Below are 55,665 nucleotides of genomic sequence, written 5' to 3'. Positions count from 1 at the left end.
CCCAGTGCACCGCCCAGTGCCAGCGCGCCCACGTCGCCCATGAACACTTTCGCGGGATGCGTGTTATACCAGAGGAAGGCCAGACCGGAACCGGCCAGCGCGCCGCAGAAGATCACCAGTTCGCCAGCGCCAGGGATGTGCGGGATGAACAGGTAGCGCGCGTACGTGGCGTTACCGGTCAGATAGGCGAACAGACCCAGGGCCGTACCCACCATCACGGTCGGCATGATGGCTAGGCCATCGAGACCGTCCGTGAAATTGACGGCGTTGCTGGTGCCGACGATGACGCAATAGGTCAGCGCGATGAAGCCCCACACGCCCAGCGGATAGCTGATGGTCTTGAAGAACGGGACGATCAGGTCGGCCTTCGGCGGCAAGTCCATGGCGAAGCCCGATTGCACCCAGGCGTAGATCAGATTCCACACCTGGCCGGCATTGGGCTCGGAGATGGAGACGGAAAACGCCAGGTAGAACGCGGCGGCGATGCCGATCAGCGACTGCCAGAAATATTTTTCGCGCGAGCGCATGCCTTCCGGGTCCTGGTGCACCACCTTGCGGTAGTCATCGGCCCAGCCGATGGCGCCAAAGCCCAGGGTGACGATCAGCACCGGCCAGATGAAACGGTTCGACAGGTCGGCCCACAGCAAGGTGGAGATGCCGATGGCGATGAGGATCAACACACCGCCCATGGTCGGGGTGCCGTGTTTTTTCAGATGCGTTTGCGGACCGTCCGTACGCACGGCCTGGCCGACCTTCATGCGCGTGAGCATGCGGATCACGGCGGGGCCGGCGCACAGGCCGATCAAGATCGCCGTCAGGGTGGCGAAGACGGCGCGGAATGTGATGAAGTTAAAGACCCGCAGTGGGCCAATGTCGTCCTGGAAATAATGAGCGAGCCAGAGCAGCATGATTAGTGAGCTTCCTTGTTATTGTTGTTTGAACCAATCAAATGCTGCACGGCCCGCTCCATTTTCATGGAACGGGAGCCCTTGATTAATACTGTTGCATCCGAACGGCCGGACAAATGCGCATCGAGCGCTGCCAGCAAGCCGTCGAACTGTTCGAAATACTCCACGACCGTGCCTGATTCCTGGCTCGCGGCTGCCTGCGCCGCATTCACCAGATGGCGCGCCAGGCCGCCCGTCGCCAGCACGTGTTCGATGCCTTTGGCGGCGGCGTAGGCGCCGATCTCTTCGTGGAACTGCTGCCCTTGCGTGCCAACTTCCGCCATCTCGCCCAGCACCAGGATGCGCGGCTTTGCTGCCTGCGCCAGCACGTCGATGGCCGCCTTCACCGAATCCGGATTGGCGTTGTAGCTGTCGTCGATGATGGTGGCGCCGTTGGCGGCACGTTTTTTCTGCAGACGGCCATTCACGGGAGAAAACGCCTCCAGGCCCTGCTTGATATGTTCTGGCGCGATGCCGGCGCCGATCGCGCATGCCACGGCCGCCAGCGCATTGCGCACATTGTGTTCGCCCGCCGCCTGCAAGCCGACGAAGAACTGGCGCAAGCTGCCATCAGGTGCGCGCACGCTGACGAACAGGTCGCTGCCAAAGTCCTCGGCCGCGCGGTGCGTGCAGCTGACATCCGCCTCCTTCGACAAACCAAAGGTGATGACGGCGCGCGCGCCGGCCAGTTCGCGCCACAGGGGCGTGAATTCATCGCCATGCGGGAAAACGGCCACGCCGTCGTCGGCCAATGCCGCCAGCGCGGCGCCGTTTTCGCGCGCCACCGCTTCCACCGTATGCATGAATTCCTGGTGCTCGCGCTGCGCGTTGTTGACCATCGCCAGGGTCGGCGCGGCGATCGCCGCCAGGCGCGCGATCTCGCCCGGATGGTTCATGCCCATCTCGATGACGGCCGCCTTGTGCTGCTCGCTCAGACGGAACAGGGTCAGGGGCACGCCGATCTCGTTATTCAGGTTGCCGCGCGTGGCCAGGCGGCCTTCTTCGCCGAAGGCCGCCGCCAGGATCGATGCAATCATCTCCTTGACGGTGGTCTTGCCATTGCTGCCGGTGACGCCGATGACGGGCAGGTTGAAACGGCCGCGCCAGTGGTTGGCGATGCGGCCCAGCGCGGCCAGGGTATCGGGCACCACGATGGCCGGCACCTTGATGCTGTCCCAGCCTTCGGGCAAGCGCTCGACCACCACGGCGGCGACGCCGCGCGCGGTCACCTGGTCGAGGAAATCGTGGGCGTCGAAGCTCTCGCCGCGCAGGGCGACGAAGAGCGAGCCCGCTTGCGCGCTGCGGCTGTCGGTGGACACGCCGTCAAAAACGGCGTCGCCCGTCAGCTGCACGCCGGCCAGCGACGACATCAATTCTGTCAGGGTGCCGCGCATCAGTTCGTCCTCATCATCGTCAGGCGCGCGGACAGGGCCAGCTGCGCATGGTCGGCATCGGAGAACGGCAGCTTCTTGCCCTTGATTTCCTGGTACGGCTCATGGCCCTTGCCCGCCAACAGGATCACGTCCGGCTTGGCCGCATGCTTGATGACCGACAAAATGGCCCCGGCGCGGTCTTCGATGGCTTGCGGTTGCGGACCGTCGGCACGCATACCGGCGACGATCTGCGCGATGATGGCGTGCGGATCTTCGCTGCGCGGATTGTCGCTGGTGACCAGCACGTGATCGGCCAGCTGCGCGATGGCGCCCATCTGCGGACGTTTGCCCGGATCGCGGTCGCCGCCGCAGCCGAACACGCACCACAGCTGGCCGCCCCGCTCCTGCGCCACCTGGCGCAAGGCGGCCAGGGTTTTTTCCAACGCGTCCGGCGTGTGCGCATAGTCGATGACGACCATCGGCGCTTCCTGGCCGCCCACCTGCTGCATGCGGCCGGGGGCCGGCTGCAGCGATTCGATGCCGTCGATGGCGGCACGCAGGCCGGCGCCGTGCGCCAGCAAGGCGCCCAGCACGGCCAGCGCATTGCTGATATTGAAGTGGCCCACCAGTTGCGTCTTGACCAGCGCCACGCCCAGCGCGCATTCCAGATGGAAGTCGGTGCCGGCATGGCGGCTGCGGAACTGGCTGGCGCGCAGCATCAGCACGCCCGGCAAATCGGGCAGGCTGGCCGCGTCCTGCAAGGTGTAGCCGATGACGGGATACTCGCCGGACAGCTTGCCGTCTACGTGGCGCACCAGGCGCAGCCCCATGGCGTCATCCAGGTTGATGACGGCCGTTTTCAGGCCGGGCCAGTCGAACAATTTGACCTTGGCCGCCTCGTAGGCCGCCATGTCGCCATGGTAGTCGAGGTGGTCGCGCGTCAGATTGGTGAACATGGCGACATCGAAATGCATGCCGGCCGCGCGATCCTGGTCCAGGCCGATCGACGACACTTCGATGGCGACGGCCTTGGCGCCGGCGTCGCGCATGGCGGCCAGTTTGCGCGCCAGCAGCACGGCGTCCGGCGTGGTGTAGCCTGTGACGTCGAATTCGATGGCGCCGCGTGGCTTGCACAGGCCCACGCCCAAAGTCCCAATGACGGACGAGGTGACACCGAGGCGCGCCAGGGCCTGCGCCAGCCATAGCGCGCACGAGGTCTTGCCATTCGTGCCCGTCACGCCGGCGCTGAACATGGCGCTGTCGGGCATGTTGTAAAAAGCATGCGCCACGGGGCCGGCCAGGCGTTTCAGGTCGCTGACCAGCAGGTGCGGCACGCTCCATGCGGCGTCCCATTCGACGGCGTCATGCACGATGGCGGCGGCGCCCTGCTCGATGGCGGCGGCGATGAAATGGGTGGCGCCCGCATAGGCGAAAAACACGTCGCCGCGCTGCACGCGGCGCGAATCGGACGTCAGCTGCCCGGACGGGGCAGCCGTTTTGATCCACAAACTGATGTCTTGTATGGTCATGAGTGACTTCACATGGCCTCCGGGCCGGCATTGGCCGGGACCACGATTTCGGTAACGGAGGAATCGGGCGGTACGTTCATCGCGCGCAGCGCGTTGGTCGCAATCGCCGCGAAAGCGGGAGCGGCAACCTGGCCGCCATAGTGGGCAGGGCCGGTCGGTTCATCGATCATCACGGCAATGATGAAGCGCGGCGCCGACATCGGCACCATGCCCACGAAGGAGCCGATGTATTTGCGCGGCATCGCATAGCGGCCGTTTTCCACTTTATAGGCGGTACCCGTCTTGCCGCCGACGCGATAGCCGGCGACCTGGGCGCGCTTGGCCGAGCCGTGCGCGCCGGAGACCACCAGTTCCAGCATGGCGCGCATTTCGGCGGCCGTCTTCGGCTTGATCACTTGCTGGCCCACGGGCAGTTCATTGACCTTCTGGAACGACAGGGGAATCGTGTCGCCGTCGCGCGCGAACATCATATAAGAGCGCGCCAGCTGGATCAGCGAGACGGAAATGCCGTTACCGTAGCTCATGGTCGCCTGCTCCACCGGGCGCCACGATTTATACGGACGCACGCGACCGGCCACCGCGCCGGGGAAGCCCCATTTCGGCTGCTGGCCGAAGCCCACCTTGGTAAACATTTCCCACATTTCCTGCGACGGCATGCCCAGCGCGATTTTCGAGGTGCCGATGTTCGACGACATTTCGATGATTTCGGAGACATTGATCACGCCGTGCGGCTTGGTGTCGGTGATCGTGCGGTCGGCGATGGTGTAGCGCCCCGGCCCCGTGTCGATCAGGGTGGTCGGCTTGACGCGCCCCGTGTCGAGCGCCAGCGAGACCGTGATCGGTTTCAGGGTCGATCCGGGCTCGAAGGTATCGGTCATGACGCGGTTGCGCAGCTGCTGGCCCGTGAGCTTGCGGCGGTCGTTTGGATCGTAGCTGGGGTAATTGGCCAGTGCCAGCACTTCGCCCGTATGCACGTCGAGCACCACGGCGCCACCGGCCTTGGCGTTGAATTTTTCCACCGCTTCCTTCAACTGCGTGAAGGCGATGTACTGGATCTTGCTGTCGACGGACAGGGTCAGGTCCTTGCCGTCATGCGGTTCGTGGATGAAGCCGATGTCTTCGACGATGTGGCCCAGGCGGTCCTTGATCACGCGGCGGCTGCCGGTGGTGCCGACGAGGGTTTTTTGCTGCGCCAGTTCCATGCTTTCCTGGCCCACGTCTTCCACGTTGGTGAAGCCGACCACGTGGGTCATCACTTCGCCCTGCGGATAAAAGCGCTTGTATTCCTTGCGTTCGTCGATGCCGTCGATGCCCAGCTTGGAGATCTTGTCGGCCACGTCCATCTCGACCTGGCGTTTCAGGTAGACGAAGCTGCGGTCCGAATCGAGCTTCTTGCGCAATTCGTTGACGTTCATTTCCAGCAGACCGGCCAGCGCGTTGATTTTCTCGGGCGACGCCTGCAGCACGTCGTCGGGAATGGCCCAGATGGCCTTGACGGGCACGGACGAGGCGAGCACCTGGCCATTGCGGTCGGTGATCTTGCCGCGCGTGGCCGGCAATTCGAGCGTGCGCTCATAGCGCGCCTTGCCCTGCTTTTGCAGGAACTGCGTCGACACGCCCTGCAGCCACAGGGCGCGCGCGCCCAGGCCGGCGAAAGCGAAGAACAGCAGGAACAGCACCACGCGCGAACGCCAGACGGGCAGACGCACCGCCAGTACTGGGTTCTTCGAGAATGGCACGCCTTTCGATGCCGCCACCCGGCCGTTGCTGTTACCGCCCAACTTCATTATTCGCCCTCCGTCAGGTATTGCGTACGCGCCGCCGTCAGCGGCGTCATGCTCAGGTCGCGCCGCGCGATCGCTTCGATGCGTTCATGCTTGCCCAGGGTGGACTGGTCCAGCTGCAGCTGCGCCCAGTCGATGTCGAGCTGGCGCGACAGCGCTTGCGCGCGTTCCAGGTCGATCAGCAGGTGGCGCGACTGGTACTGCGCGTTCACCAGCGACAGGCCGCAGCACACCAGCAGGGCCGACAGCACGACACACAGCTTGCCAGTCATCGGGCGCCGCCGTTTGCAGGGGCGGCCAGCGGCAAACGCTGCGCCACGCGCATCACGGCCGAACGCGAGCGCGGATTGCCCTCGATCTCGGCGTCGGACGGCTTCATCTTCGCAATCAGCTTCATTTCCGGCTGCGGCAAGTCGACCGCGCGGATCGGCAGGCGGCGGTCAGGCTGCTCCACGTTCGCCTTCGAGGCGAAGAAGCGCTTGACCATGCGGTCTTCCAGCGAATGAAAGCTGATCACGGCCATGCGCGCGCCGGGAGCCAGGCAGGCATATGCCTGGTTCAGGCCGATCTCGAGATCCTCGAGCTCTTTGTTAATGAAAATGCGTATGGCCTGAAAGGTGCGGGTAGCGGGGTCCTTACCCTTCTCGCGGGTCTTGACGGCGCCTGCCACGATGCCGGCAAGCTGTCGTGTGCTTGAAATTGGCTGGACTGCCCGGCCAGCAACAATCGCCTTTGCAATCTGAAAAGCAAACCGTTCTTCCCCATAATCGCGTATCACTTTCTCTAAATTCTGCTCGGTTTCCACCGCCAGCCATTCGGCCGCGGAGATGCCGCGCGTGGTATCCATGCGCATGTCCAGCGGTCCGTCGTTGCGGAAGCTGAAACCGCGCGCCGCGTCGTCGACTTGCGGCGACGAGATGCCCAGGTCGAGCAGGATGCCGTCCACCTGCCGCACGCCGCGTTCGGCCAGGCTGGCCGTCATGGTGGCAAAGCTGTCGTGGACGATTTCAAAGCGGGGGTCGGCGATCTGCTCGGCCGTGGCGATGGCCTGCAAGTCCTTGTCGAAGCCGATCAGGCGCGCGTCGGGCGCCAGGCGCGACAAGATCAAGCGGCTATGGCCGCCGCGGCCAAACGTGCCGTCGACGTAAATGCCGTGCGCACGGTCGCCCGTCAGGTCGAGCGCATCGACCGCTTCATCGAGCAGCACCGTGCGATGCTGAAATTCCGGCACCGTGAGTTGTGTCATTACGGAGCCTTAGAAAGAAAAATTGGAAAGTACATCGGGGGTGCCGGCATCGATCGCCTGCTGTTCTTTGTCGGCCAATTTGGCGGCATCCCATATTTCAAAGTGGCTGCCCATGCCGATCATCATGACTTCGCGCGCCAGCCCCACGGCGTTGCGCAACTCAGGCGAGATCAGCACGCGGCCCGCCGAGTCCAGCTCGACATCGACGGCGTTGCCGAGGAAGATGCGCTGCCAGGCGCGCGCCGACATGGGCCAGGCGGCGATTTGCTGGCGGTGGCTTTCCCACACGGGACGGGGGAAAAACAGCAGGCAGCCATCGGGGTGTTTGGTCAGGGTCAAGCGGCCTTCGCATTGAATCGCCAGCGCGTCACGGTGCTTGGCAGGGATAGACATCCTGCCTTTGGCATCGAGATTGATTGCGGACGCGCCTTGAAACACGGAAGACCTTTTTTGAGCTTGGTTTGCGACGCTTGCGCATCACGATGAAAAGGGAAAATTTCCCACAAAAACACACTTTTTCACACAGTTGCCCACTTTAGAGGAAGCAAAGATAGTGGTCAAGCGGTTTCCGATTGGCAAAACAGGAATTTTATTAATGAAATTAAGGACTTAGCGCATATCGTTGAAGGAGTCTCAAATAAAAATATATCGATAAATTAGATACTTATGAAAGATAGTGAATGTGCTACCTCATCTGCACACATGTGTTTTCCTACCGTAAACATCGAAAAAAACGAAATCGAAAAATTGAAATTTTTACAGTTAGTTGACACATGACAATACTTTCGTCATTCGGGCACAACAGCAATCAGCTGCAGTGAAAGACTTGGTTTAAAGCAAAAAATAAGTGTCCATGGCGCCTACCGCCCCTATTTTCAGGGCCTGGCCCGACGCGGAAAAACTATTTTTGCAATGCAGCAATTAATTGTATTCAAGAAACTTTAACCAATTGTTCATCTTTAGTTGTATATACAACTTTATCCTAAATGCTATTTTTTTGGAAACAAAAAAAGCCCCCTCCCGGGGGCTTTTGGGCGGCGCGCAGCAGGCGAAACGCTGCGGCCGATACGCTCCCCGGCAAGCCAGGGAGCAGGAATTCAAGTGAAGCAGGCCGGTAGGCCGGATTTTGTTACGGCGCCTTCCCTTGCAGGTCGGCGCTATGACAGTCATTCCTCTAGGCGCCAGATTACTCGGGCGCTCAAGCTTTCTACCCGCACGCTCCGCGAGCAGCATCATCGCGTGCCTATTTGAAATTGCACCAGGTGGAGGTTACCGCGTTTCACCGTAACTTAATACGCTCGTCTCTGTGGCCCTATTCCTCGCCTTATACCTTGCGGCTTTCGACGGACGGCCGTTAACCGTCACCCCGCTCTATGGAGTCCGGACCTTCCTCCCGCCAGCGCATTGCTGCGCCGGCCAGCGACTGTCTGGCCTGCTTCACCCGCCATTGTACCGCGCCGCAGCATGTTTCGGCAAAAGCGCGGTGTAACCGTCGGGGGATTGTGTAATTCGGTGTCGCCATTTCAAAAGCCGGGCCAAATCGGCTCACATAGAATGGGGCAAGCTGCTTGCATGCAAGCGCATGCGCACCGCTTGCCCCATTTCTTTGCCACCCACTAGCATATAAAGAGCCGAACATGACGCAACAATCCCGTACCGGCGGCCAGATCCTGGTCGATGCCCTGCAGATCCACGGTGTCGACACCGCCTTTGGCGTGCCTGGCGAAAGCTACCTCGACGTACTCGACGCCCTGCACGACTCGGGCATCCGCTTCATCATCAACCGCCAGGAAGGCGGCGCCGCCTTCATGGCCGAAGCCTACGGCAAGCTGACGGGCAAGCCGGGCATCTGTTTCGTCACGCGGGGGCCGGGCGCCACCAACGCCTCGATCGGCGTGCACACGGCCTACCAGGATTCCACCCCGATGATCCTGTTCATCGGCCAGGTGGGCAATGATTTCGTCGACCGCGAAGCGTTCCAGGAAATCGACTACCGCCGCATGTACGGCCAGATGGCCAAGTGGGTGGCGCAGATCGACCGCGCCGAGCGCATTCCCGAATACCTGGCGCGCGCCTTCCAGGTCGCCACCAGCGGGCGTCCCGGCCCTGTCGTGCTGGCCCTGCCGGAAGACATGCTCATTTCCATGGCGACGGTCGCCGACACGCGCGCCTACCAGAGCGTGCAGGCGGCGCCATCGGACGCCCAACTGCAGCAACTGCGCAGCATGCTGGCCGAGGCGCAGCGCCCGCTGGTGTTGCTGGGCGGCACCACCTGGACGCCGCAAGCGTGCGCCGACCTGCAGCAGTTCGCGGAAAACAACCATCTGCCCGTCGCCTGCGCCTTCCGCTTCCAGGACTTGCTCGACAATGCCCATCCGAACTACATCGGCGACGTCGGCATCGGCATCAACCCGAAACTGGCCGCGCGCGTGAAAAATGCGGACCTGGTCATCGCCATCGGCCCGCGCCTGGGCGAAATGACGACGGGCGGCTACACCCTGTTCGACTCTCCCGTGCCACGCCAGCGCCTCGTGCACATCCATACGGATGCCGAGGAACTGGGCAGCGTCTACCAGGCCGAACTGATGATCAACAGCGGCATGCCGCAAGTGTGCGCCATGCTGGCCGCCATGGCCCCCGTCGACACTGCCGCATGGAAACATACACCGACCGAAGCGAAGGCCGAGCTGGCCGCCTACCAGCAGCGCCCGCCCATCTTCCAGGATGGCCAGGCACCGCTGGACCTGTGGCAAGTGACGCAAGAGATCATGGCGCAGGCACCTCTGGATACCATCCTGACGAACGGCGCCGGCAATTACGCCTCGTGGGCGCACCGCTTCTACCGCTACGGCGGCCTGCGCACGCAGCTGGCGCCGACGAATGGCGCCATGGGCTACGGCGTGCCGTCCGGCGTGGCGGCCAAGATCGTGCACCCCGAGCGCACCGTGATCACCTTTGCCGGCGATGGCGAATACATGATGAATGGCCAGGAACTGGCCACGGCCGTGCAATACCAGGCGGGCGTGGTCATCATCGTCTTCAATAACCAGATGTTCGGCACCATCCGCATGCACCAGGAACGCGATTACCCGGGCCGCGTGTCGGGCACGACCCTGCACAACCCGGATTTTGCGGCGCTGGCGCAGGCGTATGGCGCGCATGGCGAAGTGGTGGCTACAACAGAAGAGTTCGCTCCCGCCCTGCGGCGGGCGCTGGCGCATGCCAAGGCCAACAACTTGCCGGCCCTGATCGAGCTGCGCTATGACGGCAACCTGATCACGCCGAACGCGACCCTGTCCACCATCCGGGCGAATGCGGAAAAGGCGCAAGCGGCCCGATAAGCCCCTTGCGAGGCTGACAATAGCAAAGGCCCGGTCGATACCGGGCCTTTTTCATTTTGACGGCGGCAATCGCTCAGGCGGCGGGCGCTGGCGCGCTTTCCTCGGCAGGCACTGCCTCGGCGGGCGCGGCCGGCATCGGCGGACATGGCGTGCAGTTTTTCAAGGGGCGGCCGAAATCGCGCACGCGGCTCAGTTTCATGGGCATGCGCACATTGCCGCCGCAATAATCGCCTTCCAGGGTCAGGGTCTGCCCATCCTTGGAAAACTTGCCGACGATGGTGCGCTCCTCATTGTCGGCGCCGGCGATGGTGAAGTCGAAGGCGCCGGTGGCGGCATCCAGATTGACGTCATTGGCGACAATAGGCCAGCTCAGAGCGCCCGCCGTGAATTCATAGATGACGGAATCGGCTTCGGCGAAGCGGTGCAGGGTGACGCGCTGACCGCCGATTTCGCCGCTATCCTTTTGCAGGCACAGGTCCGAGTAGACGGCCACGCCGTAGCGCTCCAGTCCGGCCGGCTTCTTGCCCTTGACGGCGGCGACAGCGGCACCCGTGGCGCCAGCGAGCAGCAGCACGGCCAGCATGGCGGCCAGGCGCGGCGATTTCAATGCATTCATGACATTCCTTTACTTAAGTAACGGCGCCATTATAACTGGCGCCGCCCATGCAAAAACGCGCCGCCAGGCCGAAGCCAGACAGCGCGTTTCTTTGCATGCAGCATCCCCGAAGGGATGCCTTAGCGGTACTAAGCTTCGCTTGCGCGAATATTAGAACGAGTGACGAACACCAACGTTGAAGGCTTTGTCGCCCGTACCAACATTGCTGTTGTTACCAACGGTGTAGCCAGCGCCGTTCTTGTTCTTGATCTTGGCGTACGAAGCGTAGGTGCTCGTGCGCTTCGACAGAGCGTAGGAGTAACCCAGTGCCCATTGATCAGCGTCAGCATTGGTTGCGTCTTTGTCGTTCGTGCGGATGAACGAAGCCATGACGGTGCCAGCTGGGCCAACAGGTACGGTTGCGCCAACCAGGATGTTGTTGCTATCGCGGCTGAATGCAGCGTCAGCACCACCGAATGCGTTACGGGTCGAGAACGAACCGTTAGCATTTTGTACGGCGTTGTTAGCGATCATGCTGTTGTAGCCCTTGTTCACGCCGTATGCGACGTAAGCTTTAGCAACTGCGAAGTCGTAGTTAGCTGCCAGCAGGTAGTTACGTGCGCTACCGATTTGGAACTGGGTGTTGTCGGTGTTGTTGTAAGCAAAGCGAGCGTTCAGAGGACCGTTCGAGTAGCCAGCCGACGCGCCGATTTGACGGCCGATTTTGTTCGACTCAGCGTTTTCGCCGAAGGTGTAAGCCACGTCAGCGTCAAAGCCGTTGAAGTTTGGCGAAGCGTAAACCACGGTGTTGCTGGTGCGGGTGTTCGAGGTGAACAAGTTCTTTGCGGAACCAGCGTAGCCAGCTGCGAATGGATCAGCAACTTTCGACAGGGTGTTGTACCAAGGGGTGTATTGACGACCCAGGGTCAGGGTACCGGTCGTTTTGCTGCTCAGACCAACGTAAGCTTGACGGTTGAAGATCGAACCGGCTTTGTCTTGCGTACCGTTGTCAACGTTGAAACCCGTTTCCAGAACGAACAGTGCCGACAGGCCGCTGCCCAGATCTTCGGTGCCTTTGAAGCCGATACGGGAAGCCGAACCAATGCCGCTGTCCAGTTTGTTAACGTTGCCGTTAACACCGCCGCGCTCGCTGACGAAACCAGCGTCAACGGTACCGTAGATAACAACGCTCGATTGAGCTTGGGCTACGCCGGTGGCTGCTGCCAGGACTGCCAGAGTGATCAGAGTTTTTTTCATTGCGATTTCCTTTAATTTTGAAGCAAAAAGTAATACAGCCTATGCATCTCGAGCTGCGCTCTAGCAGAGCGCTTTTTATGAGTGAGGGCAAGGTCTCCACCTGCCACATTGCTGTTCCGGTCAGAGGAACATTCATATCGGTATCGGCACGCTATTGCACCGATAAGCTTGAAGGCTGCAGAGCGACCGTATTTTCGTGCGCCGGTTCGGTGCTCAAAAGGCACCGGAAGCGGCACTATAACGACCGTTTCACATTCCATCAAGTTCCAACATGTTACTTCCGGTACCAGGCCGGGGGCTTTTTCAGGCATCCCGACCATCGCCAACCGTACTACGCGACAGAGCCAGTGCCCCTTGCCAACCAATGCATTGGCCTGATTGACCATTCCATCATAACGCATGCCTTGTCGACACCCGTTGTATTAGTGCAACAGTATCAGGCGCATGATTAAAACGTCAACATGCTTTACCCACCATTTGCCCTCGAAGATTTACGCGACAAAGCACACAATTTGTCAGGCGATAATGGATAAACGGGACGAAGCATACACGGCATCGCCAATGTTTGCTGCCGGATGCCCGAAAACGGGAAATTTGGCGCCCTATTTTGGTGCGTTGCCGCATTATTCAGGGGCGTAGGCGCTATTTTCGACGTCGGCGCGCGCATCGAAAAAATAGGCAAAGTGATAACACAATTACTGACTTTCCGGTAATTTAAATTGCTCACATAGAAATGTTTTCCATGTTTTCCAGCCAATGCTTCAGCCATCCAATTGAAACGGATGAGGACGACTCTTGCTTGCAAATTCCGCATCAGTTGAAACAATTTCTTACAATGTTGCCTTCTCAATATTTTGACATATTTGTGTCAAAAAAACGACACATTGACCGAAGTCAAGTTTTCGCCAGCCCAATTCCACGTAATTTACTTTTTCTTTTTCCGATTTTTTGCTTAAAAGCATCTAGAAATACGCTTAGCGCTGGCTTGCGCGCCGGAGCATGCGCATGAAAGGGCCCAGCACAGGCAGTTTTTCATACAGTTCTTCCGCCGCATCCCAATAATCGCGGTGCATTACCACCCGTCCCTGCGCATCGAAGCGCACATGTGTTGCGCCACGAATACATTGTTCTCCGGATACCAGGCGTTTCATGCGGAAGCGAAACTCCCACGTGAGGAACGCTTGCTCTCCCTGCCCCAGGCGTTCCAGCACGACAAACCGGGGCGCATCGACTTGCACGAACATGTGCTCGAAGATGGCCAGGATGGCGGCATGGCCCTCGACCTCGTTGAACGGGTCCTTGAAGCGGGCGTCCGGCGCATACACGGCGCCCAGCTGGGCCAGGCCCTCCAGGCTCAGGTGCTCGTAAAACGCCACCAGGCGCGCCAGCGCGCCTTCCATGGTTGCGGTCATAGGCCCGTCACCTTGTGGATCAGCCAAAAATAGGCGCGGTACGGCAACAGCCGGGCCAGGCGCAGGGTATTGGTAAAACGTTTGGGAAAGTGGATGTGGAACTGGCCCCGCTCGATGCCGTCGAGCATGGCGGCCGCCGCGTCCTGCGCCGTCATCAAGGCCGGCATGGTGAAATCATTGTCCGCCGTCAAGGGCGTGGCGACAAAACCCGGGTTGATTTGATACACATCAATCCCGCGCGGATGCAAGTCCAAATACAGCGACTCCGTCAGGTTGATCAGCGCCGCCTTGCTGGCGCCATACGCGAGCGCCTTGGGCAAGCCGCCATAGCCGGCTACCGAGCCGACGATGCCGATGCCGCCGCTGCCCTGGCGCAACAGCCACGGCAAGGCCTGCTCCAGGCAATTGAAGACGCCGCCCACATTCAGGGCCAGCAAACCCTGGGCCGCCTCGAGGTCGAAACTATCGGCGCGCATGGCCTGATAGCCGCCAGCAACCACCAGTATCAGGTCGATATGCGTCCACTGCTGCTGCAACGCCACGCACACGGCCCGCACTTGCGCATGCTCGGTGATATCGAGCGGCAAGGCTTGCGCCAGCGGCTGTCCCTCGCACAACTGCTCGAGGCTGGCGCGGTGACGGGCCGACAGGGCCACGCTGGCGCCTTGCCCCAGCAGCAAGGTGGCGCAAGCGGCGCCGATGCCGCTGGAAGCGCCGATGATCCACACGCGTTTGCCGGCCCAGCTGCTGATCTTGCGATTCATGGGGCCGCCTGCGGACGCTTGCTGAACGATAAAGTGACGGCGCCCAGGCTGAAGCCGAACTTGCTCATGGCGGCGCGGTTCAGCATGACCTTGTCGTCCATCAAGAACATCCAGTCCTCGAAGTCGACGTGGTAGACCGTGCCATCGACGGGCAGCGCCAGCACGTATTGCCAGCGCAAGGCATTGCCGGCCACTTCGCCGACGGCCTCGCCGATCACGTCGGGCGCCGTGCCGATGAAGCGCCCGGGCGCCGTCTTGCGCAGAGTCCACACGCGCCGTTGGCGGCTGCCGTCCGAATATGTGAAATCCTCGTCCAGAATACCCGTCTCGCCCTGCCAGCTGGCGCGCATGACAACGGTAAAACGTTTCACGACCTTGCCGGAACGATCCTGGAAGATGCCGTGCGCATCGAGCGTGCCGTTGAAATACCGCTGCAAGTCCAGTTGCGGCAATTCCTGCGCATACGTGGCCGGCGTGGGCGGCGTGGAACAGGCGGCCAGCGCCAGCAACAGGGCCGCCAGCGGCAGGCGGCGTTTGCAATAGTTCATGAGGCGCATGGGCGATTCTCCAGGTGATCACTATATATATGTTGCAGGGGCGCGCGCCACAACAGCAGCGCCGCCAGCAGCTTCAAGGCACAGGGCAGCAAGGCATAGCTGGCGGACAGGGCCGGCAAGCCGCCGCTGCTGCCCGGTACATAACCGAGCCAGGCCAGCAGGGGCAAGGCGATGCCGGCCGCCAGCGCCAGGCTCATCTGCACGCCCCAGTTCCACCAGCCGAAATACGCCGCCTCATGCCGCCCGGCATGGCCGGCCGCGCCGATCAACCCTGCCAGCAGGGCCGGCGGCAAGGCCAGGTCGGCGCCCAGTGCCAGGCCCGACAGCAGGCAAATGGCGGCAAAGCCCCAGGCGGCGCCCGCGCCCAGGCCATACGCCCAGACAAACACGGTCGCGGCCAGCAGCATGGCGCCGCCCCAGGCGCGCGCCTCGCCAAAGCGGCGCGCCAGGGCCACCCACACGGGCATCGAGGCGGCCGCCGCGCAGAAATAGACGATCAGGAACGGTCCTGCGTAATGGCCCAGGCGCAAGTAGTCGGTGGCAAAGAACAGGAACAGCGTGGCGGGGATGGCGGCGGCCACGCCATTGACGAGCAGGACGGCAAACAGCCAGCGAAACGCGCGCTGGCGCAATGGCAGGCGCCAGGCGGCAGCGGGCAGCACCGCCGTGCCTTGCCGCAAAACCGGACGCGGCGCGCGCGCCAGCAGCAGCGCGCCCGCCCCCAGCAGGCAGACGGCAAAGGCCAGCGACAGGCCGTCATAGCCGAGCACGGAAGTCAGCCCGGCCGCCAGGATCACGCCGAGCAAGCCGCAGCCTTCGCGCACGGCCGCCACGCGCGCCCGCTGGCCGCGCGCCTGGCTCAAGGCCGCGCCCCAGCTCTGGTGCGCGATGCCGGCCAGGCCATAGGCGGCATACACGAGCAGCAAGGCGGCCAGGAACCAGGCCAGGGTGGCCGCCTGCGGCATGGCCGGCGGATGGAACAGGGCACCAAAGCCCAGCAGCAGCAAGGGCAGCGCGGCGCCGACATGGACGGCATAGCCGCGCCGGCCCCGCGCCATCCAGGCGCCGAGGGCAGGATCGATGAAAGCGGCGGCGATGCGGGCCGCCAGCAGGACGGCGCCGATCTGCGCCAGGTCAAGACTGCTGCGCTGCGCATAAAACGGCGCCACATATATATAGATGGGCAGCGCCAGCATGGCCAGCGGCAAGCCGAACAAGCCATAACTGAACAAGGCCGGCAAGCTCAAGGCGCTGGCCCCGGCAGTCATGGCAGCGGCGCCGCACTCTGCAACAGCGCGCCGCGCAGCTTGGGCGCCGTGCTCGACGGCGACAGCCAGATGGCGAAAAAGGCGCGCGCGAAGTCGCCATCGCTCACGTCGGCCAGCACCTTGCCATCGAGGTAAAAGCGCACGCCGGGTGCGATGCCGGCACGGTAGGCGCCCGCAATGCGCTGGTCTTCCTTGACGTCAGGAAAGATGCGCTGCATGGTGGCCAGCCACGCCAGGCGCTGCGCTTCCGTGCCCGCGCCTATCTTCTGCATCTGTTCATAGCTGGCCTCGGCGATCTTCCTGCCATCGAGCGCACGCGCATAGCGCAGTTCCAGCACGAAGGGCGCCGTCGCCGACGTCGTGCCCTGATAACCGTTCGCGCCCACCCACAGTTGCGCCCGATAGATACGCATGCCGAACCACGTGTATTCCCCCTCGCCCGCCAGGCGGGCCTCGGGCACGTCGGCAGCGATAAAGGCCGGCGGCGCGGCCGCGGCACCCAACATGGTCAACGACAGCAAAGCGGCGACAAGCAACTGGCGCATCATCACTCCTTAATCAGGGTAAATTGCATCACATCCGTGTTGTGCGCCTGGAAGGCGGCCTCGCAATACGCGAGGTAAAACTCCCAGGTCAGCAGGAAACGGCCATCGAAGCCCTGTTTTTCCAGCGCCGTGCGCTGGGCCAGGAAGCTGGCACGCCACTGGCGCAAGGTTTCCGCGTAATCGAGGCCAAAGCTGAAGGCGTCTTCCACGCGCAAGCCCTGCGCCTCGGCGGCGCGGCGAAACTCGGCCGGCGAAGGCAGCATGCCGCCAGGGAAAATGTACTGCTGAATAAAATCCGTGCTCTTGCTGTAGCGTTCGAACAAGGCATCGGCGATGACGATGGTCTGGATGCAGGCGCGTCCGCCCTGCTTCAAATTGCGCGCCACGCAGGCGAAATAGCCGGGCCAGTAGCTTTGCCCCACGGCTTCGAACATCTCGATCGAGGCGATGGCGTCGTACTGGCCGGCGCTGTCGCGGTAATCGCACAGTTGCAGGTCGGCCTGTCCTGCCAGGCCCGCGTCCTGCAGGCGCTGGCGCGCATAGGCGAGCTGCTCGGTCGACAGGGTCAGGCCCGTCACGTGGGCGCCGCAGTCGCGCGCCGCCGTTTCCGCAAAACCGCCCCAGCCGCAGCCGATTTCCAGCACGCGCTGGCCCGGCCGCAGCTGCAGCTGCTCGGCGATGCGCCGGTACTTCGCGCCCTGCGCCTGCTCCAGGCTGGCGCCTTCGGTGAACAGGGCGCTCGAATACGTCATCGACGGGTCCAGCCAGAGCTGATAAAAGGCGTTGCCGATGTCGTAATGGGCGTGGATATTCTTCTTGCTGCCGGCGCGCGAGTTACGGTTGAGCAAATGCCGCAGCTTGTAGAGCAGATTGCCCCACCAGTTGCCGTAGATCAAGGATTCGATCTGTGCGCGGTTGCGTATCATCAACTCGATCAAGCCCGGCAAATTGTCCGTGCGCCAGTCCCCGGCGATAAACGTTTCCGCAAAGCCGATGTCGCCCGAGCGCAAGACGGCCGCGCACAGTCGCCAGTTATGCAAGTCCAGGGTGACGGGGAGGCTGCCATCGCCGCACAGCAAGATGCTGCCGTCGGGTGTGCGCAGGCGCAGGGCGCCATGCTGCAATTTTTCCAGCAGGCGCACAATCATGCGCCCGGCAGCGGGCATGTCCAGGTGCGCATGCCCATGCGAGGGAGTGGAACTGCTGCGCGCATGCAGGCCGGTCGGCAGGGAATCGGAGCTCATCGGGACACCTTTTCTTGTGGAGGATGGGGTTTGCTGAAAAACGGCACGCGGCGCAGCCACAGGCGCAAGGCTTGCCAATGGATGCGTACCATCACGCCAAGCGTCATCAAGGGGTAGCGCAGCAAGGCCCAGGCGATGACGCCATCGCGCAGCGGCTGCGCCGTGCCGGACAAGCTCGTCTGCAGCAGCGGGCCAGCGAGGTCGTCGTAATCGACCCGCGCCAGATGGCGCTCACCGTCTTGTTCGCTATTGCGCAGGAAACGGAAGCGGTACTGGCCTTCCACCTTGCAAAACGGCGACACGTGGAAAATTTTCTTCGCAACCAGTTCGCTCCCGTACGCGATGGCGCCGCCCTGTTCGAGCAAGTACAGATGGCGCTCGCCAAAGGTATTGCGCACATCGCAGAGCACGGCCCGCAGCGCGCCATCCGGGCGGTGGCAAAACCAGAAGCTGACGGGATTGAAGACATAGCCGAACATGCGCGGCATGGTTTGCAGCCAGATTTCGCCACCCGCGTCCGCCACGCCATGCTGGCGCAGCAAGCCATCGATCCAGTCCAGCAGCGGTGTCTTGCCATCGCCGTGGTCGCTGTCGCGGAAGGACAGCACATTGGCGCCGTTGCGCGAGATCAGGCGTGCCGGAAAATCCTGCGCGCCCAGGCTGCGCAGGGGCAGGCGCAGGTAAAACATGCCATAAGCAAAGGCATGCGCGCGCGGACGCAGCCGCGCATGGCGCACCCGTCCCCGGCACAGCTGCGGCTGCGGCAGTGCGGCTTGCGTGGGATCACGCGGCATGGCCGAGCTCCGCGGACGCCAGGCCCAGCAGGCTTTGCGCCACGCCCAGGCCCGATTTCAAGCCGTCTTCATGGAAACCGTAACCCGTCCAGGCGCCCGCGAACCACGTGTGCTGCGCGCCCTGGAAACCGGCCAGGCGCGCCTGGGCCGCAATGGCCGCGCCATCGAACACGGGGTGGGCATACGAAAACTCGTCGATGATGCTGGCCGGATCGGGCTCGTCAAGCGGATTGAGCGAAACGATGACGGGCGTGCTGAACGGCAAGGGTTGCAGCTGGTTCAGCAAATAATGCACGCACACTTGCGGCGCCTCGCCTTCCGCCACTGCCGGCCGGCCCTGGTAATTCCAGGCCGACCAGGCACGGCGGCGCTGCGGCAGGCAGGACGCATCCGTATGCAGCACGGCCCGGTTGGGCTGGTAGCGCACGGCTTCGAGCACGGAGCGCTCGTCGTCGCGGATATCGCCCAGCAGGGCCAGCGACTGGTCGCTGTGGCAAGCGAGCACGACGTGATCGGCATGCTCGACGCCGGCGGCCGTGTGCAACTCGACCATGCGCGCGCCGCCATGCGGCTGGCGGCGCACGGCCAGCACCGGGCACGCCAGGCGCTGCTGCGGTATGCCCGCCAACAGCTTTTCCACGTAAACGCGCGCGCCGCCCCGCACCGTACGCCATTGCGGCCGGTTGCTCACTTGCAGCAAGCCATGGTTGTGGCAGAAACGGATGAAGGTGGCCAGCGGAAAGGCCAGCATCTGGCGCGCCGGGCACGACCAGATGCAGGCAGCCATCGGCAGCAGATACCAGTGGCGGAACTCGTCACCATAGCCGTGCAGGTCGAGAAACTCGCCCAGCGACAGGGCCGGCGCCGGCACGGCCGCCGTGGCCAGCGCGCTGGCCTGGCGGTTGAAGCGCACGATGTCGCGCAGCATGCGCAAGAAGGCGGGGCGCAGCAGATTGCTGCGCTGGGTAAATACGGTATCGAAATTGGCGCCCGCCCATTCCAGCACGCGGGCATCGGGCGTGGTGCCCAGCGGCATCTTCACGGAAAACGACATGTCGCTGTCGGCCGCCTCGACACCGAGTTCGTCAAACAATTGCACCAGGTTCGGGTAGGTGGCGTGATTGAACACAAGAAAACCCGTGTCGACGCCATGCGTGACGCCATCGAGCGTCACATCCACGGTATGGCTGTGGCCACCAAAGTAGTCGCCCGCCTCGTACAAGGTGACGTCCTGGCCCGCTTGCGCCAGGCGATAAGCACACGACAATCCTGCGATTCCTGCTCCGACGACGGCAATTTTCATGAGTACACCTGTATTGAGTTTGTCCTGGACAAAACGAGCATCATGGATAATCGATGAAATATTGATTTATGTCAATGAGTGCTCCCCTGCCGTTCACAAACTTATACGCTCGCCATTTCCAATCGGATTCAGCGATTTGGTCCGGGGCGGCGGAAGGCGTAAAATGCATGCCACGTTCTTCCGCAAGCGAGCAAAGCCACCCTGGTATGGATACTGACCTGCAACCTACTTCCGCCTTCAGCATCAGCGATGTCGAACGCGACACCGGGCTGGCCAAGGAAACCTTGCGTGTGTGGGAGCGCCGCTACGCCTTTCCCCAGCCCCGGCGCGACGCCTTTGGCGAACGCAGCTATCCGGCCGAGCAAGTGCAGAAATTGCGCATGGTCAAGCGCCTGCTGGACCTCGGATTTCGTCCGGGAAAAATCATGCAGCACAGCACCGCGCAACTGCAGCAGCTGGCCAGCGCCGGCAGCGCGGCGCCGTCCTCGCCGCAACCGCAACTGGCGCACTACCTGGCCCTGTGCCGCGGCCACCAGATGGCGGAACTGGGCGACGCCCTGCGCCAGGCGCTGGCCGTGCTGGGGCTGAAGGCGTTCACCATCGACGTCATCGCGCCCCTCACCAGCATGGTGGGCGACGCGTGGGCTTGCGGCGAACTGGCCGTCTACGAAGAGCATCTGTATAGCGAAACCCTGCAGACGGTGATGCGCCACGCCATTTTTTCCCTGCCACAGGCGAGCAGCCCGTCCACGCGCACGCCGCGCATCGTCCTCAGTACCCTGCCGCAGGAGCGCCATGGCCTGGGGCTGCTGATGGCCGAGGCGCTGTGCGCGGCGGCCGGCGCCCATTGCATGTCGCTGGGGGTGGAAACGCCGCTGACGGACATCGTCGCGGCCGCCCGCGCGCAGCGGGCCGATATCGTGGCGCTGTCGTTTTCCAGCGCCAGCAAGCAACGGCAGACGCGCGACAGCCTGCAGCAGCTGCATGCAAGCTTGCCTCCGAGCATGGAATTGTGGGCAGGGGGACGCAGTCCCGTCCTGTACAAGCAGCCGCCGTCCTTCCTGCATGTGCTGGACTTGCGGCAAGTCGACGAAAGCATCGCCGCCTGGCGCCGCCGCCACCAGGCGCACGCCCTGCAAACCCACTGAACCGGCCGAAAAGCGCGGCAACTGCGGCGATCTCCGTGGATAGCCGCGCAATGTTGCCAATCGAACAGTAAAACATCAAGCGCCGGGCGCGCTCTGGTAGAATAGCCCGTAACAACAGTGTCCGGCGCCGCCGGGCCTTAGGTCAGCACCCGCCACCACACATCCATGTTTAGTTTCTTCAAGAAAAAACCCACCGCTCCCGAGGCTGCGCCAGCCGAGCCCCTCGTCCTTCCCGCCACGCCGCCTGCACCGCAGCCTGCCGCCACGCCCCTGAGCGGCGCGCCGGCCGAGCGCGTGCCCGTCATCGTGGCCGCCGAACCCGAGAAAAAATCGTGGATGACGCGCCTGAAGGCCGGCCTGTCGAAAACCTCGAACACCTTGTCCGTGCTGTTCGTCGGCGCGAAGATCGACGAAGCCCTGTACGAAGAGCTGGAAGCGGCGCTGCTGATGTCCGACGCCGGCATCGACGCCACCGAATTCCTGCTCACGGAATTGAAGAAAAGGGTCAAGGAAGACAAGCTGCTCGACGCCGCCGCCGTCAAGGCCGCGCTGAAAGTGCTGCTGATCGAGCTGCTCTCGCCGCTGGAAAAGCGCTTCGAGCTGGGCCGCCACAAGCCGCTGGTGATGATGATTTCCGGCGTGAATGGCGCCGGCAAGACCACCACCATCGGCAAGCTGGCCAAGCACATGCAGTCAAACAACCAGTCCGTGCTGCTGGCCGCGGGCGACACCTTCCGCGCCGCCGCGCGCGAGCAGCTGATGGTCTGGGGCGAGCGCAACAACGTCACCGTGATTTCGCAGGAATCGGGCGACCCGGCCGCCGTGGCCTACGACTCCGTGCAATCGGCGAAGGCGCGCGGCATCGACGTGGTCATGGTCGATACGGCGGGCCGCCTGCCGACGCAGTTGCACCTGATGGAAGAATTGAAGAAAATCAAGCGCGTGATCGGCAAGGGCATGGAGGGCGCGCCGCATGAAACCCTGCTCGTCATCGACGGCAACACGGGCCAGAATGCCCTCACGCAAGTGAAGGCCTTCGACGATGCCCTGCAGTTGAGCGGTCTGGTGATCACCAAGCTGGACGGCACCGCCAAGGGCGGCGTGCTGGCGGCGATCGCCCGCGTACGTCCCGTGCCCGTGTATTTCATCGGCATCGGTGAGAAAATTGAAGACTTGCAGCCTTTCGTGGCTGCCGAATTTGTCGAAGCGCTGCTCGGATAAGCCCCTACATGATTGAATTTCAGCACGTCTCCAAGCAATACTCCGCCGATGCCGTGGCCCTCAGCGACATTTCGCTGAGCATTGCCAAGGGCGAGCTGGTGTTTCTGGCCGGCCCGTCCGGCGCCGGCAAATCCACCCTGCTGAAAATGATCGCCGCCATGGAACGCCCCACGTCGGGCAAGCTGATCGTCAATGGCCAGGACATGGCGAAGATCAAGCCGGCCGGCGTGCCGTTTTTGCGCCGGAACATGGGCCTGATCTTCCAGCAGCAAAAATTACTCAACGACCGCTCCATCCTGGCCAACGTCATGCTGCCGCTGCTCGTCGTCGGCGCGCATAAAGTTGCTGCTGAGCAGCGCGCGCGCGCCGCGCTCGACAAGGTGGGCCTGCTGGACCGCGCCATGGCGCGTCCGCTGTCGCTGTCGGGCGGCGAGCAGCAGCGCGTATCGATCGCGCGCGCCATCGTCAACCGGCCGCAGATCATCCTGGCCGACGAACCGACGGCCAACCTGGACCGCGCCAGCGCCAACAAGGTGCTCGACGCCCTGAAAGCGTTCCATTCCGTGGGCGTGACCTGCCTCATTTCCAGCCATGACGAACAGATGCTCGACGCCGCCGCCCGCGTGATCCACCTGAAGAACGGCCAGTTGGTGGCCATCGACAAGGCCACGCAGGCGCCCGTCTTCGCCCCGCCCGATCCCGATTTCGCGCCCGACCAGGACGACGCGCAGGGAGAACAGGCATGAGAGGCTGGTTCCGTCAACACCGCTTCGCCCTCGGTTCGGCGCTGATTCACTTGCGCAAGTCGCCGGGCGGCTTCTTATTGAACGTGCTCGTCGTCGCCATCGCCCTGTCGCTGCCGTTCGCCGGCTTGACCATGCTCGACAATGTGCGCCCCATGTCGGAACAGATGTCGGTCGACCCGGAAATCAGCGTCTTCCTGAAGATCGATACGCCGCGCGAACAAGCCGTGGAACTGGCCAGTGCCATGCGCAAGATCGTGGGTGCGCAAAAGGCGAAGATCGTCTTCATCCCGCGCGAACAGGCGCTCGACACCCTGAAAAACAAGAACGGCCTGGCCGACGTGCTCAGCACCCTGGGCGACAACCCCCTGCCCGACAGCTATGTGCTGAAACTCGACGCCTTCAGCAGCGCCAGCGAGGCGCAGGACGTCGACGCGGTGGCAGAACAGCTGCGGCACCTGCCAGGCGTGGAATCGGCGCAAGTCGATTCGGCCTGGGTCAAGCGCCTGGCAGCCCTGCTGGGCGTGCTGCGCCTGGTGCTGCTGTTGCTGGCAATCACCCTGGGCGTGGCCGTGATCGCCGTGGTCTTCAATACCATCCGCCTGCAAGTGATGCAGCAGCGCGATGAAATCAGCATCTCGAAGCTGATCGGCGCCACCGACACCTTCATCCACCGCCCCTTCTATTACACGGGCGCCCTGCTGGGCGTGTGCGCCGGTGCGCTGGCCCTGGGCGCCGTGGCGCTGGCCTTGCAGCCGCTGAATACGGCGATCGCCGAGTTTGCCCGCCTGTACGCGTCCGAATTCCAGCTGGTGCCGCTGGCGCCGCTGCCGATGGCAGGCTTGCTGGCCGTCAGCGCCGGCCTGGGCCTGATCGGCGCCTTCCTCTGCGTGCAGCGCCACCTGGCGCGCCTGAACTGACCATCCCCTTCCATGGCGGCGCTCCTGGCGCCGCCATGCGCCGCGTCATCCTTATACTGCTGTTATCTTGATATTAAGCAAGCATTCTTAAGGTTCGCTTCAGCCAAAGGCCGTAGACTAGCTACGTTGTCGTGAAGCGGCCTGCAGAGCCGCTCCAATCGCTGTTCATATACATTTATCAAGCATTAAATCCCCATAGCATTTAGGCTATCAGGACGATTAAATGTGCTGATTGGCACTCTCAAGCGGAGAGTGCTAATATAGGGACATACCAAACGCAGAGCCGCCATGGATGCCAGATCAAGATGGTGCCGCGATCTGCAAAGTGCAAGACCGAATACTGAAAACGAATAGATAAGAGGACCACGTCGCGTGACGTGGCCAACTGGAACAAAGCAAGACTACGAGGGAGAAAACATGACTATGATGTCCGCAACGTCCGCATTGGTTCCGACCAAAAGTAATGCGCTGGGCCTCGGATTCACTGGCAATCTGGGCAATATCGACGCCTATATTTCGGCCGTGAATCGCTTGCCCATGTTGACCCATGACGAAGAAATCTCGCTGGCGAAACGCCTGCGTGAAAAAAATGACCTGGCCGCCGCGCAAGAGCTGGTGCTGTCGCACCTGCGCCTGGTGGTCTCGATTGCCCGCGGCTACCTGGGCTATGGCCTGCCGCACGCCGACCTGATTCAGGAAGGCAATATCGGCTTGATGAAAGCCGTGAAACGTTTCGATCCGGATCAGGGCGTGCGCCTGGTGTCGTACGCCATGCACTGGGTGAAAGCCGAGATGCACGAGTACATCCTGAAAAACTGGCGCCTGGTCAAGGTCGCGACGACGAAGGCGCAGCGCAAGCTGTTCTTCAACCTGCGCAGCCACAAGACGGGCCTGGACGCGATGACGCCGAAGCAGGTCGATGCGCTGGCCAAGCTGCTCGACGTGAAGCGCGAAGAAGTGATCGAGATGGAAACGCGCTTGAGCGGTCGCGACATCGCGCTGGAATCGCCGACCGACGATGAAGACGACAAGTTTTCGCCGATCGCCTACCTGTCGTCGGAGCAAAGCGAGCCGACCAAGGTGCTGGAAGCGGAACAAGTGACGCGCCTGCAATCGGAAGGCCTGGAAACGGCACTGTCCAAGCTGGACACCCGTTCGCGCCGCATCATCGAAGCGCGCTGGCTGGCCAACGACGACGGCTCCGGCGCCACCCTGCACGCGCTGGCGGAAGAGTTCGGCGTCTCGGCCGAGCGCATCCGCCAGATCGAAGTGGCGGCGCTGAAAAAAATGAAGGGCGCCCTGGCCGCCTACGTGTAAGCGCAAGCCAGAGCCGCAGTAAAAAGGCGCCGCAAGGCGCCTTTTAGTTTTGAACTTTGATGTTTATCAACAGATAAACATTGTCAGCCGTTACGCTGCAGCCAGGCCCTTGACGAGGACTTCGGCGACCAATTCATTCAGATCCGCGCCGCGTTCCTTGGCCAGGGTCTGCAATTGCAACACCAGATCGCTGTTCAGCTTGACGGCGAACGGCACCAGGCCCAGGGCCTGGTCGCGCTTGCGCTGCTCGCGGCGGTCGACGACCACCGCTTCCTTACCGAATGCACCGGCGCCGGGAACATTCATCTTTCCCATCAGTTTCTTGGCATCGCTTTTGGCCAGGTCGGTTTTTTTCATGGTTGTTTCCTGATTTTCAAAACAGCCATTCTACGCAGTAATCGGCGCGCCGCGTGGCCGGCGCATCAATTCATCCGCAGCGCGCCTATGGTGCGCCGGAAAAATATCATTTTGTTACTATCATGGTATCCCACGCGTGGACGCCACGCCGGGGACGCTCCACCTGAAAGGAAAAACATGCCTTACCTGACCCACTCTTATCGTACCGTGCTGCTTCCCCTGTTCTTCGCCTGCCTGGCCGTGCTGGCCGGCTGCGGCGCGGCCGGCAGCGCCGGCGACGCGGAGAACACGCCGCGCAGCGTCACCCATGTGCTCTCGCCGGGCGAACAGGTCGCCATCACGGCCACCGACACCCTGAAACTCGAACGCGTCAACGACAGCCGCTGCCGCAAGGGCGCCGTGTGCGTGTGGAAAGGCTACGTCAGCTACAGTTTCAGTTTGCTCAACAGCGCGGGTGCCACCGACATCGTCTTGTCCGATTCCATGCCCGGTGCCGCCAGTTCCGTCACCGTCAACCACCTGACGTTCACCCTGCTCGACGTCGACCCGGCCACGCCGCCCGCCCTGAACGCGGCCGAGCCCACCTACCGGGTCAAGGTGAAAATCACGCAGGGCGCGCTGCCCCGCTAAACGCTAGGCATCGTGGCACCGGCGGCTGTCGGCGGGCGCCTGTTGCCGTTCCAGCATGCCGTAATCGCGCACGACGGCGGCGATGCGCAGCCGGTAGTCGTCGAACACGCCTTGCCGGCCGGCCGACTGCGCCGCGCGGTGCGCTTCCAGCTGCCACCACTGCGCCAGCGCCGCCTCATCGCGAAAGAAGGACAGCGACAGCAATTTGCCCGGCTCGCTCAGGCTGCTGAAGCGCTCGATGGACATGAAACCATCGACCTCATCGAGCAGGGGCCGCAGCGCGGCGGCCAGGTCCAGGTACCGCTGGCGCCCTTCGGCGCCGGGCCAGACCTCGAAAATCACGGCGATCATGCCATTTCTCCCGTATGAAAAACAGGGATGCGCGCGTTCAGCGACGGCAGATAATTCCACGCCAGCGGCAAGTCTTCCAACGCAGCGGCCCACGCCTGCAGGCAAGCCGTGGCGATGGTCTGCGCGATGGACCGGCCCGAACAGGCGTGGCGGCCATGGCCAAAGCCGAACTCCGCATCGCCGGCGCTGGCCAGCACGACGACGATCATCTGTCCGGCCGGCACGCGCACGCCATCGAATGTCACGGCATCCGCCGTGTAGCGGCGCGTGTTGTGGATGGCGGGATCGTGCCGGCTCACTTCGCGCAGCATGGCCGGCCACAGCCCGGGCGCGGCACTTAGTCGCGTGGACAACTGCGGCTGCGCGCGCAAGGCAACGATGGCATTGCCCAGCAAGCCAGCCGTGGCGTCGCAGGTCTGCGACAGCAAGCCCACGAGGTTGGCCAGCACGCCGTCTCCCATGGCATCGGCCTCTGCCACGATGGCAGCCAGCACGCTGCCGGGCTTCACCTCGCCCTGGCGCAGCAGACGGCTAAAGCTTTGCAGCAAGGCCTCGGCCGCCACCTGTGCGTCGGCCAGTTGGCCAGCATTGCTCAGCGGCGACAGGCAGGCGACAAAGGCGCGCGTCCAGGCGGCCAGCGCCGGCCATTGCGCTGGCGCAAAGCCCAGCACCTCCGCCATGGCGAACAGAGGCAACTCAAAAATCGCCTCGTTCAGCTGCGCGGCGCTGCCGGGCACGCGGTCGCAGGCAATCTGCAGCACCCGCTCCTGCAGGCGCGCCAGATCCACCTGGCCCAGCGCGCGCACCAGCACCTGTTTCGGCACGGCATGCCGCTCGCCCTCATTCATGCGCACCAGTTCCGCAAAAATCGCGCCGCATGGCGTGCCCGCCAGGTTGTGCGGCACGCCCAATCCCGGTGGCCGCACGCGGCAAGCGGGATGCTCGAGGACGGCCCGCACGCCGGTCGCGCCCGTCGCCAGCCAGCAATCGAGCCGCGCATCGAATCGCAGGGGCGGACCGTCCGCCAGGCGGCGATAGTAATCGTAGGGCGCCGCGTGGGTGACGGCTGAAAAAGGATCGGCGGGATAGTCGAGCGGCATGCGCATTCCATTGCAGTGATGAAGGGAGCCGAGTATGCTCCCCCTTCCACCACAACACTTCGCCCACGGACGAATCATGGATGACACACTCCCCTCGGCCGACATGGGCCTGGCGCAACTGGCCGGCGCCATCGCCGAACCGGCCCGCGCGCGCATGCTGTGCAGCCTGCTCGATGGCCATGCGCGCACGGCCACGGAATTGGCGACGCTGGCCGAGGTAGGCGCCTCGACGGCCAGCGTCCATTTGAGCCGTTTGCGCGAGGATGGCTTGCTATCGATGCTGGCGCAGGGCAAGCACCGCTATTACCGCCTGGCCAGCGCGGAAGTCGGCCAGGCCCTCGAAGCGCTGCTGGTGGTGGCCGGCGTGGCGGCGACGCCATTTACGCCCAGCACGCCGGACCGCCTGCGCCATGCGCGCACCTGCTACGATCACATGGCCGGCAGCGTCGCCGTCACGCTGCACGACCAGTTGCGCGCGCAAGGCTGGCTGCTGGACGATGGCGGCGATTACCAGCTATCAGAAGCGGGCGCGGCCGGCGTGGCGGCCCTGGGCATCGACCTGCCGCAATTGCGGCGGCAGCGCCGCCGCTTTGCCTGCGCCTGCCTGGACTGGAGCGAACGGCGCGCCCACCTGGGCGGCGCGCTGGGGGCCGCCCTGCTGCAGCTGGCCCTGCGCCAGCGCTGGGCCGAGCGCGAACTCGACAGCCGTGCCCTGCGCCTCACGCCAGACGGCGAACGGCGCCTGCTGGCGGCCCTGGGGGCACCATGATCAGCTTCGAAGGTTTGTCCAAACAGTACGGCACGTTCGAAGCCGTCAAGCCGTTGACCCTGCAAGTAGGCAAAGGAGAGGTCTTCGGCTTCCTGGGTCCCAACGGGGCCGGCAAGACCACCACCATCCGCATGCTGATGGGCATCCTCGTGCCCAGCGCCGGCCGCGTGCTGGTCGATGGCCTCGATTGCCACCGCGATGGCGCCGCCGTCAAGCGCAAGGTGGGCTACCTGCCCGACAATCCCGTCTTTTACGATTATTTGCGGGGCCGCGAAATCCTGCAATTCGTGGCCGAAATGCATGGTTTTTCGCGCGCGGAAGCGGCCGCGCGCGCCGCGCGCCTGCTGACGGAATTTGGCCTGGACGAAGCGAGCGAGGATTTTGCCGTCAATTACTCGCTGGGCATGAAGAAAAAACTGGGCCTGGCGTGCGCGCTGATCCACGATCCGGCCGTGCTGATCCTCGACGAACCGATCAACGGCCTCGACCCGCGCGCCTCGCGCGACGTGCAGGAACGCTTGCTGCGTTGCGCCGCCGCCGGCGCGACGATCTTCGTGTCCACGCATTTGCTCGATATGGCGCAAAAGCTGTGCAGCCGGGTTGCCATCATTCACCGTGGCGCCCTGGTCGCCACGGGCAGCCTGGACGAGATCCGCCAGCAGTTGTCCAGCGATGGCAGCCTGGAAGAGCTCTTCTTGCAACTCACCGATGAAACGTCCCCGGCATGACACTGGCGCCACCGACCGCCTGGCGCGCCGTCTGGCTGCTGACCCGCTTGCGTCTGCAACGCCTGCTCAACGTCAGCGGCCGTGGCTTTTCCTTCAAGAAAAACAGCAAGAGCCGGCCCGCCACGCCGGGAAAGAAACAAGGACGCTGGCTGCTGGGCGCGCTGCTGCTCTTGCCCATGCTATTTGCCTCCGGCAATATCGCCCGCCACAACCTGCTGAACATGCATTGCCTGCTCGACCAGGTGAGCGTTTGCCAGGCCAAGGGCAGCCTGCAGGCGGGCGAGCGCGTGCTGGCGCCCGTCATCGCCCACTTGATCGAGCAACCGTTCAGTACGGCGCTGGCGGGCGCCCTGACGCTGCAATTGACGCTGCTGTGGCTGGTAAGCCTGCTGCTGCCGCTGGGCATGGGCGAACTGTCGAAGCCGGACTGGGACCTGGAATGGCTGGTCACCCTGCCCGTCGACAAGGGCACCCTGCTGTGGGCGCGCGTGCTCGAGCGCACGCTGGTCAACCCGCTCGGCCTGCTGGTGCTGTGGCCCGGTACCACCATGATCGCCTGGTATTCGGGCCAGGGCTGGTTTTCGCCGCTGTCGGGGTTGTTTGCCTGCCTGCTCCTGCTGGCCCTGGCGGCCATGTTGCGTACCCTGATCGACACGGGCTTGCGCCTGTCGCTCAATCCTGCGCAGCTAGGCAACTTGCAGGCGCTGCTGTCGGTGGCCGGCCTGTTTCCCATGTATATGGGCATGTCGTTCGGCATGGGCACGGGCGGCTTTGCCCACGAGTGGGCGGCGGCCATGCCGGCCTGGAACGCCTGGACGCCACCGGGCCTGCTGGTGAGTTTGCTCAATGCCCAAGGTGCGACAGCGGCCTTGTCGGCCGTCCTGCTGCTGGCGCAATGCCTGTGCTTGATGCTGCTGGGCATGGCCCTGCTGCGCCGCCAGCTGCGCCACGGCGTGGTGGGCACGGGCCAGCGCGAGGCCGGCCGCAAGCGCTCCCCTGCGAGCCAGTCCGCTGGCAAGTGGCGCGCTCGCCTCGGCACGGTGATCCAGCACCGCGAGCTGACCTTGCTGCTGCGCGACCGCAATTTTCTCGTGCAAACCCTGCTGATGCCCTTGCTGATCCTCGGTGGCCAGGCCCTGTTCTCGGGCCAGGCGCGCGACCTGCACGTGCTGCTGTCCAGCCCCGCCTTGCTGGCCTCTACCGGCTTTTTCCTCGGCACTTATGTGCTGATGATGTCGGCCTTCCAGACCCTCAACAAGGAAGGCGGCGCGCTGTGGCTGCTGTACACGTTTCCCGTCGCCGTCGACCAGGCGCTGCGGCAAAAAGCCCAGCTGTGGGCCGCGCTGGCCCTGCTCTACCCCATGATCCTGTTCAGCGCGGCGCTGGCCTGGCAAGATGCCTGGCGGTGGGACATGGCGGGTTTGATGCTGCTGGCCCTGGCCGGCATCCCCCTGTACTCGGCGATCGCCGTGGCGCTGGGCGTGTTTGCCAGCGATCCGCTGTCCGCCGAGGCGGCGGTAAAGATACGGCCTGCCTACACGTATCTATACCTGCTGCTGACCGGCCTGTACATCGCCGCGCTGGCGGCCGGCAGCCTGGCGCAGCAGCTGGCGTTTATCGTGCTGACGGCGGCGCTGGCCTTGGCCCTGTGGCAAAAAGCACGCGATGAAGTGCCCTACCTGCTCGACCCGGCCGCCTCGCCACCGGCCCGCGTTTGCGCGTCGGACGGTCTGATCGCCGCCATGCTGTTCTTCACCCTGCAGACTCTGGCATTGCTCCTGCTCAAAGACAAGGTGGCCGCGCCGCTGGCGCAAATGGCCATCGCCTTCGGCGGTGCTGGCGCGCTCACGTACGCGCTGGTGCGCCTGGTCTACTGGCGCAGCAAGACGGCCGGCGTGCCGCGCATGGCACGGGGCCGGCACCCCTGGCGCTGGGGTACGGCAGGCGCGGCAATATCGGCTCTCTGCGGCATCGCCTATACGCTCGTGCCGCGGCCACCTGCGGCAGTGGGCGGCAGTTCGTGGGACAGCCTGTGGCTGCTGGCCCTGGGCGTGCTGGCCGCCCCCCTGTGCGAGGAATTCATTTTTCGCGGCCTGATCCAGGGCGGCCTGCGCCGCTCGCTGCCGGCCTGGCAAGCGATCGGCATCGCTGCCGCGCTGTTTGCCATCGTGCATCCGCCGGCCGCCATGCTGCCCGTCTTCGTGCTGGGCCTGTGCACGGGCATCGCGTATGAGCGCAGCGGCGCGCTGCTGGCGCCCATGCTCACGCACGCGTTGTACAACGCCGCCATGCTCGGCTATCAGATGAATAGGTGATTATTGCCGGGTTTGCTAGAATCGCACACGTTTCCGTCCGTATCCCAACCAATGACTACGCACAGATCACGCATGCATCCACGTTTGTTCGCCCCATTTATCCTCGCAGCGCTGCTGAGCGGCTGCACGGTACTCGCCCTGCGCCCCAACAGCGGCGTTGAAAACCGCACGTTTACCGTGCAGGAAACCCCGCGCCTGCGCATCGACGCGCCCAAGGCGCGCATCCAGAATCCCATGCCCAACGACCATTTCATCGGCATCGCCCTGTCCGGCGGGGGCAGCCGCGCGGCCAATTTCTCGGCCGCCTCGCTGGAGCAGCTGGAGCAGTTCGGCCTCGTCAGCGGCGCCTCGGCCATCTCCGGCGTCTCGGGCGGCGCCATCGCGGGCGGTTACTATGCGCTGCATGGCAAGCAGACGGATTGGCCCTTGCTGCGCAGCAAGCTGAAAACGGATTTCTTTGGCCAGACCATCTTGAAACCGGCCAACCTGACGACGATGTTGTTGACGAACAAGACGCGCACGTCGTTCCTGTCCGACGTCTTCGACGATGTGCTGTACGACAAGAAAACCTACCAGGACTTGCCGCACGACGGCCCCATCTTCCTGGCCAACGCGACGGACGCCACCGATGGCGGCAAGCGCGTGGTGTTTTCCTACGAATATTTCTACAGCACCCTGCATTCGCCGATCCAGGATATCCGCCTGGCCACGGCCGTGGCCACGTCGGCCGCCTTTCCCGGCGTGTTCGATTCCGTCACCTTCGAGCGTTTCCGGCCGAAAAACAGTTTCGTGCCAGAACTCGGTTCCGAGTCGCGCGAATCGCCGTCCTACGTACACCTGTTCGATGGCGGCGCGGCCGACAACCTGGGCGTGGAAACCCTGTGGGACGTGGCCCTGACGCAACTATATGGCAACGACATGGCCGTCGTGCCGTCACGCCTGAACAGCAAGCCCTTCATCCTCATTTCCATCGATGCCAACGCGCCCAATTCCAGCGCCGTGTTTGAAAAGATGTCGGATGAGCGCCAGCCGCTGGACCGCATCTTCAACAAGAATATCTACGACGCCGTCGACGCCCTGTTTTCGCGCCAGCGCAAGGAAAACCTCGTCAAGATGGGCTTTGGGCAAGCCCGCTTCGATACCATCACGCATGAAGACTTTGGCGACCTGAGCCAGAAATTCGTGAAGGGCAAGCGCACCTCGGCCTTTGCCATTCCCGTGCTGTGCCGCCCCCACCTGGGCCAGTACCGCTGCGAAGTCGATGCGGCCGATCCCTTGCCGGGCCAGATCCGCACGCGGCTCGAAGGCTTTGCCTGGCATATTTCCATCGACCAGATCGCCTCGCTGGCGCTGCGCCTGGCCAGCGAGGACGTGCACGTCGACAGTGCCCGCAAGGAAGAGCGCGCCGCCCTCGTCAAGCTGCAACGGCTGGCCACGCAAACGAAAACCCATCTGAAGCTGACGGGTCCGGAAAATTGCAGCCCGGAAGTGTTGCAATCGGCCCTGTACAGCGCCGCGCGCGTGCTGATCCTCGACGACGAGGAATCGCGCTTCGCCCTGTGCGACTACATGCTGGCAGGCAAGCTGATCAATGACGACACCGTTTGCAAGCAGCGCTACGTGCACGCGGTGCCCCGCTTCGCCATCGAAAGTGAAGATTTGCAGTACCGCAACCTGAGTTCGGACGGCATTTCCGTGAACGTGCCGATACGCTGCAAGAAGTGAGCGCGCACAAAAAAGCCCGCACGATCGCTCGTGGGGGCTTTAGCGCAAGGATTCCAAGCGCCCGGCTGATTTAGATCAACCGACTACGCCTGCGCATGTAGCTGCGGCTTAACGCACCTTCCAATTCCTGCTCCGTCTTATGCTGGTTCACCGTGTACAAGGCCCACAGGGCCGCCGGCGCCCAGCCGATCACAGTGCACTGCAAGATCAAGGCGGAGGCACCGGCCAGCGGGCGCCCCAGCATGAAAAACGTGAGACACGGAAGTAGCAAGGCTATCAGCAATCGCATCACGACATACTCTCCTTCAATATAGAGCAGCGGACAAGGGCCGGTATCCGGTCCGTCCCCCGCCCGCTGCGTACTGCTCCTTATAGATGCACGGAGATTTGCGGCATCAGGTCGTCAAAGGTGCGACCGTTGCCGTTTTCTCCGATGGCGTGCATCTTCCATTCGCCGTTATGGCGGTACAGCTTGGCCATGATCTGTGCCGTGTGGGAACCTTGCACAGACAGGTTGAAACGCGCGACTTCCTGGTTATTGCTGGCATTCAAGATGCGGCAATAGGCGTTTTCCACCTGCGAGAAGTTCTGGCCAGTAAAGCTGTTGACGGTGAAGACCAGGCTTTTCACGTGCGCCGGCACTTTCGACAGATCGACATTGATCTGTTCGTCGTCGCCATCGCCCGCGCCCGTGCGGTTGTCGCCCGTATGAACGATGCTGCCGTCCTTGCTTTTCAGCTGGCGGAACCAGACGATGTCGGACGTGCTCTTGTTGTCATCGAACATGACGCACGAAGCGTCCAGGTCGACGGCTTCCGTCTTCGAACCGAAGCCGAGGAAACCCTTGGTCTTGACCGCATCCCAGCCCAGGCCCATGGTGATACGGGTCAGGGTGGCACCAGCTTCTTTGTCCAGAGAAATCTTCTGGCCCTTGCTCAAATTGACAGACATACGCATAGCTCCTGTTTGATTAGTGACTGCTTGATTGGTGACTGCTTGATTACGCCGGCTTGCTTTGCGTCCAGGCGAGGAAGGCCGCGCGGTTGCGCGAGCACACGAGGATTTTTCCCGTGCCTGAAAACTTCAGCACCATGCCCTCGCCGCTGGTCTGGCTATTGATCAGGTTACCCAGAAAGCCGCCGCTGCTGCCGGTCGTCATGGAAATTTCGTATTGCAGGCGGTTGTCCCAGCACACGACGTGCGAGTTATCGATCACCACGTCCTTGCCAGGCGTCACTTCCAGTATCGACATCGCGCCAAAACCGGACACCGCCAACTGGCCGCTGCCTGCCGTCTCGGTGATGAAAAAACCACCGCTCTGGGCAAACAGCGCATTGCCAAGGCTTTGCGTGCGCACCTTCAATTCCACGCCAGCTGTGGCCGCCACGAAGGCGCCGTCGCTGATCATGTATTGCTGGGCGCCCACCTCGAGCACCCGCATCGCGCCGGGCAAGGTGGGCGACAACAGACAATCGCCGTCACCCCGCATGGCTTCGATATGCTGCTGAAAGAACGATTCGCCGTTGGCAAAGGTGCGCATCAGCGCGGCGCCTATGCCGCCAGTCATCTTGCCTTTCAGCTCAAGATTGGTTTCCATCATCACCATCGCGTTGGATTCGCAATAAATCTTCTCGCCCTTGGCAAGCGACACATGCAGGAACGGGTCGACGTCCCCGGTAATAGTAAACACTGGCATACCTGTTCCTCCACAGAACACCTGACCAAACCTACTGCGCGTCGGTATAGGCGGCCTGCGATGCTCACCGTACCTTAGTACGGTTGCGCTTCTTAGCCACCTCTCCCTTCCGCTCGCTACGGTTTTGTCAGGCGTTGCGACTTTTAAATCAAAACCTTATACACCTACACCAAAAGAAGCGGCTAATGGGCCTAAACCGCCCTTGTAGCCCTGGCCGATGGCCTTGAATTTCCAATCGCCGCCATTGCGGTAGATTTCGCCGAAGACCATGGCCGTTTCCGCCGAACCGTCTTCCGACAGGTCGAAGCGGGCGATTTCCGTGTTGCCGTTGGCATTCACGCAACGCACGTACGCCTTCGACACCATACCAAAGTTTTGCTTGCGCGCTTCGGCATCGTGTATCGTCACGCAGACGGCGATCTTGTCGATCTCGGCCGGCACCGTGGCCAGGTCGACGACGACGGTTTCATCGTCGCCATCGCCGGCGCCGGTGGTGTTGTCGCCCGAGTGGGTGACGGAGCCGTCGCTCGATTTCAGGTTGTTGTAGAAAATCATGTCGACGTCGGCGCGTACCTTGCCGTCGGCCTTCAACAGGAACACGGAACCGTCGATGTCGAACGCGGCGCCATCGGTGGCGCGGGCATCCCAGCCCAGGCCGATGATCATCTTCGAAATGCCGGGGGCTTCCTTGCTCAGGTTGACGTTGCCGCCTTTTTGCAGACTGATTGCCATGATGTATTTCTCCTAATGTGGGTTGTGTATGACCAAACACCTGGCGTCCTCCACCGGCCTGACTCCCCAGGCCGGCGGCGACGCTTGCTACAACTTGCCGACAAACGGGTGTAGTCGTTTGTCGCGCATTCTTTACACTGCCTTGACCGCTTCCAGCGCTGTCGTCCTGTCTTCTTCGAGGGCCATCCTGCGCTTGTAGCGGATCGACGACCACAGCGAGGCGAGAATGAAGGCTACCCCGATCAGACCCGTGAAAATCTCGGGAATGTGGAACTTCATGCTGACTAACATGATCACGGCCAGGATACCGATCGCATAGTGCGCGCCGTGCTCCAGATAAACGAACTCGTCGAGCGTACCCTTGCGCACCAGGAACACCGTCATCGAGCGCACGAACATCGCGCCAATGGCCAGGCCCAGCATGATGATCACGACATCCTTGGTGATGGCAAACGCGCCGATCACGCCGTCAAAGCTGAACGAGGCGTCGAGCACTTCCAGGTACAGGAAGCCGCCAATACCGCCGCGCTTGATGATGTCGCCCATGTTGCCGTCGCCGTTATCGCCTTCCAGCAAGCCGCTGATCACATCGACGCCCACGTAGGTCAGGATGCCCCACAAGCCGGCCGTCAAGACCACCAGTTTCTGGCCTTCTTCGATCATCGACAGGCTGGCCATCAGGGTGCCGAGCGCGATCATCACGGAAATCGACGAAATCTTGCCCAGCGCGCCCAATTTTTCTTCAATACGGCCCAGCCAGTGCGTTTCTTTCTCCGAATCCAGCAGGAAGTTCAGGAACACCAGCAGCAGGAAGATGCCGCCGAAGGCCGCCACTTCCGCATGGTGATTCGTCAGGTGCATCGAATACTGTTCCGGATTGCTCAGGGCCAGATTCCATACTTCCATCAAGCCCAGGTCCGCCGCTTGCGCCACGATGACCAGCGGGAACAGCAGACGCATGCCGAACACGGCGATGATGATGCCCACGCCCAGGAACAGGTTCTGCCAGAACTTGTCCCAGTTCTTCAGCACCGAGGCGTTGACCACCGCGTTGTCGAACGACAGCGAGACTTCCATCACGCCCAGGATCACCGCGATACCGAGCGCCGCCAGCATCGTCTGCACGCCACCGTGCGTGTAACCCCACCAGGCGGAAATGCCCAGGCAGATAAATGTCACTAGAAATGACACTCTGAAATGCTTCATCGATAGTTCCCCGTTATCTAGATTTAATGAAACATAGTATAGAGACATGTCACACATTTAAAAATAGAAGATAATGGAAGCATTACTTCGTAAAAACAGAAGATAGGATGTCGCGATGAAAACCACGGGCTTCAATTACCGCCATTTGTACTTCTTTTGGGTGGTCGCCAAGGAGGGCGGCGTGACGCGCGCGGCCGAACGGCTGGGACTGGCCGTGCAAACCATCAGCACCCAGCTGGCCCTGCTGGAAAAGGAATTGGGCAAGTCCCTGCTGCAGCCGCAAGGGCGGCGACTGGTGCCGACCGAGGCGGGCCGGCTGGCGCTCGGCTACGCGGACCAGATTTTTTTGCTGGGCGAGCAGATGCAGGACGCGCTGGCCGACACCGACGCGGAAAAGATGCGCCTGACGGTGGGCATTTCCGACTCGCTGCCGAAGCTGATGGCGTACCGCATGCTCGACGCCACGCGCAGCCTGGACCAGCCTGTCAAGCTCGTGTGCCTGGAAGACGAATTCGAATCCTTGCTGGCCGACCTGGCCCTGCACAAGCTGGACCTGGTCTTGACGGACCGCGCCGTGCCGGCCGGCGCCAGTCTGCGCGTCTCCAGCCACCTGTGGGGCGAGAGCGCCATGAAGCTGTTCGGCATCCCAGCGCTGGCGGGACAGTACCGCGAGAATTTTCCGCACAGCCTGCACGGCGCGCCCTTCCTGCTGCCCGCGCGCAATAACGCCTTGCGCGGGCGCATCGACGAATGGATGGTGCAGCAAGGCGTGCGCCCCGACGTGGTCGGCGAATTCGAAGACAACGCCATGCTCAACGCGTTTGGCCGCAAGGGCCTGGGCCTGTTTTTCGCGTCCGCCAGCCTGGCGGCCGATATCGAGGAGCAATTCGGCGCCGTGCTGGTCGGTGACGCCTCGTCCCTGCGCGAGCAGTTTTACGTCATTTCGAACGAGCGCAAGATCATGCACCCGGCGCTGGACGTGATCCTGGCAGCCATCCAGGGCCACCCGAAGATTCACAAGGAAACATGATAAATCCATTCGAAAATAACGTTTGAATTATCAATCAAAAGCGATTGTAATGAAGCCTGAGACAAACACGCGCCCCGCCCTCGCCGGAAGGGCGCGACCACCATAAAAAAACAGGAGCGGCACCATGTCCACGGCAGGCAAGACGATCGATATTCCCGATCTCATCAATAACAACAAGATCGGCTCCTTCCAGATCGGCATGCTGATCCTGTGCGGGCTGTGCGTCATCATGGATGGCTTCGACGTGCAGGCGATGGGCTATGTGGCGCCCGCCATCATCGCCGACTGGCACGTCAGCAAGGCCAACCTGGGTCCCGTCTTCGGCGCGGGCCTGCTGGGCATGCTGGTCGGCTCGCTCGTCTTCAGCATCACGGCCGACAAGTTCGGCCGCCGCCCCGTGCTGATCGGCTCGACCATCTTCTTTTCGCTGTGCATGCTGGTCACGCCGCTGGCCACGACCATCGAGCAATTGCAGCTGATCCGTTTTATTACCGGGCTGGGCCTGGGCGCCGTGATGCCGAACGCCATGGCGCTGGCCGGCGAATACAGCCCGCTGCGCAAGAAAGTCACCCTGATGATGCTCGTCTCGTGCGGCTTCACCCTGGGCGCCGTGCTGGGCGGTTTATTGTCCGCGGCGCTGATTCCCGCGTTTGGCTGGCAATCCGTGTTTTACGTGGGCGGCGTGGTGCCGCTGGTGATCGGCGTGCTGATGTTCTTCCTGCTGCCGGAATCGATGCAATTCCTGGTGCTCAAGAAACGCAAGCTGGACAAGGTCGCCCAGTGGCTCAAACGCATCGACCCGACGGTGAACATCACGGCCGAAACCCGGTATGTCGTGCATGAGAAGGAACACAAGGGCGCGCCCGTGCTGCAACTGTTTACAGGCGGCCGCGCGAAGATGACGATACTGTTGTGGGTCATCAACTTCATGAACTTGCTGAACTTGTATTTCCTGTCGAACTGGCTGCCGACCATCGCCAAGGAAGCGGGCCTGTCGACGGCCAACGCCGTGCTGGCGGGCACGGCCCTGCAAGTGGGCGGCACCATCGGCACCCTCGTCATGGGCCAGCTGATCGACCGCTCCAGCTTCCGCCGCATCCTGCTGCCCTGCTTCCTGGTCGCCGCCGTGGCCATCGCCCTGATCGGCCGTCCGGACGTGTCGCTGGCCTTCCTGTTCATCACGATCTTCATCGCCGGCTTTTGCGTGGTGGGCGGCCAGCCGGCCGTCAACGCCCTGGCGGCCAGCTACTATCCAACCACCTTGCGCTCGACGGGCATCGGCTGGAGCCTGGGGGTGGGCCGCATCGGCTCCATCATCGGCCCCGTGCTCGGTGGAGAGCTGATCCGCCTGAACTGGCCCAACAGCACGATTTTCCTCGTCGTCGCCATCCCGGCGGTGGTCTCGGCCATCATGGTCTTCGCCATGCGCGGCGGACCGCAAACGGCGGCCCAGGCATAAGCGCAGCGGGGCGCGCGCGGCCAAATTAGGCTATGGCGCCCTTCGTCGTTTAAGATGACGTTTTTACAGCCCATCTTCAGCGCCCCCATGCACAATGTCTTGCTAGTCCTGCTCGCCCTCTTCCTGGTCGCGCTGAACGGTTTTTTTGTTGCCGCCGAGTTTGGCATCGTCACCTTGCGGCGCACGCGCATCCGCGCCATCGCCAAGACGCAGGGATTGCGGGGGCGCATCCTGGCCAAGGTGCATGGCCAGCTGGACGCCTACCTGTCCGCCTGCCAGCTGGGCATCACCCTGGCATCGCTGGGTCTGGGCTGGGTCGGCGAACCGGCCTTCGCCGGCTTGCTCGAACCGCTGTTCGGCGCCATCGGCGTCACCTCGCAAGAGCTGATCCACGGCGTGTCCTTCGTCGTCGCCTTCAGCGTGATTTCCTTCCTGCACATCGTCGTGGGCGAGCTGGCGCCCAAATCGATGGCCATCCGCAACCCGGAAGCCGTCGGCCTGTGGAGCGCGATTCCCCTGTATGGCTTTTACTGGGCCATGTATCCGGCCATTTACCTGCTCAACGCCAGCGCCAACTGGGTGCTGCGCCTGGCCGGCCTGTCCGGCAAGGGCGGCCACGATGCCCATTACTCGTCCGAAGAATTGAAACTGATCCTGCGCACCAGCCAGCCCGGCGAGAAATTCACGCGCGACGAACGCAACATCCTGGCGCAGTCGCTCGATTTCGAACAGATGACGGTATCGGACCTGATGCGCCCGATCAATGAAGTGATCGCCCTGCACGCGTCCAACACGCTGGAAGAAAACCTCGACACGGTGTTGCGCAACCGCTTCAGCCGCTACCCGTATTTCGACACGAATGAAGACGACGTGCTGGGCGTGGTGCACTTGAAAGACCTGTTCTTTGCCCAGCAGGCGGGTAAACCGATCACCTCGCTCACGCCCTTCCTGCGTCCCGTGGACATCATTTCCGCGCGCACGCCGGCGCTGGAACTGTTCCGTCGCTTCCGCGACGGCGCGCCCCACTTCGCCCTGATCGGCGAAAAGGGCAAGCGTCCGCTGGGTTTCATCACCCTCGATAACTTGCTCGGCGCCATGGTGGGCGAAATCCGCGATGAATTCCGCCGCAATGAAAACGACTGGCTCAAGCAAAGCGACGGCACCCTGATCGGCAAGGCCAGCCTGCCCATCTTCTCGCTCGAACGCATCCTCGGCATCGATATCGAAAACGAGGAACTGGGGCTGGACGACGTGGAATCGGTGGGCGGCTTGATCATGGTCAAGCTGGGCGACATCCCCAAGCAGGGCCAGCGCATCACCTTCGTCGACTTCGACATCGTCGTCAAGAAGATGAACGGGCCCCGCATCGTGCTCATCAAGGTGATCCCGAAACAGGAACGCGACCTCGATGCCGATTTACGCGATTAATCTTTTTTCAAGGTAAGCGTATCTTTGCCCTGTGGCACGGTGGTCTCGCCCACCGTCCACGTCTGGAGCAGGCTGTACAGCACCGCCAGCAAGGTCGGGCCGATGAAGATGCCGACGAAGCCGAAGGCCAGCACGCCGCCCAGCACGCCCAGCAGCACCAGCAGGAACGGCAGGCTGCTGCCGCGGCTGATCAGCATGGGTTTGACCACGTTATCCACGCCGCTGATCAGCAGCGCGCCCCACACCAGCATGAAGATGCCCCAGCCCGTCTGCCCGTCGGTAAACAACCAGATGGCGGCGCCGCCCCAGATCAGGGGCGGCCCCACGGGGATCAGCGAAAAGATGAAGGTGGCCACGCCCAGCAGCGCCACGGCCGGTACGCCGGCGATCAGAAAGCCGATCACGGCCACCAGGGCCTGCGCCAGCGCCGTGCCCAGCAAGCCGTACATGACGCCGCGCACGGTGCGGCTGATGGTCAGGCCCACGCCGGGCGCGCTATCGCCGATGATGCGGCCGGCGCCCGTCATCAGGGCGCGGCTCAGCTGCTGGCCGTCGCGGTAAAGGAAGAAGCTGACGAACACGGCCAGGCTGGTCTGCGCCAGGCCCGTGCCCAGCAGGATGCCGCCGGAGGCGAGGAAGTGGCGCGCCGGTTCCAGCATCGTCTTGCCCAAATTCAGTAATTCCTCGCGGTCTGCGAGCAGGCGCTCCACGTAACCGGCGATGGTTTCGCCCACCACGGGTATGCTGGCCAGCCAGGCCGGCGGATGCAGGCCGCCCGATTCCAGCGCCGCGCGCAACTGTTCATAGATGCGCGACACATTGTCGGCCAGGTTGTAGGTGACGAGGGCCAGCGGCAGCACGATGACCAGGATCAGGGACACGGTCATGATGGCGGCGGCCCAGTTGCGCCGGCCTTTCAGGCGCTCAAGCAGGAGCAGGTACAGGGGCCAGCTGGAGATGCCCACGCAGGCGGCAAACAGCATGGCGGCCAGGAAGGGCCGCAAGACGAAAAAGCAGCCGATCAACAAGAAGATGATGGCTGCCAGGCGGGCGTGCGGCTCGAAACGTTTGTCCATGTACTGCGTATCCTGAAGATGGCGCCCGGGGGCGCGACCGGATCAGGATAGCAGAAGTTTAAGATCGTGCGCGATGGCGGCGGGCTTTTCGCCGTGGCGCACGAACAGGCGGATCTTGCCTTCGCGGTCGAAGACATAGGTGCCGGCCGTGTGATCGACCGTGTAGCTCTCATCCGTCTCGCCCTCGACCTTGGCGTAATACACCTTGAATTCCTTGGCCACCTTGGCCGTCTGTTCCAGGCTGCCGTACAGGCCCACGAAACGCTTGTCGAAGGCCGGCACGTATTGCGCCAGCAACGCTTGCGTGTCGCGCTCGGGGTCGACGGTGACGAACAGCACTTGTACCTGCTCCGCCTGCGGCCCCATTTCCTGCATCACCTGCGCCATGTCGGCCATGGTGGTGGGGCAAACGTCGGGACACTGCGTGTAGCCGAAGAACATCAGCACCAGCTTGCCCTTGTAGTCGGCCAGGGTGCGCGGGTGGCCCGTGTGGTCCGTCAGCGCGAACTCGCGCGCATAGCCGAGGCCCGTCACGTCCGTGTTCTTGAAGGCCAGTTTCGGTGTGGCCGGCTTGCCGCAGCCGGCGAGGACGGCGACCAGGGCGGCCGCCAGCAACAAGGTCAGGGTTTTTTTCATGTTCCGAGGGGAATGTAGTGGTCGACCAGCAAAGCTGCGAACAGCAAGGCCAGGTAGATGATGGAAAACGTAAAGGCCTTGCGCGCGATCAAGTCCGTGTAATGGCGGTACATCTTCCACGCGTAATACAGGAAGCCGGCGTTGAGCACCACGGCCGAGGCCAGGTAGATCAGGCCGCTCATGCGCACGGCAAAGGGCAGCAAGGTGGTGGCGGCCAGCGCGATCGAGTACAGCCACACGTGAAATTGCGTGAATTTCAAGCCGTGCGTGACGGGCAGCATGGGCAAGCCCGAACGCGCGTAATCGTCGCGGCGGTACATGGCCAGCGCCCAGAAGTGCGGCGGCGTCCACACAAAGATGATCAGGACCAGCAGCCAGGCCTGCATCGGCACGTCATTGGCGACGGCGGCCCAGCCCAGCGCGGGCGGCATGGCGCCGGACAGACCGCCGATGACGATGTTTTGCGGCGTGGCCGGTTTCAGCACCATGGTGTAGATCAGGGCATAGCCGACGAAGGTGACAAAGGTCAGCCACATGGTCAGCGGATTGACGAGGTGATACAGGATCGCCATGCCCAGGCCGCCGATCACCAGCGCGAACACCACCGTCTGCTTCACCGTGATGTCGCCCATGGCCATCGGGCGGCGCGCCGTGCGGGCCATGCGCGCATCGATTTCGCGCTCGGCCAGGCAATTGACGGCAAACGCGGCGCCGGCCAGCAGCCAGATGCCGATGGTGCCGAACACCACCGCGTGCCAGTCAGGCAACTCCTCGCTGGCCAGGAACATTCCGATGACGGCGCAAAACACGGCCAGCTGCGTCACGCGGGGCTTGGTCAGCGCCCAATACTGGGCGATGCGGGGGGAAGGTTTACGGCTGATGGTCTGAGTAGTCATTTATGCGGTACGGGAAGGACTGGCTTGTGCCGGGGGCACTGGCGCGGCGGCGCTAGCGCGCTGTACATTGCGCGCCACATCGAGTTGGAATTTAGCCTTGTAGTTTAACATGGTCAGCAATAACACGAGCAGCGCCGCCCCGCCGTTATGCAGAACGGCAATCGACAATGGCCAGCTCAGGTAGATCGTCGCCAGGCCAGTGGCCGCCTGCAGGGCCAGCACCAGCGCCACCCAGCGGGCCGTGCCGCGCAAGGACGGCAGCGTCCACGCGCGAAACACCGTATAGCCGACGCCGGCGAGCACGATGAAGGCGAAGTTGCGGTGCACCCAGTGGATGGCCGTCAGCGCGGAAAACGGCAGGTAGTGGCCGGCGGCCGTCTTGCCCAGTTCGCGCCACAGATGGAAACCATGCTCGAAATCCATTTCCGGAATGACTTTCCCGCCGCACAGGGGGAAATCCGTGCAAGCCAGGGTGGCGTAGTTGGTGCTCACCCAGCCACCCAGCGCGATCTGCACGGTCAAGAGCACGAGCGACATGACGGCCAGCGCGCGCACGGGGCGCAACACGGCAACGTCCGCATCGGCGCGCTTGATTGGCGCCACGGCATGGTCCTGGCGCCCGCCCAGCCACGTCAGCATGGCCAGCAAGCCCATGCCCAGCAGCAAGTGGATGGTGACGATCACCGGCTGCAGTTTCAGGGTGACGGTCCACGCGCCGAACGCGCCTTGCAGGCAAACGAATAAAAACAGCGCCGTCGGCAGCGCGGGAGCGAATTCCTGCCGCTTGCTTTTGCGCCACTGGCGCCACGCCTGCACCATCATCGCCACGATCAGCACGCCGATGGCCATGGCCAGGTAGCGGTGCGTCATTTCGATCCACGCCTTGACCACCGTCACGGGGCCCGTCGGCATCAGGGTTTCCGCCGCCACGATATGCTCGTGCGCGAGGAAAGGATTGGCCGAGCCATAGCAACCGGGCCAGTCCGGGCAACCAAGGCCGGAATCGGACAGGCGCGTAAAGCCGCCAAACATGATCAGGTCGACCGTCAGGAAGACGGCGATCCACACGAGCTTGCGGTATTTATTGGCGTCCGCAGACACCCAGACTATGGTCAGCGGCAGCAGCGCCACCAGCAGACCCGTCAGGCCCAGCTGGGCCAGCGCGGAGAGATGCATCGTCGGCATGCGGACTCCTCAACCGATCGCCGAAGCTTTGAGCAGCTTGGCGATGTCTTTTTTGATCTTGTTCGGGTCCGCGTCCTTCGGGAAGCGCATCATCAGATTGCCCAGCGGATCGATCAGATACAGATGGTCGCTGGTCTTGCCGCCCGGCTCCACGGGCAGCCAAGCTTTCAAGGCGTCGCTATTGACGCGCAGCATGCTGGTGCCGTCGAATTCGCGCATCACGAGGGTATCGAGCGGCTGGGCATCCGTCACCAGCCAGACCCGTTCCAGGCGTTCGCGTTCCTTGCCCTGCATGAGGCGCAGTTGTTGCATGTCAAACAATTGCTTCTTGCATGCTTCCTGGCAATCAGACGGCCCCGTCTGCAGCAGCACCCACTTGCCCTTGAATTGCGCCAGCGGCGCCGCCTTGCCGTCCAGTTCCGTCACCTGCAGCTGCGCTTCCGGTATCGGATACAGACGCGGGTCGATCAGCGCGCCGTAATTGTTGCGGCCCGTGGGCTTGATGATGTAGTACGTGAAATACGAGGCGATGATGGGAAACGCGCACACGGCCACCACGGCCAGCAGTTTCCAGCGACCGCTGTTCTGTGCCTGTTTATCGCTGCTGTCTTGCGTTGCTTCAGGGTTGTTTGTTTGCACGTCGAAATCCTGTAAAGACAAAAAATAGAAAAGCCATCAGTGCCAGTGCGTACCACTGGAATGCATAGCCGCGGTGCTTGTCGGCGCCCAGGTCCGGCGCCGGCCAGTCGCGCACGGGAAGCTGGCTGGACGCTGGCGCCGTCACTCCGTCGACTGTTTGTTCGAGGATAAAAGGCTGCAAAGCCAGGCCGCTGACCTGGGCCAGCTGGCCGATATCGGCATTTTGCACGATGGCGTGCGACGCCAGCGGCGGCGCCGTACCCAGTTCCATCACGTGGCCCGCGTTCAGGCGCGCGATGCCGGCAATCGTCACCGTGCCGGCCGGCGTGGCGTAATCGGGAATGCGCGTGCGTTCGGCATTGTTGCGCGGCAGCCAGCCCTGCGCCACCAGCACGTGCATGCTCGAACCGTCGATTTGAAATGGCGTGAGCACGTGAAAACCGGCCTGGCCCTTGTAGGGACGGTTGTCCAGGTACACTGTCCAGGCGGGCACGAAATGGCCCGTGACGGTGACGCGGCGGTATTCGATCGCCTGCGCGTCGGCCGGCAGCAGGGGCGCGGCCGTCAACGCCAGGGGCGCGGCCTGGTTACCCGCCTCGAGCCTGGCGGCGCGGGCGACCTTCTCGTCGCCACGACGCTGCTGCCATTGCGCCAAAGAAATCCCCAGGGCCACCAGTAGCAGCATTACAACAAACGGAATCCATCTAAAATGGAAGCGGATACGCATTACAATGAAACCTCCTCAAGCCTGGCGCTACCATCCATGAAAATCCTCGTTGCCATCGCCTTCATCCTGATCCTGGGCAGCCTGGGCTCGGCCCTGTTCTTCCTCATGCGCGACAAGGGCAAGAGCAACCGCACCGTGCAGGCGCTGGCCCTGCGCGTGGGCTTATCGATCACCCTGTTCCTGCTGATCCTGCTGGCGCACAAGCTTGGCTATATTCAGCCTACTGGAATTCATTAACACCTGACATTGCCTGATTGGCAAATTCTTCACACTAAGAAAAAAGCCGTACCCAGGATGTCCCGGTACGGCTTTTTTTTATGGTGCCGGCGCGTCCTTCAACCACGCGCGCCCTGCCCCGCCATTATAACCAATACACGACCACGTACAGGCCCAGCCAGACGACGTCGACAAAGTGCCAGTACCAGGCCGCGCCTTCGAAGCCGAAGTGGTGATCGGGCGTGAAGTGGCCTTTCAGCACGCGGTACAGGATGACGGACAACATGATGGCGCCCAGGGTCACGTGGAAGCCGTGGAAGCCCGTCAGCATGAAGAAGGTGGCGCCGTAGATGCCGGACGTCAATTTCAAGTTCAGTTCGCTGTAGGCGTGGATGTATTCGTAGACCTGGAAGCCCATGAAGATGGCGCCCAGCACGATGGTGGCGAACAGGAACAGGGCCGTCATGGCGCGGTGGCCGGCGCGCAGCGCGTGGTGGGAAATCGTCAGGGTGACGCCCGACGTCAGCAGCAAGGCCGTATTGATGGTCGGAATCCAGAACGGCGTCATGGTGGTGAATTCCTGCACCGTGCCGGCCGGGCCCGTGTTGCCCCAGTGGGCGGCGAAATCGGGCCAGATCACCTTGTGGTCGAGGTCGGCCAGCCATGGCATCGAGATGCTGCGCGCATAGAACAGGGCGCCGAAGAAGGCGGCGAAGAACATGACTTCCGAAAAGATGAACCAGCTCATGCTCCAGCGGAAGGAGTGGTCGATGCGCTCGCTGTACAGGCCCTGCTCCGATTCGCTGATGGCGTCGCCGAACCAGAAATACAGCACCAGCAGGATGCCGGCGATGCCCAGGTAATTCACGTACGGGCCCCAGGAGACGTCGTTGACCCAGGCCGAGGCGCCGATCATGGTCAGCAGCAGGCTGGCGCCGCCCAGCATGGGCCAGCGCGACGGGCCTGGCACGAAATAATAGGGTACGGCGGCGTGGTTGGAACTCATCATCATCTCCTCAAAAACTTATAGGGTGGTTTTTTTATATGTTATCGATGTTGCGACATCACGAGACTGCGAATTTAACGATGGTAATCAGGACGCCGATCAGGCAAGCCACCACCAGGAAGCCGGCGATGACGATGTGCACGGGATTGAGCTTGGCCGAATCCGTGTCGAAATCGCTCTTGCGGCGCAGCCCCGTGAACGACCACACGACGGCCCGCAGCGAATACAGGAACGACGCTTTTTCCGGCTTGGCGGATTCGCCCATGGCACTCTCCTATTGGACGGCCGGCGTCTGAGCCTGGCTCAGACCGGCGATCTCGAAAAACGTGTACGACAGGGTGATGGTCTTGACCTCTTTCGGCAGGGCCGGATCAAGGAAGAACACCACCGGCATCTGCCGCGCTTCGTTGGGTTTCAAGGTCTGCTGCTTGAAGCAGAAGCACTCGACCTTCTTGAAATGCGGCGTGGCGCTCTGCGGTGCGTAGCTGGGAATGGCTTGCGCGTTGACGACGCGGTTTTGCGTGTTGACCACTTCATACAGGACGGTCACCAGTTCGCCCGGATGCACCTGCATGCTCGACACGGTCGGGCGGAAGCGCCATGGCCCCTGCGCATTGCCGTCGAACTCGACGGTGATGCTGCGCGTCGTGTCGACTTGCGTGTTGTTGTCGTAAGCCACCGTGCCATCTTTTTGCGTCAGCACGTTGATGCCCATCACTTCGCAAATCTGCTTGTAGACGGGGATCAGGGCATAGCCAAAGCCGAACATCAGCACGGCAATGACGAGCAGCTTGCCCAGCATCTTGCGGTTCAGGCCGCGTGTTTCCTGTTGGTGGGGCGTCGTCACGACAGCCACAGCCGCTTGGCGAACACGGACAGGAAGAAGAAGGCCGCCAGGGCGGCCAAGATCAGCCCGGTACGCAGGTTGTTCGGTTTTTTACGTTCGGTCATGACAGGCACTTTATTCAAGACGGGCCGCGCAACACGCCGGCCCGGGATACCTTATTTCACTGTCGGCGGCGTTTCAAACGTGTGGAAAGGCGCCGGGCTCGGCACGGTCCATTCCAGGCCTTCCGCGCCTTCCCATGGTTTCGCCGGCGCAGCCTTGCCGCCGCGGATGGTCGGCAAGACAACAAAGAACAGGAAGTACACCTGCATCAGGCCAAAGCCGAAGCCGCCGATCGAAGCGATCATATTGAAATCCGTGAACTGCGCCGGATAGTCGGCGTAGCGGCGCGGCATGCCGGCCAGGCCCAGGAAGTGCATCGGGAAGAAGGTCACGTTGAACGTGATCAGGGACAACCAGAAGTGGATCTTGCCGCGCGTCTCGTTGTACATGTGGCCCGTCCATTTCGGCGACCAGTAGTAGAAGCCGGCGAACAGGGCGAACAGCGAACCGGCCACCAGCACGTAGTGGAAATGCGCCACCACGTAATAGGTATCCTGCAGCTGGATGTCGATCGGCGTGACGGCGAGGATCAGGCCCGTGAAGCCGCCCATGGTAAACACGAAGATGAAGCCCACCGAGAACAGCATCGGCGTCTCGAACGTCATCGAACCCTTCCACATCGTGGCGATCCAGTTGAACACTTTCACGCCCGTCGGCACGGCGATCAGCATGGTCGCGTACATGAAGAACAGCTGGCTCGTCACCGGCATGCCGGTGGTAAACATGTGGTGCGCCCAGACGATGAAGGACAGAATCGCGATGGAAGCGGTGGCGTAGACCATCGAGGCGTAGCCGAACAATGGCTTGCGGGCAAACGCGGGCAGGATCTGCGAGACGATGCCGAAGGCCGGCAAGATCATGATGTAGACCTCGGGATGGCCGAAGAACCAGAAGATGTGCTGGTACATGACGGGGTCGCCGCCGCCTGCCGCGTTAAAGAAGGACGTGCCGAAATGGCGGTCCGTCAGGGTCATGGTGATGGCGCCGGCCAGCACGGGCATGACGGCGATCAACAGATACGCGGTAATCAGCCAGGTCCAGCAAAACATCGGCATTTTCATCAGGGTCATGCCGGGCGCGCGCATGTTCAGGATGGTGACGATGATGTTGATCGAGCCCATGATGGACGAGGCGCCCATCAGGTGCATGGCGAAAATGGCCATGTCCATGCCCGGGCCCATCTGCGTCGACAGCGGCGCATACAGGGTCCAGCCGGCGGCCGTGGCGCCGCCCGGCACGAGGAAGGACGTGGCCAGCAGCAGCGCGGCCGGCGGCAGCAGCCAGAACGAGAAGTTGTTCATGCGGGCAAACGCCATGTCGGACGCGCCCACTTGCAGCGGAATCATCCAGTTGGCATAGCCGACGAAGGCCGGCATGATGGCGCCAAACACCATCACCAGGCCATGCATGGTGGTCAGCTGGTTGAAGAATTCTGGGTGAAAGAATTGCAAGCCAGGGTGAAACAGTTCCGTACGGATCATCAGGGCCAGCACGCCGCCAGACAGCAGCATGATGAACGAGAACCACAGGTACAGAGTACCGATATCTTTATGATTGGTGGCAAACAGCCAGCGGCGGTAGCCGGTGGGGTGGTCGTGGGCATGGTCGTGATCGTGACCGGCGTGGTCCAAGGTGCTCGTGCTAGTACTCATGTGCGGCTCCTAATTACTTGCGTGCAGCCACGACTTCGGCTGGTTGAACGATGTTCTCTGCGGCCTTGTTCGACCAGGAATTGCGCGTGTAAGTGATCACTGCGGCAATTTCCGTGTCGGACAGCTGTTTCCAGGCTGGCATTTCAGCGGGATACTTGCCGCTCTTTTGCCCGTTCAGCAACACATGGATCTGATCCGCTTTCGGACCGTTCACCACGGCCGAGCCGTCCAGCGGCGCAAACGCACCGGGCACGCCCTTGCCGGTCGCCTGGTGGCAGACCACGCAGTTGGCCGTATACACTTTCTCGCCCTTGACCTTCAATTCGTCGATGGTCCACACCTTGCTTGGATCATCAGCCAATGCCGCCATTTCCTTTTGTTTTACATCAACCCAGGCCTTGTAATCATCTGCCGAGACGACCTTGACGACGATGGGCATGAACGCATGTTCCTTGCCGCACAGCTCGGCGCAATTGCCGCGGAAGGTGCCGATATGGTCGGACTTGAACCAGGTGTCGCGCACGAAACCGGGAATCGCATCCTGCTTCACGCCAAAGGCAGGCACGGACCAGGCGTGGATGACGTCGTTGGCCGTCAGCACCACGCGGATCTTCTTGTTGACCGGCACGACGACTTCGTTGTCGACTTCGATCAGGTAGTTCTCGCCCCGTTTTTCCGTCGGCGGCGCGCCTGGCGCACCCACTTGCGAGCGCGGCGTGGCCAGATTGGAGAGGAAGGAAATGCCTTCGCCCTCGCCTTTCAGGTAGTCATAGCCCCATTTCCACTGCATGCCGGTGGCCTTGATGGTGATGTCGGCGTTCGATGTGTCCTTCATGCCGACCACGGTGCGCGTGGCAGGCAGGGCCATGCCGATGACGATAAGGAAAGGCACGACGGTCCAGGCGATCTCGACGGTGGTGCTTTCGTGGAAAGTGGCCGGTTTGTGGCCCAGGGACTTGCGGTGCTTGAAGATGGAATAAAACATGACGCCGAACACGGCCACGAAGATCACCAGGCAGATGATCATCATCAGGGTGTGCAAATCGTAGATTTCATGGGCGATCTGTGTCGCCGGCGGTTGCAGATTCATTTCGAACGGCACGGGACCGCCGGTGCCGGGATAGGTGCCGGCAGCCGGTGCCGCCGTGGCCCATCGCCCGATGCCAAACGCTGTCAAAGACAGCCCGAGCAGCAACGATTGAAGTCGCTTTGCATGTGTCATGTTTTCCCCAACCACCCAAAAAATAATGATATTTTAAACGGCTGCGGACTTCTCCGTACTGGACCGCTGCCGCTCCTCCATGAAAGCAACACGGCCGGAATGCGGCCATGTGCGTCAAGCACCAGCGAATTCCATGCTGGCCACGGCAGCAAAAACGACGGCGCGCAACCATGCTGGAACCCTTTTTTTTCCTCCCCACACTGAAATGGCCTCGTGTGGAAGATGGTTACTATACTAATGCAGTAACTTCGAATTAGTCTTGCTTTGTTTTTTTTATTTTGTATACAGCCCTTGTTTTTTCTACTTAACAAGCTGACAAACAATCAACGATTATAATCAAGTAAACTTGAATCCATCAAGCAATAATCGGCTTTGTGCGCGCCCTTCTCCCGGCCGCCGCGCGCTTTGCAACGCTTGCCGCGATGGCAATGCGCGAATGGCGACCAAGTGTCGGTTTCTTTGGCCTTTTATTTCGGTTTTCTGGGCAAGTCAAAACGGATGATCGCTTCGCCATTGCGCGTCACGCGCGGCGCGGGACGGAAGGCGTGGCCGTAGATCACCTCGAAACTCAGGCCCAGCTTGCCATCGGGACGGCGCGTCTTTTCCAGCGCGTCCAGCATGCGCTGCCAGGCCGCCTTGCCCATCAGGCCGCGCCGGCGCGTGGTCAGCGGGTTGCCGCCAAAGGCGCGCACGTCCGCCAGCAGTTTTTCCGCCGTGTCGTAGGTCACGGTGATGATTTCCATGTCCAGCACGGGCGTGGAAAAACCCGTCTCGACCAGCATGTCGCCAAAGTCGTGCATGTCGACGAAGGGCAAGGCATGCGGATACAAGTCCGCTTCGGCAAACGCGTCGCGCACTTCGCGGAAGGTGTCGGGACCGAAGCAGGAAAACATCAGCAAGCCGTCGAGGCGCAGCGCGCGCCGCCACTCGGCGAACACGCGGTCGGGCTGGGCATGCCAGTGCAGCGCCAGGTTCGACCACACGAGGTCGACGCTGCCCTGCGCCAGCGGCAGGTCGCCGAGGTCGCCGCACAACAAATCCACGCCCGCCTTGGCCGGCAGGAGCTTGCTGAGGAACTGATTCAGGCCGGCCAGTTTCGACGCGGGCGCGCGCGCCGCCTGCATCATCGCTTGCGCTGCATCGAGACCGATAATCTGCGCGGCGGGATAATCCTTTTGCAACTGCGCCAGGTCCGCGCCCGGGCCGCAGCCGGCGTCAAGCACCCGCAGGGGAGCGATCTTCACCAGCTCCAGGCGCTCGTGCATGCGCTGTGACACTTCGCGGCGCAGGAAGTCCGATGGCGCGACGCGCGCCGGACGGGAAAAGAAATCGCGTACTTGCACCGCATCGATGGGCGCACTCATTTTGGGCGGACTGGTGGGAACTGGCATGTTGAATCGGGTGAGGTGAGATAATGTCGGCAGTGTACATGGAACGACGCCATCGCGATGCGGACCGCCACTCTGCACCGGCTTGATGCCGCCTGGCAGGCGCTGCGACTGTGGCTGGGCGCCACGGTGCTGCCGGCCCAATGCGCGCTGTGCGGCATCGGCTGCCCGGAAGTGCTGTGTTCGCCCTGCCGCGCGCAATACCTGGGTCTGCTGCGGCCGCGCTGCCGCCAGTGCGCCAATCCGCTCGACGATGTGGCGCTGCTGTGCGGACGCTGCGTGCGCCACAGTCCCGCATATGACGCCACCATCACGGCGTTCGATTATGCGGCGCCCGCCGACCAGTTGCTGTTGCAGCTGAAATTCGGCGCGCGCCTGGCGCTGGCGCCCCTGTTGGCGCAACTGCTGCATGTTGCCATTAAGCAACAGCAAGCATGGCAAGCGCCGCAGCTGCTGTGCCCGGTGCCGCTGGGCCCGGCCCGGTTGGCCGAACGGGGTTTTAATCAGGCGCTGGAAATTGCCCGTCCGCTGGCGCGCCTGCTGGAGGTCCCTTTACAGCCCCGGCTGGCGCTGCGGGTGCGCGACACGCGGGCGCAAAGCGGCGTGGCGCCGCAGGAACGGCAAGCCAATCTGGCGCACGCGTTTGCCATCGCGCCGGAGCACGCGCCGTTATTGCAAGGATGCCATGTCGGCATCGTCGACGACGTGATGAGCAGCGGCCATACCGTCAACGCCCTGGCGGCCGCCTGCAAGGGCGCGGGGGCGGCCAGGGTCAGCATATTGGTCGTGGCGCGCACGCCGCCACATTGAATTCGCTACAGATATATATGAGGAGAGCATTTTGTTTCACGTTGTTTTGGTAGAACCTGAAATCCCGCCCAATACGGGCAACGTCATCCGCCTGTGCGCGAACACGGGCGCGCAACTGCACCTGGTCGAACCGCTGGGCTTTCCGCTCGACGATGCCAAGATGAAGCGCGCCGGCCTCGATTACCACGATTACGCCAAGATGAAGGTGCACAAGAACTGGGAGGCGTTCCTGGCCGACACCCAGCCCGACCCGGCCCGCATGTTTGCCATGACGACGCGCGGCTCGCGCCCGTTCGGCGACGTGGCCTTCTTGCCGGGCGACGTGTTTGTGTTCGGTTCGGAAACGAAAGGCCTGGACCCAGCCCTGCGCGACGGCTTTCCGGCCGAGCAGCGCATCCGCCTGCCGATGCGCCCCGACAACCGCAGTCTGAATTTATCGAATACGGTGGCCGTCGTCGTCTACGAGGCGTGGCGCCAGCATGGATACCAGGGTGGCGCGTAGCTGACACCTCACCCAGTCTACTGCGCGGCGCGCTTTGCGGCCGGCGATGCTCGCGCTACTAAAGTAGCGCTGCGCTTCTCGGCCACAAATCATCGCCGCTCGCTACGACTGGATGAGATGTTGAGACTCCTGCAATCTCCCTTTACCGTTGCGCCAATTGCTGCGCTACGTCGCTATTGTCGTCCAGCATCACCAGCTGCGTGCGCAGGTCGCGCGTGGCGGCCAGCTTGCCGTTCACGTACAGGTTCGTCTTGACGCCATACACGCCCTGCGACACGCCGGCCGGCAAGGTCAGCTCGAACGAGTTTTCAAAGCGCCCGCCCGACTTGTTGTTGCTGGCCAGGGCCTTCGAGCCGGACTTGAACGGCTGCCCTTGCGGATCGAGCACCACCAGCTCTTCGCGCACGTCGTTGACGCTTTGCGCGCTGCCGTTGACCAGCTCCACCACGGAATTCACCTTGAACGGCTGGCCGCGCTTGACGGTCGACGCGCTCAGCTGCGGCGTGTACGACACCACTTGCGGCTCGCGCGGCAACGCGCCGCGTGCGCGGATATAGTCGCGGTCCGCCTGCGCCGCCGTCTTGGTCTGGCGCGAATTGACATTGATGGCCAGGCAACCGGCCGCCGCCAGGCCGCCGCCGATGGCCGCGCCCTTCAGCGCGCCATTCTTGCCGCCCGCTAGCGCACCCAGCAGCGCGCCCACGGCCGCGCCTGCAGCGGCCGTCGCGCCTACGCTGCACGGGTCCTCATCCGTGGCCGCCTGGGCGCCACCTTGTGGATAGGAACTGTCCTGGCGCACGCCGTTCGGGTTCATCGGCGCCGTGGCGCAGCCGGCCAGCATCGCCGCGATGGTCAGCGCAGCAGTGGCGCGCACGGTGGTGTGATTCAGCATGGTGACTCCCATATGACTAATTGATCGTTGTTTCCGTCTGCAGCACTTGCCGTTCCCGTTCGCGGATGCGGCGCGACAGATTGTCGATGCGCGCATTGCCAGGGTCGACGCGGCGCGCGCTTTCCAGATAGGTCTTGGCCGCATCGAACTTACCTTCCAGCAAAGAGCGCTCGGCATCGCGCAAGAACGATTGCGCCATCTCGTTGCGCATGGCCGCGCCGCTATCGACGGGCGCCGTTTCCAGCGGACGGCGTTCGGCCACCGCTGTTCGTTCGACCGCGCGCGCGGGCGCCGGTTCCTGCACCGCCGGCGTTGACACCGGCGCCGGGACCGGTGCAGCAGCGGGCGCGGCCGCCAGCGCCTGCACGTCGGCCTTCAACTGCGGCAATTCCGCCGCTTCGCGGTCGATCGCTTCCAGCCGGGCAATGCCATTTCCTGCCGCCGTCGCATCCTTGCCATCGAGCGCCTGGCGCACGCCGACCAGCACGGACGCGGCTGCCGCCTGCTGGCGCGCCAGCTGCTTGCGCAAGGAATCCACGCTGGATGCGCCCGCGCAATCAGCGTCGAGCGCGGCGATGCCCCTGGCGGCGCTTTGCAACTGGTGAGCATCGATCGCGCGCTCGATGGCGCGCACGCCCCGCTGGCAACTGCCGGACGCGGCGCCCGCCTTGCCGATCGCTGCCTGCAAATCGTCCGCCTTGGCGCTGGACTTGCCGGTGCACACATTTTTTGCCGTCGCCAGCTTCTGGCGGGCGCCGTCCAGGCTGCCATTTGCCACCAGCTTCAAGCCGCTATCGATGGCGTCATTGCAAGCCGATTCATTCTTGCCGCCCGGCTTGCCATTCATGTAGACGATGACGGCCGCCAGCACGGCGATGCCGCCCAGCCAGCGCAGCCACTTGCGCGACGCTGGCGGCGCTTCGTCCGGTGCCGGTGGAGGCACAGGCGCGGGCTTCGGCACGGCTTTCGGCTGGGCCGGCTTCGGCGGCGCAGGCGGCGCGGCAGGCGGCGCGGATGCAGGCACCGGCGGCGCTT

The 55,665-nt window shown here is 62.8% G+C and carries 56 protein-coding genes and 1 other RNA gene (1 of these 57 only partly in view); 17 read left to right on the top strand and 40 right to left on the bottom strand.

The features are described 5' to 3' along the window. From mraY to rnpB, 8 genes are all read right to left on the bottom strand, one after another. Positions 1-908, bottom strand: the 5' portion of a protein-coding gene (mraY, locus tag GCN78_RS26140) for a phospho-N-acetylmuramoyl-pentapeptide-transferase (RefSeq protein ID WP_152254316.1). The gene continues 268 nt to the left of window position 1, outside the view; 908 of the gene's 1,176 nt are visible here — the first part of the coding sequence; it begins with the start codon at positions 906-908; its stop codon lies off the left edge, out of view. Between the two features lie 2 nt (positions 909-910). After that, positions 911-2,341: a UDP-N-acetylmuramoyl-tripeptide--D-alanyl-D-alanine ligase gene (locus tag GCN78_RS26135; protein WP_152254315.1), complete on the bottom strand. Its 1,431-nt coding sequence runs from the start codon at positions 2,339-2,341 to the stop codon at positions 911-913. After that, on the bottom strand, positions 2,341-3,849 hold the full coding sequence (locus tag GCN78_RS26130; RefSeq protein ID WP_152254314.1) for a UDP-N-acetylmuramoyl-L-alanyl-D-glutamate--2,6-diaminopimelate ligase: 1,509 nt from the start codon (positions 3,847-3,849) through the stop codon (positions 2,341-2,343). Before GCN78_RS26130 ends, GCN78_RS26135 begins: the two co-directional genes overlap by 1 nt. 8 nt (positions 3,850-3,857) lie before the next feature. Further along, positions 3,858-5,636, bottom strand: coding sequence for a peptidoglycan D,D-transpeptidase FtsI family protein (locus GCN78_RS26125; RefSeq protein WP_152254313.1), 1,779 nt, complete (start codon positions 5,634-5,636; stop codon positions 3,858-3,860). Further along, a complete protein-coding gene (gene ftsL / locus GCN78_RS26120) occupies positions 5,636-5,905 on the bottom strand; it encodes a cell division protein FtsL (RefSeq protein WP_010394930.1) in 270 nt (89 codons plus the stop codon). Before ftsL ends, GCN78_RS26125 begins: the two co-directional genes overlap by 1 nt. After that, the gene (rsmH, locus tag GCN78_RS26115; protein ID WP_152254312.1) at positions 5,902-6,879 is read right to left on the bottom strand and encodes a 16S rRNA (cytosine(1402)-N(4))-methyltransferase RsmH; all 978 of its coding nucleotides are present in this window, start codon (positions 6,877-6,879) and stop codon (positions 5,902-5,904) included. Before rsmH ends, ftsL begins: the two co-directional genes overlap by 4 nt. Before the next feature lie 9 nt (positions 6,880-6,888). Further along, positions 6,889-7,317: a division/cell wall cluster transcriptional repressor MraZ gene (gene mraZ / locus GCN78_RS26110; protein ID WP_034748899.1), complete on the bottom strand. Its 429-nt coding sequence runs from the start codon at positions 7,315-7,317 to the stop codon at positions 6,889-6,891. Positions 7,318-7,978: 661 nt separating this feature from the next. After that, positions 7,979-8,318, bottom strand: an RNA gene (gene rnpB / locus GCN78_RS26105) — RNase P RNA component class A. Positions 8,319-8,516: 198 nt separating this feature from the next. Here rnpB and GCN78_RS26100 point away from each other — a divergent pair. Further along, a complete protein-coding gene (locus GCN78_RS26100; RefSeq protein WP_152254311.1) occupies positions 8,517-10,220 on the top strand; it encodes a thiamine pyrophosphate-binding protein in 1,704 nt (567 codons plus the stop codon). A gap of 73 nt (positions 10,221-10,293) precedes the next feature. Here GCN78_RS26100 and GCN78_RS26095 read toward each other — a convergent pair whose 3' ends face one another. The 10 genes from GCN78_RS26095 to GCN78_RS26050 form a co-directional block, all read right to left on the bottom strand. After that, positions 10,294-10,836, bottom strand: a complete 543-nt coding sequence (locus GCN78_RS26095; protein ID WP_152254310.1) for a hypothetical protein — start codon at positions 10,834-10,836, stop codon at positions 10,294-10,296. A 150-nt stretch (positions 10,837-10,986) separates the two neighbouring features. Beyond that, positions 10,987-12,072: a porin gene (locus GCN78_RS26090; protein ID WP_152254309.1), complete on the bottom strand. Its 1,086-nt coding sequence runs from the start codon at positions 12,070-12,072 to the stop codon at positions 10,987-10,989. A 974-nt stretch (positions 12,073-13,046) separates the two neighbouring features. Further along, positions 13,047-13,484: a nuclear transport factor 2 family protein gene (locus GCN78_RS26085; protein WP_152254308.1), complete on the bottom strand. Its 438-nt coding sequence runs from the start codon at positions 13,482-13,484 to the stop codon at positions 13,047-13,049. Next, a complete protein-coding gene (locus tag GCN78_RS26080; protein WP_152254307.1) occupies positions 13,481-14,248 on the bottom strand; it encodes an SDR family NAD(P)-dependent oxidoreductase in 768 nt (255 codons plus the stop codon). Before GCN78_RS26080 ends, GCN78_RS26085 begins: the two co-directional genes overlap by 4 nt. Further along, positions 14,245-14,805 (bottom strand): DUF3833 domain-containing protein, encoded by a 561-nt coding sequence (locus tag GCN78_RS26075; RefSeq protein ID WP_152254306.1) that lies wholly within the window; start codon positions 14,803-14,805, stop codon positions 14,245-14,247. Before GCN78_RS26075 ends, GCN78_RS26080 begins: the two co-directional genes overlap by 4 nt. Continuing rightward, positions 14,793-16,073, bottom strand: a complete 1,281-nt coding sequence (locus GCN78_RS26070; RefSeq protein WP_152254305.1) for an MFS transporter — start codon at positions 16,071-16,073, stop codon at positions 14,793-14,795. Before GCN78_RS26070 ends, GCN78_RS26075 begins: the two co-directional genes overlap by 13 nt. Next, positions 16,070-16,618: a chalcone isomerase family protein gene (locus tag GCN78_RS26065; RefSeq protein WP_152254304.1), complete on the bottom strand. Its 549-nt coding sequence runs from the start codon at positions 16,616-16,618 to the stop codon at positions 16,070-16,072. The genes GCN78_RS26070 and GCN78_RS26065 overlap by 4 nt, the downstream gene beginning before the upstream one ends. Before the next feature lie 2 nt (positions 16,619-16,620). Continuing rightward, the gene (locus tag GCN78_RS26060; RefSeq protein WP_413465239.1) at positions 16,621-17,862 is read right to left on the bottom strand and encodes a class I SAM-dependent methyltransferase; all 1,242 of its coding nucleotides are present in this window, start codon (positions 17,860-17,862) and stop codon (positions 16,621-16,623) included. Further along, entirely contained in the window at positions 17,859-18,656 is a 798-nt protein-coding gene (locus tag GCN78_RS26055) for a DUF1365 domain-containing protein (protein ID WP_152254303.1), read from the bottom strand. The genes GCN78_RS26060 and GCN78_RS26055 overlap by 4 nt, the downstream gene beginning before the upstream one ends. Then, positions 18,646-19,959 (bottom strand): NAD(P)/FAD-dependent oxidoreductase, encoded by a 1,314-nt coding sequence (locus GCN78_RS26050; RefSeq protein ID WP_152254302.1) that lies wholly within the window; start codon positions 19,957-19,959, stop codon positions 18,646-18,648. Before GCN78_RS26050 ends, GCN78_RS26055 begins: the two co-directional genes overlap by 11 nt. A 167-nt stretch (positions 19,960-20,126) precedes the next feature. Here GCN78_RS26050 and GCN78_RS26045 point away from each other — a divergent pair, with 167 nt between their 5' ends. The 5 genes from GCN78_RS26045 (at position 20,127) to rpoH (ending at position 25,308) form a co-directional block, all read left to right on the top strand. After that, positions 20,127-21,107, top strand: coding sequence for a MerR family transcriptional regulator (locus GCN78_RS26045; protein WP_226939831.1), 981 nt, complete (start codon positions 20,127-20,129; stop codon positions 21,105-21,107). A 165-nt stretch (positions 21,108-21,272) separates the two neighbouring features. Next, on the top strand, positions 21,273-22,328 hold the full coding sequence (gene ftsY, locus GCN78_RS26040; protein ID WP_152254301.1) for a signal recognition particle-docking protein FtsY: 1,056 nt from the start codon (positions 21,273-21,275) through the stop codon (positions 22,326-22,328). Positions 22,329-22,336: 8 nt separating this feature from the next. Beyond that, positions 22,337-23,074 (top strand): cell division ATP-binding protein FtsE, encoded by a 738-nt coding sequence (locus GCN78_RS26035; RefSeq protein ID WP_152254300.1) that lies wholly within the window; start codon positions 22,337-22,339, stop codon positions 23,072-23,074. Next, positions 23,071-23,991: a permease-like cell division protein FtsX gene (gene ftsX, locus GCN78_RS26030; RefSeq protein ID WP_152254299.1), complete on the top strand. Its 921-nt coding sequence runs from the start codon at positions 23,071-23,073 to the stop codon at positions 23,989-23,991. The genes GCN78_RS26035 and ftsX overlap by 4 nt, the downstream gene beginning before the upstream one ends. 423 nt (positions 23,992-24,414) lie before the next feature. Beyond that, on the top strand, positions 24,415-25,308 hold the full coding sequence (gene rpoH / locus GCN78_RS26025) for an RNA polymerase sigma factor RpoH (protein ID WP_152254351.1): 894 nt from the start codon (positions 24,415-24,417) through the stop codon (positions 25,306-25,308). A 90-nt stretch (positions 25,309-25,398) separates the two neighbouring features. Here rpoH and GCN78_RS26020 read toward each other — a convergent pair whose 3' ends face one another. Then, positions 25,399-25,665, bottom strand: coding sequence for a hypothetical protein (locus GCN78_RS26020; protein WP_034748940.1), 267 nt, complete (start codon positions 25,663-25,665; stop codon positions 25,399-25,401). Positions 25,666-25,842: 177 nt separating this feature from the next. On the opposite strand from GCN78_RS26020, the gene GCN78_RS26015 reads away from it, so the two are divergent. Continuing rightward, a complete protein-coding gene (locus GCN78_RS26015; protein WP_152254298.1) occupies positions 25,843-26,295 on the top strand; it encodes a hypothetical protein in 453 nt (150 codons plus the stop codon). Between the two features lie 3 nt (positions 26,296-26,298). On the opposite strand, the gene GCN78_RS26010 is transcribed toward GCN78_RS26015, so the two are convergent. Together GCN78_RS26010 and GCN78_RS26005 are read right to left on the bottom strand one after the other, a co-directional pair. Beyond that, positions 26,299-26,646 carry an antibiotic biosynthesis monooxygenase family protein gene (locus GCN78_RS26010; RefSeq protein ID WP_152254297.1) on the bottom strand — a complete coding sequence of 116 codons (348 nt, stop codon included), beginning with the start codon at positions 26,644-26,646 and terminating at the stop codon, positions 26,299-26,301. Then, complete coding sequence (locus tag GCN78_RS26005; protein ID WP_152254296.1) at positions 26,643-27,746, bottom strand: cytochrome P450 family protein; 1,104 nt, start codon at positions 27,744-27,746, stop codon at positions 26,643-26,645. The genes GCN78_RS26010 and GCN78_RS26005 overlap by 4 nt, the downstream gene beginning before the upstream one ends. Before the next feature lie 76 nt (positions 27,747-27,822). Here GCN78_RS26005 and GCN78_RS26000 point away from each other — a divergent pair, with 76 nt between their 5' ends. The 4 genes from GCN78_RS26000 (at position 27,823) to GCN78_RS25985 (ending at position 33,283) form a co-directional block, all read left to right on the top strand. Next, positions 27,823-28,515: an ArsR/SmtB family transcription factor gene (locus GCN78_RS26000; protein ID WP_152254295.1), complete on the top strand. Its 693-nt coding sequence runs from the start codon at positions 27,823-27,825 to the stop codon at positions 28,513-28,515. After that, positions 28,512-29,243, top strand: a complete 732-nt coding sequence (locus GCN78_RS25995; RefSeq protein ID WP_152254294.1) for an ABC transporter ATP-binding protein — start codon at positions 28,512-28,514, stop codon at positions 29,241-29,243. The genes GCN78_RS26000 and GCN78_RS25995 overlap by 4 nt, the downstream gene beginning before the upstream one ends. After that, positions 29,240-31,558 carry a CPBP family intramembrane glutamic endopeptidase gene (locus tag GCN78_RS25990; protein ID WP_152254293.1) on the top strand — a complete coding sequence of 773 codons (2,319 nt, stop codon included), beginning with the start codon at positions 29,240-29,242 and terminating at the stop codon, positions 31,556-31,558. Before GCN78_RS25995 ends, GCN78_RS25990 begins: the two co-directional genes overlap by 4 nt. Positions 31,559-31,630: 72 nt before the next feature. Continuing rightward, positions 31,631-33,283, top strand: coding sequence for a patatin-like phospholipase family protein (locus GCN78_RS25985; protein WP_193316879.1), 1,653 nt, complete (start codon positions 31,631-31,633; stop codon positions 33,281-33,283). A gap of 369 nt (positions 33,284-33,652) precedes the next feature. Here GCN78_RS25985 and GCN78_RS25975 read toward each other — a convergent pair whose 3' ends face one another. From GCN78_RS25975 to GCN78_RS25960, 4 genes are all read right to left on the bottom strand, one after another. Then, complete coding sequence (locus GCN78_RS25975) at positions 33,653-34,234, bottom strand: TerD family protein (RefSeq protein WP_152254291.1); 582 nt, start codon at positions 34,232-34,234, stop codon at positions 33,653-33,655. Between the two features lie 49 nt (positions 34,235-34,283). Further along, positions 34,284-34,979, bottom strand: coding sequence for a TIGR00266 family protein (locus GCN78_RS25970; protein ID WP_152254290.1), 696 nt, complete (start codon positions 34,977-34,979; stop codon positions 34,284-34,286). Between the two features lie 156 nt (positions 34,980-35,135). Continuing rightward, positions 35,136-35,711: a TerD family protein gene (locus tag GCN78_RS25965; protein ID WP_070222543.1), complete on the bottom strand. Its 576-nt coding sequence runs from the start codon at positions 35,709-35,711 to the stop codon at positions 35,136-35,138. A gap of 132 nt (positions 35,712-35,843) precedes the next feature. After that, the gene (locus GCN78_RS25960) at positions 35,844-36,917 is read right to left on the bottom strand and encodes a DUF475 domain-containing protein (protein WP_152254289.1); all 1,074 of its coding nucleotides are present in this window, start codon (positions 36,915-36,917) and stop codon (positions 35,844-35,846) included. Positions 36,918-37,032: 115 nt separating this feature from the next. Between GCN78_RS25960 and nhaR the strand changes: the two genes are divergently transcribed. The 3 genes from nhaR to GCN78_RS25945 all read left to right on the top strand — a co-directional run bounded on the left by nhaR (position 37,033) and on the right by GCN78_RS25945 (position 40,834). Next, positions 37,033-37,947: a transcriptional activator NhaR gene (gene nhaR / locus GCN78_RS25955; protein WP_152254288.1), complete on the top strand. Its 915-nt coding sequence runs from the start codon at positions 37,033-37,035 to the stop codon at positions 37,945-37,947. A 124-nt stretch (positions 37,948-38,071) separates the two neighbouring features. Next, positions 38,072-39,406 (top strand): MFS transporter, encoded by a 1,335-nt coding sequence (locus tag GCN78_RS25950; RefSeq protein WP_152254287.1) that lies wholly within the window; start codon positions 38,072-38,074, stop codon positions 39,404-39,406. A gap of 87 nt (positions 39,407-39,493) precedes the next feature. Then, a complete protein-coding gene (locus GCN78_RS25945; protein WP_046683517.1) occupies positions 39,494-40,834 on the top strand; it encodes a hemolysin family protein in 1,341 nt (446 codons plus the stop codon). Here GCN78_RS25945 and GCN78_RS25940 read toward each other — a convergent pair. The 6 genes from GCN78_RS25940 to GCN78_RS25915 are packed head-to-tail and all read right to left on the bottom strand — an operon-like array spanning position 40,831 to position 45,993. Next, a complete protein-coding gene (locus GCN78_RS25940; protein WP_152254286.1) occupies positions 40,831-41,910 on the bottom strand; it encodes an AI-2E family transporter in 1,080 nt (359 codons plus the stop codon). The genes GCN78_RS25945 and GCN78_RS25940 overlap by 4 nt on opposite strands. A 42-nt stretch (positions 41,911-41,952) precedes the next feature. Further along, the gene (locus GCN78_RS25935) at positions 41,953-42,546 is read right to left on the bottom strand and encodes an SCO family protein (RefSeq protein WP_152254285.1); all 594 of its coding nucleotides are present in this window, start codon (positions 42,544-42,546) and stop codon (positions 41,953-41,955) included. After that, positions 42,543-43,442 (bottom strand): heme o synthase, encoded by a 900-nt coding sequence (cyoE, locus tag GCN78_RS25930; RefSeq protein ID WP_152254284.1) that lies wholly within the window; start codon positions 43,440-43,442, stop codon positions 42,543-42,545. Before cyoE ends, GCN78_RS25935 begins: the two co-directional genes overlap by 4 nt. After that, complete coding sequence (locus tag GCN78_RS25925; protein WP_152254349.1) at positions 43,443-44,618, bottom strand: COX15/CtaA family protein; 1,176 nt, start codon at positions 44,616-44,618, stop codon at positions 43,443-43,445. 18 nt (positions 44,619-44,636) lie between these two features. Then, positions 44,637-45,266 carry an SCO family protein gene (locus GCN78_RS25920; protein ID WP_152254283.1) on the bottom strand — a complete coding sequence of 210 codons (630 nt, stop codon included), beginning with the start codon at positions 45,264-45,266 and terminating at the stop codon, positions 44,637-44,639. After that, positions 45,247-45,993 (bottom strand): SURF1 family protein, encoded by a 747-nt coding sequence (locus GCN78_RS25915; RefSeq protein WP_152254282.1) that lies wholly within the window; start codon positions 45,991-45,993, stop codon positions 45,247-45,249. The genes GCN78_RS25920 and GCN78_RS25915 overlap by 20 nt, the downstream gene beginning before the upstream one ends. Before the next feature lie 36 nt (positions 45,994-46,029). Here GCN78_RS25915 and GCN78_RS25910 point away from each other — a divergent pair, with 36 nt between their 5' ends. Continuing rightward, positions 46,030-46,230, top strand: a complete 201-nt coding sequence (locus GCN78_RS25910; RefSeq protein ID WP_034748996.1) for a twin transmembrane helix small protein — start codon at positions 46,030-46,032, stop codon at positions 46,228-46,230. Between the two features lie 124 nt (positions 46,231-46,354). On the opposite strand, the gene GCN78_RS25905 is transcribed toward GCN78_RS25910, so the two are convergent. The 7 genes from GCN78_RS25905 to GCN78_RS25880 all read right to left on the bottom strand — a co-directional run bounded on the left by GCN78_RS25905 (position 46,355) and on the right by GCN78_RS25880 (position 52,402). Next, positions 46,355-47,215 (bottom strand): cytochrome c oxidase subunit 3, encoded by an 861-nt coding sequence (locus GCN78_RS25905; protein WP_152254281.1) that lies wholly within the window; start codon positions 47,213-47,215, stop codon positions 46,355-46,357. 58 nt (positions 47,216-47,273) lie between these two features. Further along, positions 47,274-47,480: a DUF2970 domain-containing protein gene (locus GCN78_RS25900; RefSeq protein ID WP_152254280.1), complete on the bottom strand. Its 207-nt coding sequence runs from the start codon at positions 47,478-47,480 to the stop codon at positions 47,274-47,276. Between the two features lie 9 nt (positions 47,481-47,489). After that, a complete protein-coding gene (locus GCN78_RS25895; protein ID WP_152254279.1) occupies positions 47,490-48,062 on the bottom strand; it encodes a cytochrome c oxidase assembly protein in 573 nt (190 codons plus the stop codon). Then, positions 48,059-48,166, bottom strand: a complete 108-nt coding sequence (locus GCN78_RS29820; RefSeq protein WP_217635101.1) for a cytochrome oxidase small assembly protein — start codon at positions 48,164-48,166, stop codon at positions 48,059-48,061. Before GCN78_RS29820 ends, GCN78_RS25895 begins: the two co-directional genes overlap by 4 nt. A gap of 51 nt (positions 48,167-48,217) precedes the next feature. Then, complete coding sequence (gene ctaD / locus GCN78_RS25890) at positions 48,218-49,816, bottom strand: cytochrome c oxidase subunit I (protein ID WP_034749009.1); 1,599 nt, start codon at positions 49,814-49,816, stop codon at positions 48,218-48,220. A 13-nt stretch (positions 49,817-49,829) separates the two neighbouring features. Continuing rightward, positions 49,830-51,038 carry a cytochrome c oxidase subunit II gene (coxB, locus tag GCN78_RS25885; RefSeq protein WP_152254278.1) on the bottom strand — a complete coding sequence of 403 codons (1,209 nt, stop codon included), beginning with the start codon at positions 51,036-51,038 and terminating at the stop codon, positions 49,830-49,832. A gap of 467 nt (positions 51,039-51,505) precedes the next feature. Beyond that, a complete protein-coding gene (locus GCN78_RS25880) occupies positions 51,506-52,402 on the bottom strand; it encodes a methyltransferase domain-containing protein (protein ID WP_152254277.1) in 897 nt (298 codons plus the stop codon). Between the two features lie 84 nt (positions 52,403-52,486). Between GCN78_RS25880 and GCN78_RS25875 the strand changes: the two genes are divergently transcribed. After that, positions 52,487-53,236: a ComF family protein gene (locus GCN78_RS25875; RefSeq protein WP_152254276.1), complete on the top strand. Its 750-nt coding sequence runs from the start codon at positions 52,487-52,489 to the stop codon at positions 53,234-53,236. Positions 53,237-53,267: 31 nt separating this feature from the next. Then, complete coding sequence (trmL, locus tag GCN78_RS25870; RefSeq protein WP_070258795.1) at positions 53,268-53,738, top strand: tRNA (uridine(34)/cytosine(34)/5-carboxymethylaminomethyluridine(34)-2'-O)-methyltransferase TrmL; 471 nt, start codon at positions 53,268-53,270, stop codon at positions 53,736-53,738. Positions 53,739-53,880: 142 nt separating this feature from the next. Here the strand turns inward: trmL and GCN78_RS29465 are convergent, their stop codons facing one another. Continuing rightward, a complete protein-coding gene (locus GCN78_RS29465) occupies positions 53,881-54,630 on the bottom strand; it encodes a hypothetical protein (RefSeq protein WP_193316878.1) in 750 nt (249 codons plus the stop codon). A gap of 16 nt (positions 54,631-54,646) precedes the next feature. Further along, positions 54,647-55,665 (bottom strand): hypothetical protein (locus GCN78_RS25855; protein ID WP_226939830.1); only part of this gene is annotated, 1,019 nt, incomplete at its 5' end.

The sequence above is a fragment of the Janthinobacterium rivuli genome (assembly GCF_009208735.1).
Taxonomy (GTDB): domain Bacteria; phylum Pseudomonadota; class Gammaproteobacteria; order Burkholderiales; family Burkholderiaceae_D; genus Janthinobacterium.
Note: the sequence above shows the minus strand (reverse complement) of the source record. Positions and strands in the feature narration are given on the sequence as shown.

Excerpts from the sequence above, each read along its gene's own strand:
- GCN78_RS26135 (WP_152254315.1), bottom strand. The coding sequence starts at position 2,341 with ATGCGCGGCACCCTGACAGAATTGATGTCGTCGCTGGCCGGCGTGCAG.
- GCN78_RS26130 (WP_152254314.1), bottom strand. The coding sequence starts at position 3,849 with ATGACCATACAAGACATCAGTTTGTGGATCAAAACGGCTGCCCCGTCC.
- GCN78_RS26125 (WP_152254313.1), bottom strand. The coding sequence starts at position 5,636 with ATGAAGTTGGGCGGTAACAGCAACGGCCGGGTGGCGGCATCGAAAGGC.
- ftsL (WP_010394930.1), bottom strand. The coding sequence starts at position 5,905 with ATGACTGGCAAGCTGTGTGTCGTGCTGTCGGCCCTGCTGGTGTGCTGC.
- rsmH (WP_152254312.1), bottom strand. The coding sequence starts at position 6,879 with ATGACACAACTCACGGTGCCGGAATTTCAGCATCGCACGGTGCTGCTC.
- GCN78_RS26100 (WP_152254311.1), top strand. The coding sequence starts at position 8,517 with ATGACGCAACAATCCCGTACCGGCGGCCAGATCCTGGTCGATGCCCTG.
- GCN78_RS26095 (WP_152254310.1), bottom strand. The coding sequence starts at position 10,836 with ATGAATGCATTGAAATCGCCGCGCCTGGCCGCCATGCTGGCCGTGCTG.
- GCN78_RS26090 (WP_152254309.1), bottom strand. The coding sequence starts at position 12,072 with ATGAAAAAAACTCTGATCACTCTGGCAGTCCTGGCAGCAGCCACCGGC.
- GCN78_RS26085 (WP_152254308.1), bottom strand. The coding sequence starts at position 13,484 with ATGACCGCAACCATGGAAGGCGCGCTGGCGCGCCTGGTGGCGTTTTAC.
- GCN78_RS26080 (WP_152254307.1), bottom strand. The coding sequence starts at position 14,248 with ATGAATCGCAAGATCAGCAGCTGGGCCGGCAAACGCGTGTGGATCATC.
- GCN78_RS26075 (WP_152254306.1), bottom strand. The coding sequence starts at position 14,805 with ATGCGCCTCATGAACTATTGCAAACGCCGCCTGCCGCTGGCGGCCCTG.
- GCN78_RS26070 (WP_152254305.1), bottom strand. The coding sequence starts at position 16,073 with ATGACTGCCGGGGCCAGCGCCTTGAGCTTGCCGGCCTTGTTCAGTTAT.
- GCN78_RS26065 (WP_152254304.1), bottom strand. The coding sequence starts at position 16,618 with ATGCGCCAGTTGCTTGTCGCCGCTTTGCTGTCGTTGACCATGTTGGGT.
- GCN78_RS26060 (WP_413465239.1), bottom strand. The coding sequence starts at position 17,862 with ATGAGCTCCGATTCCCTGCCGACCGGCCTGCATGCGCGCAGCAGTTCC.
- GCN78_RS26055 (WP_152254303.1), bottom strand. The coding sequence starts at position 18,656 with ATGCCGCGTGATCCCACGCAAGCCGCACTGCCGCAGCCGCAGCTGTGC.
- GCN78_RS26050 (WP_152254302.1), bottom strand. The coding sequence starts at position 19,959 with ATGAAAATTGCCGTCGTCGGAGCAGGAATCGCAGGATTGTCGTGTGCT.
- GCN78_RS26045 (WP_226939831.1), top strand. The coding sequence starts at position 20,127 with ATGCCACGTTCTTCCGCAAGCGAGCAAAGCCACCCTGGTATGGATACT.
- ftsY (WP_152254301.1), top strand. The coding sequence starts at position 21,273 with ATGTTTAGTTTCTTCAAGAAAAAACCCACCGCTCCCGAGGCTGCGCCA.
- GCN78_RS26035 (WP_152254300.1), top strand. The coding sequence starts at position 22,337 with ATGATTGAATTTCAGCACGTCTCCAAGCAATACTCCGCCGATGCCGTG.
- ftsX (WP_152254299.1), top strand. The coding sequence starts at position 23,071 with ATGAGAGGCTGGTTCCGTCAACACCGCTTCGCCCTCGGTTCGGCGCTG.
- rpoH (WP_152254351.1), top strand. The coding sequence starts at position 24,415 with ATGATGTCCGCAACGTCCGCATTGGTTCCGACCAAAAGTAATGCGCTG.
- GCN78_RS26020 (WP_034748940.1), bottom strand. The coding sequence starts at position 25,665 with ATGAAAAAAACCGACCTGGCCAAAAGCGATGCCAAGAAACTGATGGGA.
- GCN78_RS26015 (WP_152254298.1), top strand. The coding sequence starts at position 25,843 with ATGCCTTACCTGACCCACTCTTATCGTACCGTGCTGCTTCCCCTGTTC.
- GCN78_RS26010 (WP_152254297.1), bottom strand. The coding sequence starts at position 26,646 with ATGATCGCCGTGATTTTCGAGGTCTGGCCCGGCGCCGAAGGGCGCCAG.
- GCN78_RS26005 (WP_152254296.1), bottom strand. The coding sequence starts at position 27,746 with ATGCCGCTCGACTATCCCGCCGATCCTTTTTCAGCCGTCACCCACGCG.
- GCN78_RS26000 (WP_152254295.1), top strand. The coding sequence starts at position 27,823 with ATGGATGACACACTCCCCTCGGCCGACATGGGCCTGGCGCAACTGGCC.
- GCN78_RS25995 (WP_152254294.1), top strand. The coding sequence starts at position 28,512 with ATGATCAGCTTCGAAGGTTTGTCCAAACAGTACGGCACGTTCGAAGCC.
- GCN78_RS25990 (WP_152254293.1), top strand. The coding sequence starts at position 29,240 with ATGACACTGGCGCCACCGACCGCCTGGCGCGCCGTCTGGCTGCTGACC.
- GCN78_RS25985 (WP_193316879.1), top strand. The coding sequence starts at position 31,631 with ATGCATCCACGTTTGTTCGCCCCATTTATCCTCGCAGCGCTGCTGAGC.
- GCN78_RS25975 (WP_152254291.1), bottom strand. The coding sequence starts at position 34,234 with ATGTCTGTCAATTTGAGCAAGGGCCAGAAGATTTCTCTGGACAAAGAA.
- GCN78_RS25970 (WP_152254290.1), bottom strand. The coding sequence starts at position 34,979 with ATGCCAGTGTTTACTATTACCGGGGACGTCGACCCGTTCCTGCATGTG.
- GCN78_RS25965 (WP_070222543.1), bottom strand. The coding sequence starts at position 35,711 with ATGGCAATCAGTCTGCAAAAAGGCGGCAACGTCAACCTGAGCAAGGAA.
- GCN78_RS25960 (WP_152254289.1), bottom strand. The coding sequence starts at position 36,917 with ATGAAGCATTTCAGAGTGTCATTTCTAGTGACATTTATCTGCCTGGGC.
- nhaR (WP_152254288.1), top strand. The coding sequence starts at position 37,033 with ATGAAAACCACGGGCTTCAATTACCGCCATTTGTACTTCTTTTGGGTG.
- GCN78_RS25950 (WP_152254287.1), top strand. The coding sequence starts at position 38,072 with ATGTCCACGGCAGGCAAGACGATCGATATTCCCGATCTCATCAATAAC.
- GCN78_RS25945 (WP_046683517.1), top strand. The coding sequence starts at position 39,494 with ATGCACAATGTCTTGCTAGTCCTGCTCGCCCTCTTCCTGGTCGCGCTG.
- GCN78_RS25940 (WP_152254286.1), bottom strand. The coding sequence starts at position 41,910 with ATGGACAAACGTTTCGAGCCGCACGCCCGCCTGGCAGCCATCATCTTC.
- GCN78_RS25935 (WP_152254285.1), bottom strand. The coding sequence starts at position 42,546 with ATGAAAAAAACCCTGACCTTGTTGCTGGCGGCCGCCCTGGTCGCCGTC.
- cyoE (WP_152254284.1), bottom strand. The coding sequence starts at position 43,442 with ATGACTACTCAGACCATCAGCCGTAAACCTTCCCCCCGCATCGCCCAG.
- GCN78_RS25925 (WP_152254349.1), bottom strand. The coding sequence starts at position 44,618 with ATGCATCTCTCCGCGCTGGCCCAGCTGGGCCTGACGGGTCTGCTGGTG.
- GCN78_RS25915 (WP_152254282.1), bottom strand. The coding sequence starts at position 45,993 with ATGCGTATCCGCTTCCATTTTAGATGGATTCCGTTTGTTGTAATGCTG.
- GCN78_RS25910 (WP_034748996.1), top strand. The coding sequence starts at position 46,030 with ATGAAAATCCTCGTTGCCATCGCCTTCATCCTGATCCTGGGCAGCCTG.
- GCN78_RS25905 (WP_152254281.1), bottom strand. The coding sequence starts at position 47,215 with ATGAGTTCCAACCACGCCGCCGTACCCTATTATTTCGTGCCAGGCCCG.
- GCN78_RS25900 (WP_152254280.1), bottom strand. The coding sequence starts at position 47,480 with ATGGGCGAATCCGCCAAGCCGGAAAAAGCGTCGTTCCTGTATTCGCTG.
- GCN78_RS29820 (WP_217635101.1), bottom strand. The coding sequence starts at position 48,166 with ATGACCGAACGTAAAAAACCGAACAACCTGCGTACCGGGCTGATCTTG.
- ctaD (WP_034749009.1), bottom strand. The coding sequence starts at position 49,816 with ATGAGTACTAGCACGAGCACCTTGGACCACGCCGGTCACGATCACGAC.
- coxB (WP_152254278.1), bottom strand. The coding sequence starts at position 51,038 with ATGACACATGCAAAGCGACTTCAATCGTTGCTGCTCGGGCTGTCTTTG.
- GCN78_RS25880 (WP_152254277.1), bottom strand. The coding sequence starts at position 52,402 with ATGAGTGCGCCCATCGATGCGGTGCAAGTACGCGATTTCTTTTCCCGT.
- GCN78_RS25875 (WP_152254276.1), top strand. The coding sequence starts at position 52,487 with ATGCGGACCGCCACTCTGCACCGGCTTGATGCCGCCTGGCAGGCGCTG.
- GCN78_RS29465 (WP_193316878.1), bottom strand. The coding sequence starts at position 54,630 with ATGCTGAATCACACCACCGTGCGCGCCACTGCTGCGCTGACCATCGCG.